Below are 57,671 nucleotides of genomic sequence, written 5' to 3'. Positions count from 1 at the left end.
CTCCAAAGCTGCTTAGGACAATAACTTCGATGTCCGGATATTTCAGCTTGATCTGCCGGGTCAGCTCTTCGCCGTCCATAATCGGCATGACAAGATCCGTCAGCACGATATGGGGCTGCAGCTCCGCGATCATCTCAAGCGCTTCTTTCCCATTCGAAGCCTCGCCCACGATCTGAAAGCCTTCCTGCTCCCAGTTCATATAATGCTTGATCCCTTGCCGGATCAAAGCTTCGTCGTCCACGATCAGCAGCTTGCAGTAGTTTGACATGGTCTGATACCTCCTGCACTTACATATGTAAAGTACATTATAACCGATAAAGCGAGCTAATTTCTCACCATTCTGAATGGACTGTCCTTGTTACATTTTGGCGGATTATTTGGAAGTTTGCTAGAATCGGGCAACTTTTGCTTCACATATCCGGGGAGGACTTGAATATATTGAATAACAAACCCAAAAAACTGTGCAAGGAGGTGCTCCGAAATGGGTTCAGCAGAAGATAGACTGTTTGTTGTATCTCAGGAGGATTGGTCGCTGCATCGTAAAGGCTACCAGGATCAAGCCAGGCACCAGCAGAAGGTTCGGGAAGCCATTAAGCAAAATTTGCCCGACCTCGTGTCTGAAGAAAGCATTGTCATGTCTGACGGCAAGCAAGTAATCAAAGTGCCGATTCGGAGCCTTGACGAATTCCGATTTGTGTATAACTACAATAAAAATAAACATGTAGGTCAAGGAGACGGTGACAGCCAGGTCGGCGACGTGTTAGGCGTCGATCCGCAAGCGGCCAAAGGTCCCGGCAAGGGCGAAGGCGCTGGCGATCAGCCCGGCGAGGATGTTATCGAAGCGGAGATCAGCTTGGCTGAGCTGGAGAGCATGCTGTTTGAGGAATTAGAGCTGCCATTCCTTCGCCAGAAGGATAAGGATCAGCTCGAGACGAAGGAAATCCGGTTCAACGATATCCGGAAAAAAGGCATCATGTCGAACATCGACAAGAAGCGGACGATCATGGAAAACCTGCGGCGCAACGCTACCTCCGGCACGCCGGGCATTCACGGCATCTCGCCGGATGATCTTCGCTACAAGACCTGGGAAGAGATTGTGCGTCCGCAATCGAATGCGGTTATCCTTGCCATGATGGATACATCGGGCTCCATGGGCTCCTTCGAGAAATACGTTGCCCGTTCGTTCTTCTTCTGGATGACCCGCTTCCTGCGGCATCAATACGAGAAAGTCGAAATCGTATTCATTGCCCATCACACCGAAGCGAAGGAAGTGACCGAAGAAGAGTTCTTCACCCGCGGCGAAAGCGGCGGTACGATCTGCTCGTCAGCCTATATCAAGGCACTCGAGATCATCGACAGCCGGTTCTCGCCAAGCGTGTACAACATCTACCCGTTCCACTTCTCCGACGGCGACAACCTGACGAGCGACAACGAGCGCTGCGTCAAGCTGATCGGCGAGCTGCTCAAGCGCTCCAACCTGTTCGGCTACGGCGAAGTGAACCAGTACAACCGCTCGAGTACGCTAATGTCCGCGTATAAGCATATTAATATGCAGCATTTCATGTACTACGTCATTCGCGAGAAAGGCGAAGTGTATAACGCCCTGAAGTCGTTCTTCCGCAAGCGGGAAGGCGTTGTAGGGTAAAAGGAAACCGGTCGTCCAGGGGACGGCCGGTTTTTTCGGCGAAAGCCAAAGCTATCTTCCAACAGTTGCTTTTTCTTTTATCTCCCTGTCTGGAACTAGTATTTGATTAATTTCGTTCTAGTCGATCAATAAATAACGAACATATCATCATCCACTGTGCCATCAAAGTTAAAGAAGAGTTTATAATACCCAACTACATGATCAGAGTACTCCATATTAAGCGTTGCAACGACATGATTGTAGTCAAAATCAGGATAGTTGTTACTAAACTTTATTGAGACTGAATCAATCTTAAGATCAAGATAAGTTGAGTCATAATTAGGAAAAACTTCACGGAACTCAGCAGTTTCCTCTACTTTGTAGTGTTCAAAGCTTCTCCAAAATGCTGAATACAATTTCGATTCGACATCATTTGTAAGCATCCATTCTCTTAAAGCTCCCACCTCAAACATTGTCCAATTACTCCTTCGTATATAAGTTAATATTATGCTGGATCTTGCGTTAAAACGAAAACAATTGCTGTATCCATCTCTTAATCCTTCCTTGCCTTGTAACAGCTTCCCCAATCGGACAATAAGGACAGGTTGGACATACCGAATGTGCTTTATCTCTCTGAATGTTTAATTTGATTAGAGTATCCGCCTTGAATAATCTTTCTCTCTCAAAATTAATGTCCATGCATTCCCCTAATTCAACTGTCCTATTCAATAACTTACAATAATACTCGTCGTTCATTCACTCACCACATTATTCTCGGTTAATTCCTCTGCAAGCGGCTCTCTAACCAAATGCTTCTTCTTCAGTTTGCAGACACCATGCTTTTTATAATTTCTAATAGCTTCATCTAGTGAAAGCTTGTTTGCCCCAATGCTTATATGAGGCCTTTCATGCGCTATAAGATCATATTGCCAAAAACAAACCTCACAAATATCTACTATGACTTCATCATCACTACAGATTGTAAAGTATCCGCAGCAAGGACATTGAATATTTCCGAAGTTTGATCTTACAATCTCGGCATGAACTCGTTTCTGCTTATCTTTCCAATTCATATTCCCAAAAATAATTCCCATTACCGCGCCAGCAAAACAATCATAGTAGTCGAATTCTCTATGAAACAACAAATAGGCAACTAGCATAAAGATTAGATAAAAGAGCTCCCCTTCTACTGCTCTTCTGAAAAGAAACTTGTACTTTATTCGCTTCATCGCTTTAGTATTCAACAGACCGCTTCCCTCCAGGAGCTATCAAATGAGGACATCCTATATGGGTATATTACACCAAAAGACGAGTGCCAGTTATATTAGTTGAAGACAAATATAATGCTTGCAGCTGTAATTAATATGCTTCCAACCACACGCAAGTAAGTGATTGTCTTTTTCGATGGGATCATTTTCTCCAGATCCTTATTCTGAGCGTTGCTTTCGTTGTTATAATTAAATCTTCCCCACTTCCAAGCCAGCTTCGGAAACAACAAATACAAAACACCGAGTGCTAAAAACACGAAACCCATAGTGCCCCTTCTCCCGCAAGGAATTTATTACCTGTTTTCTATACGTTTGACAACCTAGATCATTTCATTCCCTATCACAAAAAAATAAAAAAGATGGCTCTCAAGGCTTCAAGAGTCATCTTTTTCCCGCTCCTATCTATTCAAACACCGTAAACATCCCCGTCATCCCCGGGGAATGATCCTTGAACCCAAATTGCTCGTAAAATCTATCGTTACCATGAGAGGCAAACAGCCCGACAAAAGCCAGTCCGTTCTCATGGCGGCGTTCTTTGATGTAGTCCAGCAGCTGGTCTACGATAAGCTTTCCTAGACCCTGTTTCTGGTGCTCCGGTGCGATCGCTACATCCTGGATGTAAAAGTACATGGCCCCATCGCCAACGACCCGTCCCATGCCGACAACCTCACCTTCGCATTCGACAACTACGCCATAAAGCGAGCCTGCAATTGATTGCCCAGACATTTCTATATGAATGCTCCCCCAACCTACAGCTTCCCATAAAGCTTCATGCTCCTGCACCGTTGGAAGACGCTTAATGATCTCGTATTGTTTACTTGCCATAATAAATGACCACCTTTATCCCATTCTAAGCTCCAAGGTCTCTTTCCCAGCGCTTGTTCATAGTTGCTGATTGTTTTCCTTGAACCCATCTATACACCTGGTAGGCTCCATAGCTTTGCAAAAGAATCAGTATGGGGATAAAGTCGAGCCTGTACCGGGATTGAATTTCCACCAGCAAATGCGCTCCGATATATAGCAATAAGAGAATCAAATAAAATAATGCCTCATTTCCTTTACCTGTTCGCCATAAAGCAACCATACTTACAATACCAAATGCGCTCATGAGCACATACAGTGGCCTCTCCCACTGGTGAAGACTGGTCTCCAGTTCCCATTTGTCTAATCCCCGCAGGCTCCAATAAGGCGAAGAATCCGACGAACCCCACATATGGACAAGCTTTCTTCCAAATAAGGCGATAAGCTCGCTTTTATTTTCGAGACGTTCTTTTATGATTACAAGCTCCGCCTGGTGGCGCTCCTCGCCAAAAGAATACTGGTTCGTATAGTTGGCGTCCTCCTTATTCCAACTCCCGTTTGTCTGCGCGTTAAGCCCAACCATAAACTTCCAATATTTTTCTCCGCCAAATAACGAATGCTCGGTAACATGAGACGAAGTCAGCAAAATACTGGCTAGTAGTTGTACCAAATAATACACGACAATTATGACTCCCAGCTTGCCGGCCTTACTCGCAGCTTGTCTTTTGATAGGGCCGCGCCATTGCTGCCATATGATTAGAAGGACAAATAAAATAACACCAGCCAAATAGACGCTTCCAATGGGACGCATGAGATGCCCCAAGCCAATCGCTAATCCTGCAAGTACCCAATAGATAACCCGTTCTCTGCCTTTAAGAAGCAGAAAGCATCCCCCTATAAATAAAAACACCGATATATGCTGGTTTGTCAGCACCGAGCACATCAGGATATTGGGAATATAAAAGAGGTACACCACAGCCGCGATTCTTCCACAGCTTTCATGAAATACTTTTGAAGCGGAAAGATAAATTACAATGGCGGTTCCCATGCTAAACAAGACATTCAAGATCTTAAAAAGGATTAAATGATCTCCAAAAAGCTTAATGACACCGGCCTCATACATCGTAAACCCAAGCTGATAAGGAAAGCTGATGTAGTAAGCTGAATTACTAAAAGCAAAGTCCCCCGAAGCCGCCGCTTGTGCCGCATTATACATAAATAGAAAATCCGATTCCGGCAGTGCCGGATTCCATACGATCCAGATCACTCGGCAAACGAAGCCAAGGAAGAGAAATACAACCAGGAAAGCTTTCCGGCTGAGACCGGTAATTGCCCAATGAATAACAAGCAGGGTCACTACTGCCGCCGCTATGAACGCTGCGATCATTTTTAACACCGAATCATAGAAGCTCCATGCGCTTGCAAAGGAAGCAGCGAATATCGTTGCAAAAAACAGTCCGCCTGCTGCAGAGAGAATACGTGTGCGAAAAGTCATACTGCCCCTATCCTTTCAAAGTTTATCCAGCTATGTTACCATAATTTTCTTTATAACGGCATGATTTCATGGAACTAATTTCCTAATCCTTCATCAAAAAAACCATCCCTAAGGACAGCCATGTCAATTTCCCGGGTAATTTATCGAATAACGAATTTTTAATCTTCTGCTATATACGTTCGCCTATACCCGCTGTAAACCGCATTCATACGCTATAGAGTACCTGCCTAAAAAAATGGACTAACAAGCGAAAGATAGCCATTCATTCATAGGGAGATGGATACGTGAAAGCCAAGACACAACTTACGGGGCGAGTTATTTTCAAAGGTGATCCCGGTTACGAGACCGCTCGAAAGAACTGGGACCCGCATACGGACCGGTTTCCGAAAGTATTTGTTTTTGCGAAAAAAACGCGTGATGTAGCAAACGCCATCAAATGGGCACGGGAGCATAAGGTGCCGATCCGCCCGAGAAGCGGCAGGCATGCCCTGGAAACTAACTTGTCGCAAGTAAACGGCGGACTTGTCATCGATACAAGCGAACTGAAGAAGATTACGTTGAATAAAAAAAGCAATACCGCCGTTGTCGAGACCGGTAACCGCGTTGGAAGAATCGTAGATACGCTTGCGCGGCAGGGCTACATGGCGCCATTTGGCGACAGCCCTTCCGTCGGCATCGGCGGCATCACACCCGGAGGAGGAATTGGTCCGCTGCAACGGACGACCGGGCTTATCAGCGACAATCTGCTTGCTCTCGAAATGGTTGATGCCAAGGGCAGAATCATTCGCGCAAGCAAGAAACGCAACTCCGATCTGCTCTGGGCTTCACGGGGTGGCGGCGGCGGCAACTTTGGCGTGTATACCAAATACAAATTCAAAGTGAGACGCGCTCCGGTTCGGGCGACCGTATTCAGTATCACCTGGCCGTGGGAGCAGTTCGAGGAAGTCGTCAAAGCCTGGCAGCGATGGGCGCCTTTCACCAGCACCAAGCTGGGCAGCGAATTATCCGTCGGTCCGAAAAAAGGCGGAAACGTCAGTATGCTAGGTGTCTACCTGGGCTGCAAAAAGAAAGCCCTTAAATTCCTGCAGCCTATCTTAAGCGTCGGAACAACGACCAAAAGGGACATCCAGTCTCTTCCTTGGCTGCAAGCAACCAAGTTCCTGCTGGCTCCGGATCCAATCCTTCCTCAGAAGTTCAGCAACCAGTTCTCCAGCGGTTTCGGCAGACGTCCGTTCCCGGATAAGGCGTTTAAATATATGCGCGAGTTTCTGGAAAAAGCCGAGGGCGGAACACCTGCCGGCTTCTACTTCCTGAACTGGGGAGGAGCGATTAGAAAAATCGCGCCTAGGGCTACCGCTTTCTATTGGCGCGATCCGCATTATTACGTGGAATGGAACAGCTCATGGGTAAAACCGTCGCATGCGGCTAAAAATATTGCCCTGGCTCGCAATACGAGGAAGAAGCTTCAGCCGTTTATCGTAGGGTCCTACATCAACGTGCCGGACCAAGGCATTAAATGCTCCGGTCCCGTCTATTATGGCAAGAACTTCGCGAGACTGCGCAGAGTGAAAGCCAAATACGACCCGCAAAACGTGTTTAACAACCCTCAAAGCATCCCTCCGGCAAAATGAAAAAACGAAAAGGCAGCGGGTCGGACTTGAACCTACAAGTCTGGGACCGTTGCCTTTTTCTAAGACTTTCGGCTGCTCTTTTATGTAGCTGTTTCACCCTGATTGTTAAACAGAATTAATTGATCCAATTTTTCGGCTATCACAATAAATTCATCCGCCCAACCATTACTTATCGAGATTTCTTGCATGGAGCCTGTTGGAGCGATAAAAAATCGTATGTCCTTCATTACATCAATATCCATAGCCGATAATCGAATAATATAACTATCTATTTCTTCTAAGATCTCTGAAACAGAATGGTAAGAGCTCCAAAATAAATCTGTTAAGGGAGACTCGACTCGTGCCCGTAGCTCCTCTAATAAATAGATAACCTTATTGTACTTGTCTGTCATCTTCATCCCTCTATGTTCGTTCTCCAAACTCCACGCCACGAACCTTCGAGAAAACCATCGTATCCCGCAGCGAACCGTCGTTGGCGCGTTTTTCGCTGCGCAAAATCCCTTCAAGCGTAAACCCGGACCGCTCGGCTACTCTAGCACTCTTCGTGTTTCGCGAATCACAGCGGATCTCGATCCGGTTAGCCTCTAATTGATGAATAGCGAACTCCGTAATCGCCTCTACCGCTTCCGATATGTAACCCTGCCCTGCGCAAGATGTCCTCACCCAGTAGCCAGTCTCGAAATTTCGTGCCTGCCAATCCATCCGGTGAAGCCCGCTGCTGCCAACTAATTGACCGGTTTCTTTATGAATGAGAAGCAGCCGCAAATCCGTCCGTTCCAGAAATTCGAGCCGGGACTTCCTAATACTAATCTCAGACTCTTCTATCGTAGGAATTTGGTTCGCCCAAGGCATCCATGGACGCAGCTCCTCAATACTTTCCGTTACTGCCTCGTTAACGGCCGCGCCGTCTCCAAATAAAGGAGCACGAATAAGGAGCCGAGCGCTCTCAAAGCTTTCAGGAATTGTCAGAAGAATGGGATTCGTTCCGAATTGGTTCATCGGTTTCCCCTCCCTTTAGTTGTTATTTTTATACAATTATAGTCCCCCGTTGTATGGGCCCGCAACGATTCCTTTTTGCACCACTTGCTACGGCTTAAGTGGAACAATATGATGGGAGGATTGACTATCACAACTAGAAGGATCAGGACAACATGAGAATTAGAGATTGGGATCGGGATTTAAAAATCCGGCTATTAGGAGAGACCTGCTTTAACGTTATCTTTTGGGTGTTTTACCCGTATCTGTCGATCTATTTCGCGCAATCGTTCGGCAAAAGCTGGACCGGTATCCTGCTCATCCTGTCGCAGGCTTTATCCGTGCTTGTAAACTTATTCGGAGGTTATTTCGCGGACCGGCTTGGGCGGAAAAAGGTCATGGTGTTCGCAGCCAGCGGACAAGCCGATCCATCCCGTTTAGCGAATATATCGGTTATGACGGAACGTTTGCCCTCCTGACCGTGCTTGCCGTACTGTCCGCTGTAATCTATTACATGATGTTTAACCAGTTCGATAAACAAACAGCTTAAAGGCTGAATCCTATGATTCAGCCTTTACCTCGCTAATCGCTTCTTACCTTGTTCTTATACTCGGACGGGTTAATACCATGATATTGCTTGAAGATACGCGCAAAATGGATGCTATTCTCGTAACCAACCCGGTTCGCTACCTCATAGCTTTTAAGCGATGTCGTAAGCAGGAGATCCCGGGCCTTGCGCATCCGGACATTAATGCAATAGGTCCATATCGTCATGCCGGTCTCTTCCTTAAAGAGGATAGCCAGGTAGGCACGGCTCATCGCCACATGGTCGGCCAGCTCCTGCAACCCCCATTTTCCCGCATAATTCTCTTCCACATAACGCTTGACCTGATCGACAATCCTTTGCTGCTGGGTGTTTTTGCTGTTCCTCGCTCCGGCCATAAGAGCGTTCGCTACCTCCTCGAGGCGCCTTACCGCGCATAACCGGAAATAATGACGGACGCTATGCTGCTCCAAAATATCCTCGCCGAGGCCCGCATCTTCTCCCTCTTCATAATCAACGGTAATCTCATGCTTCTTCAGCTCTTCAATGACTAGTCTTGTCCACGCCATTGTCAGCTCATTTAAGATATCGTACCGGCCGTCCACCCATTTCTCCAATACGGCAAGCGTATCCACGATAAGAAGCGGCTGGCGGTGGAGGAATACCGACAATACCATCTCGATCCACTGATCGAGTAGTTCCTTGTGCATCGGCAATTTGTCGAGCAATAGTCGGTTCGCTTCATAGCGGCGCGAGACCTGAATCCTGTCGCAGGCCGTAGCCACGACTTCCTCCAGGGAAGCTTGGTCAACCGGCTTCATAACGTAATCTACCGCACCAAGACGAATGCTCCGCTTCGCATACTCGAAGTCATCGTAGCTGGAAATAACGATACAGGACATCCAGGGGTAACGCGCGTTTATTTCCTCCATGAGCTGCAGCCCGTCCATCAGCGGCATGCGGACATCGGTGATGCAAATATCCGCGAAATGGCCCTCCAGCCATTCCAGCGCCCGGATTCCGTTAGCCATCGCCGCCGATACCATAACTCCATCCATCTCCGATAAACGCGCGGTTAAGCTTTGCCGAATCAGCTGTTCATCATCTACGATCAAAATTCTGTTCATCCCGCTCCCCCTCTATTTCCATACCGTCATTTGCTATCCGCAGCGGCAGTCCGATCTCTACAAATGCCCCGCCGCCAGCCCGGTTGCCGAACCGGATATCCGCTTCTTCCGCATACAGCATATGCAGGCGGTAGATCAGGTTGGACAAGCCAACGCCTTTATAATCATAGGTAAACCGCCGGCCGGCAGCCACTTCCGCATTCAGCCTGGATAAGGTCTGCTCGGCAAATCCCTGCCCGTCATCGCTAACCTTCAGCCTTAATCGGTTCCATCGGACGACATCCGCTTCGATTCGAATCGTCACCGATTCGGCCGTTGTTTCCCGCGTATGCTTGATGCAGTTCTCAACCAACGGTTGCAGGACGGCCTTCGGACAGCCCGCGCCATGCAAGTCTTCGGGGATATCGAAAGCAAAGGTTACCTCGTCGCCGAAACGCACCTTCATAATCGCCAAATAATCCTCCGCATGCTTCATCTCGTCTTTCAAGGTAACGACGCGGTCCTTGTAATCCGAGGTGTACCTCAGCATGCGGGAGAGCGCAACGGCAACATGTCCGACATTCGGATTCCCGGCTATTAAAGCCATGGAATTAATCGTCTCGAGCGTATTGTACAGAAAATGCGAGTTAATCTGGGACTGCAGGGCCGAAATCACCGCCTGATGCTGCTGAACCCTTGTTTCCGCCAGGTCGTGAATGGATTGCTCCAGATGACCCAGCAGGTTATTAAAGGACAAGCTAAGGTCGGTAACTTCGTCATTGCCGTCCACGTCCGCGCGGATGTTAAAGTTATTCTTAACCTGCGTAATAACCATCGCATGCCTAAGCTTGGCAATACGTCTTACAACGGAAGATGATGCCCAGTAAGTGAGAATTATAGAAATAATCAAAGCGCTTAACGAGATCACAATCGTGACGCCCCGTACATAATAGATGCTGCCGGCTATTTTTTTATAAGGAATGATGGCTAGAATTTTCCAATCCGTCCGCTCAATCGTCTGATAAACAATCAGGTCCTTGCTGCGTTTATCGTAGACGGTACCTTTGGGACGTTCAGCAACCTGCTTGATGATCCTTTCATCCATCGTATTCATCACTTCGCCGGAATCCGAGTGATGAATAATCATGCCTGCCGAATCGATTACCGCAGCCTCGCTGCCGCTTGCAATGTCGATCTGGCTCATAATGTTTTGAGACGGCGTAAGCGAGATATCCATCGTCACATACCCGTTATAGAACTGCTTGAACAAGGTGAGCACCGGCTTCTCTACCTTGAGGTTGGACTTATCCGTATAATAATCCGATAGTCTCGGAATAAATTTCACCTTTTCGTATTTGCCCGAGTCCAGCAGGAACGGTTCGTTGCGTAAACTGTACTGGGCGGACAATGTTGTCCCGTTCGTAAAATGCTGTTCCATCCCGTCAGGATTATAGATGGTTACCGATAAAACCTCGGGATACTGAAGAAATACCCGGTTTAAATAGTTTTCCTTAATCCGTTCGTAATAGCGGACTGTCGTGGAGGTTATTTTGTCGCCATCGGAGGATTGCAGCCATTCCCTGAATTCAAGGCTGCTTCCGAGCAGCAGAAAGATCGTCTCGTACTCCGTATAATACCGGTCCAGGTTCAAATTGGCCTGCGTGAGAATCTGATTGCTCAGGCGGTCAATGTCTTTGCCTACGGATCGCATCGTCTGGTTGTAGCTGAAAAATCCGATCGCCGAAACGGTAAAGACAAGAATCGTCACGATAAGAATGACAAACTTCCATTTGAGCGATCTTTTCATTCGGGTCGTGATAGCTTTGAGCAATGCCGTATGACCTCCCGTTTCTTTATAAATCTAGGATGAATCTACTCTAAAGCGAACCCTGCCGGTTGGCAAGAAGATGATGGAGAACCGCAGCAAACGTTACCGTCCGCTGCGGCTTCCAGTGTTACCTTTTACTGCAAAACGTAAGCAAGCAATCGTTCCATCATGACAGCCGTTTCCGCCCGGTTCAAATAGCCGGTTGGCGATAACAGCCTTTTGTTTCCTTCCATAAGCCCCGTCTGTACCAAGCGAGACGCTGCCTCCTTCGCATAAGGAGCCAGCTGACTGCTGTCCTCGAACGATCCTAGAACATCGGCATCGGTAATAGAAAGCGGCTTTGTTCCCGTTTGCTGCAAGGCACGGTCAACCAAAACAAACATCTCCTGGCGGGTTATCGCATTAGCCGGATGGAACTTACCGTCTCCCATGCCTGTCGCAATGCCTAGACTGCCCGCAATGCCTACCGCGTCGGCGTAATAAGCGGTTGTCTGCACATCCTCAAAGGATACGCGGGACTGGGCTTGCAAACCAAGCGTCTCCACGAGCAGCTTAAGGAAATCGGCGCGGGTGATGTTGAGCTCCGGACGATACAGCTTCTCGGATACGCCTTTAATGATTTGTCTTGCAGCTAACTTCTCTATGGATTTGCGTGCCCATTCATAGGAGCCAAGATCCTCGAATGTCCGGGATACATTAGCTACGGCATACGTACTGAAATGATGAACGGTAAATAACATGGCTTTGGCATCCTGGTCATAACGATCGCTCCGAATCCAGGTCGGCTTGCCGGACGGATCCACATACCAGACGGTAAGAAGCTCTGGATTATTCCGTTCAGCGGCAGTAACATCGTAGGGCACTATTACCTTGACGGGGGCCTGCGGGTTATCGTAAGTAATGGCCTTGCCGTCAATGGCAATGGACAGATCGATCGCCGATGCAATCTTGCCATACGGAATAATGCCGGATGAAAGGTGAGCCTGCTGAATCTGCAGCGTTACCTTCTGAGCGTCTGCAACTGCCGGATTGTTAGCCAGCATTTTTCCCGGCAAGTACAAGGTGCCACGCTTCGATCGCAGAACAATCAGATCCGTTGCTTCGCCCGCATGAATAAACTTGGCAGGAAGCTCCACTCCGTACCCCTTGTCTTCGGCGGCATCCGGTAATTGAATGTTAATGAGGCGTTCACCATCCTGATTCCGCTCTGCTTGTGCGAGCGCCTCTTCCAGCAATTGAGAATCAAGCTTGAATACGCCGCCCTCCGGCAAGGCTCCATTCTTCCAGCTAATGATGACCGCCCCATCGCTGCCCAAGGTGATAACCGGTTTTGCCGGGTCCGCCGTTGAGCCCGTACTCGGATTTGTACCGGTAGACGGCTTTGCCGTCGTTACTTGCAGAGTTGGACCATTGACAGATTCGTTGCCGGCTTCGTCAATGGCCTCCACCTTAAACGCATAAACCGTCCCAGGCGTAAGATTGTTAACGGTCCATGCGGTGCCCTCTGCCTCGGATACAAGATTCCCGTTCATATAAATCCGGTACCCGGTCACCTTATTCTGATCAACGGCAGGCGTCCACTCGAGGCCAACCGTTGTTGAGGCGACGTGAACAGGCGTGATCACACTACCGGTCAGCCATACCGGCGGACGCGTATCCGTCGGAATTTCAATGGCAGGATCTGCCGTCGATGGCCCAAACACACTCCAATTCCCTGCAGAATCCGCAGCTTCTATCTTGTAGACGGCTTGCGTATCCTGATTCGCGATATCGGTATACGCCCTTGCAGACCCGTCGGTCTCCGCAATGACTATACCGTTGCGGTATAATCGGTACCCATTCACCCCGATATTGTCTGTTGCGGAATCCCATTGGAGCTGTATCCCTTCATCCGTTTTTTCCGAAGAAATCCGTGAGCCGGTCGGCCATTGCGGATAGATGGAATCCTGCTGCATCGTTCGGGTGTTTTCCACTGCCAAAGGCTCCGAAACGTTGCCCGCCGAATCTACAGCCTCAACATGGAAGGAATAATTCGTATCTTCATCCAGCCCCGCCGCAAAATAATTCCGGATTGCTCCGTTTACGATGGCGGTCAGTCTATACCCGACATAAATCCGGTAGCTGTCTACAGCCGCATTATCTATGGCCGCAGGCCAGTTCAGCCAAGCTCCGGAATCCGTAACGGCAGCGGTATTAAGCTTGCTACCCGCTGCCCAATGCGGCGGCTCCGTGTCAGCAGCTGCGGTATGCAATATAACGGCTTGGCTATTTCCCTTGTTGCCTGCCGCGTCTATGGCTGTAATATGAATACTGTAAGCTTTTCCCGGCTGTAAATGCTCCAGTTGATAAGAACGGGTATCTCCCGATCCCGATACAACCGCCACTTCCGAATCATCCAAATAGATGGCATAAGAGTCGACTCCGTATTGGTCATTGGCACTCTGCCAGCTTACAACGGCACCGTTTCGGGTAATTCCGGACAGCTCCGGTGCCGAAGCCGAAGGCCAGACCGGCGCTTCCACGTCAGCTGATGGCATCTCAATAGAAGCGGCCGGACCGCCTATGCTTTCGTGTACCGCATCCAGCGCTTCGATCTTAAAAGCGTAGGTTTTGCCAGGCGTCAATCCGTTGACATCATAGGTGCGGCGATCCGCGGAAACGTCGGCTATTGCGTTACCGTCTTGATAAATCCGGTAGCCGTTAAGGCCAACATCGTCAGCTGCCGGGCTCCATGACAGACGAGCGCTTTGAGGATGGACAACCTCCGCTTCAAGCGTGCCGTTCTCCCATACTGGAGGATTCTTGTCCCCGGGTACTGCTTCCGTCCCTATCAGCAAGTAAGGACGATACGCTGCCCCCGCTCCCGTTGCCTCCTTCGAATACATATCCACGTTCTGGTCCAGCCAGCTGTCATCCGTCAGCTTGAAGCTGACTACCTTGTCTCCGTTTGCTTCCCCAATCACGTAATCGGTAACCGGAATCGACTTCCAATACCCGGAATTGCGTACGGTTGTGCTGCCAAGCAGCGTCCCGTCGGCCGGTTTATTGCTCCAGTTCAGCGTTGTTTCCGTCCAACCGTCACCCGTGTCATACGCATTCATGCCGATATCCAGATTTGGGGTTTGCACGGCGTATACATACACATTTAAGCTTGCGGAATAAATGCTGCCCTCTATCGAATCAAGCGGGAACTTCATATACACTCTGCGGTTGTTGCCCGTATTTTTATTCTGGTCGCTTCCGGAAACTCCGGCTGCGTTCTTATATCTCAGGTATGCGAGATCCTTATTGTTGGTACCGTCACCGCCCAAAACCGCCGGAGCTTGAATAAATACATCATCGCTTGGCGCGATTTGTTTTTCCGTTCTAACAACGCCTTGCGAAGTCTGTACGTTAAGCTCCGGACCGCCGGATGTCCAATGCCCGGCCGCATCCCTGGCTTCAATCCGGATACGGTAAGATTGGCCCGGTTGAAGCGACGAGAGCGTATATTGCCTTACTTCTCCGCCTACCGCGGCCGCTTCCGTATCATTCAAGTAAATCCGATATCCGGTTACGCCGGTCTCATCTTCGGCGGAAGTCCAGCTCAGCGTAACGGCTTTGTCCGTCAAGGATGAGTATGCCAGCTTGCGGTCCGACGGCCATGCCGGCGCGGTTGTATCCTCCCGACCTTCCGCGGCTACTACGGCTGAAGGACCGGCTGTCGACCAGTTGCCCGCGCGATCAGCCGCTTCAACGCGGAATGTATGGGCCTTCTCTACTGGCAGTCCATTAACTTCATAGGAAGTTACGGACGGAGGAAGCGTAACCAGCTCGACTGAACCGTAGAAGATCCGGTACGCCGCAATTCCGCCAGCATCATGAGCCGGCTCCCAAGCCAGCGTTAAACCGCTTGAAGCTTTGCCAGATAGGGTCAAGACGGAGGAACCCCATACCGGGCTTTGCCGGTCCGAAACTCCCGTTGTCTTGAACATCGCCACCGGACCGCCTGCCGAGAGATTGCCCTCCTCGTCCTTCGCTTCAACCCGCACCACATACAGGGTGTTTGGCAGCAAGCCCTGAAGCTTATAAGTGGTTTTCTCTGTTTCTCCTTCAAGCTGACCGTTCACGTACAGCCTATACCCTGTTACCGAACCGTCATCGACGCCAGCCGGCCAGCTTAAGGCGCTGCTGCTGTCGTCAAGCTCCGCCACCGTCAGGAAAGAGCCCTTTTTCCAGCCCGGCAGCGTATGATCTTCTCCTACCGGCGTTGTGACTAGCAATTGACTGCTCCGCAAGGATGAATTCCCATCCTTGTCAAAGGCTTCGATTTCAAAAGTATACTTGCTACCCGGAGCAAGTCCGGTTACGTCGACCTTATGCACATTCGAAGCGGTCTCCGTAAGAAGCTTGCCGTTCCTATAAATCCGGTAGCCTTGAACTCCCTTATCGTCCTTGGCAACCGGCCAGCTTAAGGTAACGGAGGTTGGAGAAGGCTGCGACGCGCCAAAGCTGCTCCCGCTTCCGTATGGCCATACCGGTGCCGTCAGCTGCGCCGACTTCGCCGGTACTTCAAGCGACGGGAACGACTTAGGCTGTTCCTTATCCCCGCCAAGCACAACCGTTACCTCACGGGAACCGTTCTTCAGGAAGGAACGGCTGAATGTCTGGCTGACGCCGTTATAGGTTACCGTAATTTCGTAATCACCGAAAAATCCGCTTGTCTTGTAACGTCCGCTTGCGTCCGTCGCACCCGTTACGTCCGTCCACCACTCGCCATAGACCAGATCGCGCCAAGCCTCTCCGGATGGCTTCAGGCTCCAGTCGTTGCGGAACAACGGAGCATTGTTCTGCCAATGGGCGCCGTCCCAGAAGCCCCACATCGTAAACGACGTCACGTTCGGATGACTGAACATCGCAATCAACAAATCCCGCGTGAACTTGCCCTGTACATCCTCGCGCGGCGAGTTCATATCAAACTCCGTAATCGCAACCTCGGGAGCATACTGCGCAAAATGCGAGACTTGATTATAGAAGGCCATCGGACTTACCGGCGTACTGCCGAAATGGGCCTGAATGCCAACGCCGTCAATCGGTGCCCCTTGTTCCTTCAAGCTGCTCAGAATATTCGAGAAGCTTTCGATAACCGGCGCATCCACGCCGAGAATTTGCGTCTCGTTGACGAACAGCTTCGCGTTTGGATCGGCTTCCTTCGCCTCCTTGAACCATTCGGCCGCAAACGCGTCGCCGTATTTATCGCGGATCAGATGGTTCAGAACCGGCTCGTTCAGCACATCCCAGTCCTGTACTCTATTTCTGAAATAACCGGCTGTTTCGTGGATATGATTCTCGATGCGTGTCGCCAGCTGTTCCTTATCCTCCAGCAAGCCGGGAATATCCGCCGGGAGTCTAGAAGCATTATCCCATAGCAGATTATGCCCGCGAATGGAGAAGCCATTTTGTCCCAGCCAATTATAGGCCTGAACCGCTTTGGCTTTGTCTGACTCCCACCAAGGCCACTTCATCTCGTTCTCCATCACGACGGAGTTGAAGTTTTCCTTCAGCTTCGCTCTGTATGTCTCAGCGTTCGCATCCGTGCCCATCAGCATGGAACTGTTCACCGCCGTGCCGAATTTGAACTCATGGTTTGTCATAGCCACATGGACGTTTGCCCCTTCTATAGGACTTCCCTGTTCATCGGTAACGGTAACGCCAATATCCCCTTTGCGATATTGTTCGATGCGCTGCTCGGCTTCGGCACGCCACGGGGCGTCGTCCTCCATGCCCTCGTACGTAACGGGCGTGCTTGGCAGCTCTTCAAAAGTAACCGCTTTCATAAAGTTGATGAGCTTCAGATCGGCAACCTCTATCACTTGCGGCTTGTAACCGAGACGCAGCGTCACATGCGACTCGCCGGCCGGCATATCAACCGCAGCCTTGATTGGGACAATGAACTTTTTCCATTGCACCGGAATGGCAACCGTCTCCGTCAGCGACTTCTCCCACGTTCCCGTCTTCTCCAGCACAAGCGACATCTGCCCCTCGCCTGTCTCTACCGTCGAACTAACGGTTCTCGCATAAAAAGTTGCCAGCAGGACATCATCCTTGGCAATCGCTCCTTCTATGGGCAGCTCGTACTGAAATAAATACGTGCTTGTCGGCTGCTTTACGGTCTTGAACCGGAGCGCTTTCGTAAAATCCTGACCGTCAACGGTTACGCTCTCCATGGAGCCATAAGCTGCCGCTTCCGGATTCAACATTGCGCCGGGCTTCTCCAAATGATCGATCAATACCTGACTTCCTTGAATAGCTCCCAGTTCTTCTTCAGTCCACACTTTGGCATAAGCCCGTCCGGCAAATACCGGCATCGCAAGCAGCGTGCAGACCAGCATGGCGGATATCCACCGAAAAACGCGATGACGCATGTTGTTCACCCTTTCCAAGTGTGCTCCCTCCCCCGGAGTTCATGTCCGAAAGAGGGAGCCTTTAGCTTATTTACGGTTTGCGTTATACCAATCCGTCATTTCCTTGATCGCTTGGTCGCCGCCTTGCTTTTTCCAGCTGGCCACAAATTCGTCGAAGTAATCGAGCGGTTTTTCGCCCAGCACGATTTTGGCGGCCGCCTCTTGGAACAAGCTTCCCTGATAGGACAGCTCTGCGTTTTTCGTAATCGCTTCGGATGGAGCCATACCCGCAGTCGGGTTGGTGATCCCTTCGTTGCGCGACGTTTCAATCGTCTGAATCAGCTTTGTGTAAGCAGCATCGTTATTGATTTTCACTTTCTGCGCAGCATCGTTAAATCCGTGCAGCGTAAATACCGCTTGGCGCCATTTGACGTCCTTGTCGGCATCGGCATTATACTTCAGCTCGCTGCCTTCCTTCGTGTAGGTCTCGCCCTCGATGCCCAGATCCGCGAACAGCTGCCCTTCGTCCGTAATCAGCCAGTCGAACATTTGGACGATCGCTTCCGGATTTTTGGCTTTGTTGCTGACGACAAAGGTTTTCAGCACCGGCTTCTCTACGCGGCCTACTTCTCCGTCATAACCAACGCCATGCGGAGTCGGAATCGCTACGACATCCGGATTTTTGCCAGGCAGCAGCGTTGTCAGCTCCTTCTGCCACGAATCCCATACGCCAAACACGACATGATCCCACGATCCTACAAGATCGGATTTGATTTTCTGATCCCATGCCGCGCGGGTATTGGTCAGAAATTCCTTGTCGATCAGATTTTCTTTGTACATCGTGCTGAGCAAGCCAAGCGCCTGCTTCATATTCGGGGATACAAAGCCCGGCATAACCTGGCCATCGCTGAGCGTATTGGAATCCAGGTTTACGCCGTACATGCCGAGAATGTTATCCATCCATTCGAACTTCTCGCGGCTGGAGAACGGAATCTCATCCTTCTTGCCGTTGCCGTTCGGATCCTTGTCGCGGAATGCCCGGAGCATATCCAGGAATTCATCCGATGTTTTCGGCACCTGCAGATTCAGCTTATCCATCCAGTCCTTGCGAACGTAGATGACGCGTTCTGCCGGAGCATTGCCCTGCGCGACCTGCGGAATCGCGAGAATTTTACCGTTCAGCGTTACGGCGTCCCAAGCGGACTGCGGAATATTTTTGAGCAGATTCTGCCCGTATTTCTCCAGGTAAGGCTTTAGGTCAAGTGCCAGGTCATTGGTAACGAGCTCCGAGTTCTCGATCCCCCACACCATATGTACATCCGGAATCTCGCCGGAAGCGAATTTGAGACGAAGCTGCTCCATATAGTTCTCATGCGGTAAGAAGGTAATATCGAGATCGGTATTTGTCTTATTGGCCAAATATTTGACCGTTGGCAGATCCATCGATTTGCCAGGCGGAATCTGCTCGGCGTTATTGGATACGAACAGGCTGATCTTGGCAGGCGCTGCCGTTTTCTCGCCTGCGTTCGCCGAAGCCGACGGCGTGTTCGAAGCAGATGAGCTTGGCGTCTCTTTATTGTTGCCGCCGCATGCCGTAGTTGCTACCGCCAGCGCCGCAATACAGGCGACGGCAAGGCTTTTTCTGTAAACGATTTTCATAGAATATGACCCTCCTAAGTTTAATGAAACGGATTATTCCTATTTCAACCGGCCTTTCGCGGCACTCACCTCCTTACATGTTAACTTCTCTCTTAACCGCTTGCCCATTGCCAAATTATTCTTTTACCGAGCCGAGCAAGGCGCCTTTAATGAAATGCTTCTGCAGAAACGGGTAGATGATAATAACCGGCACCGTCGCTACGATAATCGTCGCCATTTGCAGTCCCTGCGGCGTCAGCTTGGAGGACAGCTCCAGCACCGATGAAGCTCCGCCTGCCGAATCCATGTCGAATTGCGAGATGAGATTATATAAGTACAGCTGCAGCGGCTGTTTCGCCGGATCCGTTACATAAAGGAGCGGACCCAGATAGTTGTTCCAGTGTCCCACCGCGTAGAACAGGATCAACGTAACGTTAATCGGCATGGATAGCGGCGTTACAATCCGCCAGAGGATCCCGTACTCCGACATCCCGTCCACTCTGGCCGCTTCGAACAGCTCTTCAGGAATAGAACGGAGGAACGTAATGCACAGCATCATGTTAAAAGCGCTTAAGGCGCCGGGAACGATAAGCGCCCATATGCTGTTAAGCAGATGCAATTCTTTGATCAAGAGATACATGGGCACCATCGGCGCCTGGAAAATCATCGTAAAAATAATGAACAGCAGAATAGGCTTCCGTCCGCCAAGCCAGGACTTGGACAGCGGGTATGACGTGAGCAGCGTCATGACCATATTGATGGTTGTTCCGACAATAACGATAACCGCCGTCACGCCGAACGATCGCCAGAATACGCGGTTATGGATGACAAAATCGTAATTGTCGAAGCTCAGCCCTACCGGCCACAAAAATACCTCCGAATGCGTGATCGCTTCATTGGAGCTGAGCGAACCGGCAATGACGTAAAGCAGCGGCACAACCACTGCCAAGCAGAAAAAGGCGAGCAAAATATAATTAAATGCGTCAAATGTGGCTTCGCCAAACGTACGTCTGATTCTCATGCTGCACCTCCTTAATAAATGCCTTCGCCGGTTGTCCATTTGCTGATCCGGTTAGCGACCACAAGCAAGACAAAGCCGATTAATGATTTGAACAGCCCGATCGCGGTCGTGATGCTGTATTGCCCTTGCAGAATGCCAACGCGATAGGTGTAGGTATCCAGCACGTCGCCGGTTTCGAATACGGCCGGATTCAGGAACTGATAGATTTGCTCGAAGCCGGAATCCAAGATATGACCGATCTTAAGCAGCAGCAAAATCATAATGGCCGGCAGCAGTCCTGGCAGCGAGATATGGAGAAACTGCTTGAACCGATTCGCGCCGTCGATTTTGGCCGCTTCGTAGAGCGAAGGGCTGATCCCGGCAAGCGCTGCAATAAAGATAATGGCGTTCCAACCCATCTCCTTCCAGATTCCCGACGTGATGATGATGGTTCGGAAGTAATCCGGCACTTGCAGGAAGGCGATGCCGTCTTCCGCTCTGCCGATCAGCTGGTTCACAAAGCCGTTTGTAGGAGACAGAAGCATGTAGGACAAGCCAAAGACAATGGTCCACGATAAAAAGTGAGGCAGGTACAAAACCGTTTGCACGATTCGTTTGTAGGCCATTTTCCGAACCTCGTTCAGCATAAGGGCCAGAAGGATCGGCAGCGGGAACGCAAAAACAACCTGGTACAAGCTGATAACCAGCGTGTTTCTCATCAGCCGACCGAAGTTCGGATACTCGAAAAGCTGCTGAAACCATTTGAAGCCAACCCAATCGCTGCCGGAGAAGCCTTTAAAAATATTGAAGTCCTGGAAGGCTATAAAGCTTCCGGCCAGCGGCAGGTACTTAAATACGAGAAAATAGAGAATACCCGGTATAAGCATCAGGTAAAAAGCCCGGTGGCGCTTTACGTAACGCCATATCCCTCTCTTGGGAACATCCGCTTGCCCGCCCGGTTTAGCAACCGTTGATATCGACATTTTTTTCACTCCATCGGTGTGGGATTCAATTCGTATCCTCATTATAGGATTGGCCTGGGGCACCAACAATGTGACCATAATTCGATTTACTGCAGTAATCGTTCGAACTATGGGATCGGAAAATAAAAAGGCTGAGCCCGGTTACAGGCCCAACCTATTTCTTCTATAAATTAACTTTTCACCGCGATACGCCCTTTGAAAAACAGCTCGGATGCTTCCGTCTCATCCAGCTCGCCGTCCAGGATCCGCTTCACGTCCTCCAACGTTTCGTACAGGGACAGCCATTCGCCCGCCTTATTCGTATAAGGCTCCGAGACGAAAAACGGCTGAGTCAGATAAGACTCCAGTCTCTCCCCCCGTTTATACAGCTGCGAATCGGACTCCGTTATTTTATCAAGCCCGTGCGTGGTGACAATTAATCGCAACTCTCTATAACGTCGAAGCAGCTTGCGCGCTCGTTGCTGCAACGCAAGATGCGCTGCATCCAAGTAATTGCCTTCCGAGATCGTCGAGGTGGAAGTGATAGGATCAATCGCCGGATACATGCCTCGGCTGATCAAATCCGAATCGAATCGCCATAACGTATCGAGCGGCCCGTAAGCTTCGGCAGCCGAATCGTCCGCAACCGCGTAAGCCATATCGACCAACGCGACCGTGATTGGTCTTGCACCCGCTTCCTTCAAGCTTTCCTTAAGCGAGAAAAGCTCCCCGCTTAATACGGTGCTGCGGTCAACGCCCAGCAAAATATCCTTCTCTTCGCGAAGCTTAACGATCTGCTTGTATATGTCATCCCTTGTTGCAAGCACATATTCGGATTGTTCTTTAACATGGCTAATGCCCGGAGCATCGGTACCCGGATCCCAAAAAATCGTCGTATAACCCCTTTTGTTCATACGGTGCATAAATTCGGCTAACAAAACAAGCTGCCCCATATTGGGTCTGGCTACAAAACCAACCGTTCCGCCCCGCACAACCGGTACGAGCAAATCCAGCGCTTTGATTCCGGTTTCGATCATCCTCATCCCGCTCCCTCGAATAATGAGTTCATCAAGACTACAACCTGCTAATGCGGCTAAAGCAACCAGTGTGCGAACTTCCGCACGGCCAACGGGTATTTTCCCCGTACAGAGATTGGAGACGGTGGCTGCCCGAAGACCAGCTGTCCGTGCGGCAGAAGTAAGATTGGGTACGCGACGACGCAATAGCGGAACGTTAAGCTGTAACTCTTCCTCCATTTTTTAGCACCTCCTTACTTTATATAGTAATCACAATTACTCTAAAGCGCAATCTATATTTGTAAAAAAATGTGAACGGGGATTGAATACCCTAATCTACCAACTTCCTATTTTTAACAAGAAATTTGTCACTTTTTATGCTACGATAAAGTTTGAATAAGTAAATTAACTCTAGTATTGGAGGCGCTTTCGGAGATGAGTCAAGAACAAGTAGCTGAAGGGTATTTTGGAGAATTCGGCGGCAGCTTTGTCCCGCCTGAGCTGAAGGAAGTGCTGGACTACTTAAGCGCGCAATTCAACAAGTTCAAGGATGATCCGGAATTTAAGGAAGAACTGGACTACTATCTGAAGGAATATGTCGGCCGCGAAAACCCTCTGACTTACGCCGAACAGCTGACGAACGCTTGGGGCGGCGCAAAAATCTACCTGAAGCGCGAGGACTTGAATCATACCGGCGCTCACAAAATCAATAACGTGGTAGGCCAGATCCTGCTCGCCAAACGGATGGGCGCAAAACGCGTCATTGCCGAGACGGGCGCGGGCCAGCATGGCGTTGCAACGGCAACCGCCTGCGCGATGTTTAATATGGACTGCGTCATCTATATGGGCGCGGAGGATACGCGCCGTCAAGCGCTGAACGTATTCCGGATGGAGCTGCTTGGCGCTACCGTCGTGCCGGTAGACAAAGGTCAAGGCCGCCTGAAGGATGCCGTTGACGAAGCGCTGAACGATCTGGTTGCCAACTACAAAAACACGTTCTACCTCCTGGGTTCGGCCGTAGGCCCGCATCCGTTCCCAACGATGGTTAAGCACTTCCAATCGATCATCAGCGAAGAATCAAAGCGTCAGATTCTGGCCAAGGAAGGCCGTCTTCCGGATGCCGTTATCGCCTGCGCCGGCGGCGGCAGCAATGCAATTGGCGCTTTCGCCCATTACATCGACGAGCCTTCCGTACGCCTGATCGGCGTGGAACCGGATCAAGCGCCAACCTTGACCGAAGGCGTGCCCGGCATCATTCACGGCTTCAAATGTCTCGTGCTGCTTGATGAAGAAGGCAATCCTAGAAAAACGTACTCTATCGCGGCCGGCCTCGATTATCCGGGTATCGGACCGGAGCACAGCCATCTGAAAGTCAGCGGCCGTGCCGAATACGTTACCGTAAGCAACGATGAAGTGCTTGCAGCATTCCAGGAGCTGTCTCGTACGGAGGGCATTATCCCTGCGCTTGAAAGCGCCCATGCGGTTGCCCACGCGAAAAAGCTCGCTCCAACGATGAGCAAGGACGAAATCATCATTATCAATCTGTCCGGCCGCGGCGATAAAGACGTGGAGCAAGTATTCCACATGCTTCATAAATAGCGTTTAACTGCAGCTTCTGCCTCTTGGGCGGGGCTGCCTTTTTTTTGACTGCCCGGAAGCGTATACTTGAAATAGACTTTTATGGTCTGCAGTTACAGCGTTGTTCGTGTAATAATTTCTTTTTGGGAGGTACATAAAACGTATGAGTTATGAAACGTATTTTTCGGAACGTAGAGAGCAGCAGCTGGAGGAGCTTAAAGAATTTTTGAGAATTCCAAGCATTTCGGCGCTGTCTGAGCATAAGCAGGACATGATCAAAGCTGCCGAGTGGGTGGCAGGCAAGCTCGAGGCCGCTGGCCTTGAGAACGTAAAGATTCATCAGACGGCCGGACATCCGATCGTATATGCCGATCATCTTCATGCGCCGGGCAAACCAACGGTCCTTGTCTACGGCCATTATGACGTACAGCCGGTCGATCCGCTTAATCTGTGGGAGACGCCGCCGTTTGAACCAACGGAACGTGACGGCAAGCTGTATGCGCGCGGGGCAACGGACGATAAAGGGCAGGTATTCCTGCATATCAAAGCCGTTGAAGCCTTACTCAAGCAAGAACAGCAGCTTCCGGTAAACGTGAAGTTCTGCATCGAAGGCGAAGAAGAAATTTCGAGCCCTAGCCTGCTGACCTTCTTGAATGAGAAGCAAGAGCTCCTCGCAACGGATGCCGTGCTTATCTCGGATACATCCCTTATTGAAAAAGGCAAACCTGCCATCTCGACGGGACTGCGCGGTCTTTGCTCGCTTGAGCTGACCATTAACGCTTCGAATACGGACCTGCACTCGGGTACATACGGCGGCGGCGTTCCAAATGCGCTCCATGCCATGGTTGAACTGCTTGCTTCTCTGCATGACAAGCAAGGCCGCATTACGGTGGAAGGCTTCTACGAAGGCGTTCCCGAGCTGACGGCAGCTATGCATGAAGAGTTCGAGAAACAGAAATTCAACGAAGAGCAGCTGAAGAAAACGCTTGGACTCGGCAACTTGTACGGAGAAGAAGGCTATACGTTTGTGGAGCGCACCGGCGCCCGTCCAACGCTGGAGCTGAACGGCGTATGGGGCGGCTTCCAGGGCGAAGGCACCAAGACCGTGATTCCGAAGGAAGCGCATGCGAAGATCACCTGCCGCCTGGTTGGCCAACAGGATCCGCAGCGCATTCTGGATGCCATCATCGCGCATCTTCATGCGAATGTGCAGCAAGGCGTGAAGTTAACTGTGAAGCCGGGCGAAAAAGCGCGCGCCTTCGATATGGATCCGTCGATCCCGCTTTTGCAAACGGCAGCGGACGCATACGAAGCGGTATACGGCACACGCGCGTTGTTCACCAAGGACGGCGGTTCGATCCCGATCGTGGAGACCTTCTCCCGCCAACTGTCAGCTCCTGTTATCATGATGGGCTTTGGCTTGCCGGACGAGAATCTCCATGCTCCTAACGAGCACTTCAATCTCGAGAACTTCGACAAAGGCTTGCTGACAATCGTGGAGTTTTTGAAAAGAGTTTAACTAGACATAGGGGTAAATGATGAATCCCTTAACCTTTATCGGAGCCTTTGGCGTGCTTATCGCCTTGCTCCAGCTTACAATCCCTGACGTTCTCTTGAGTCTCAAACCGTTTGGTGTCAGAACGAAAGAAGCCGTAAAAGCCGGAGGGTTTATAACCCTCCCGGCCGGTATTGTAATGATCATTGTAAGTCTGGTTATGTAGCCGGGAGACACTCTCTACATTGTACAAATTACAGGATCTTTCAGGTAAATGAGCAGTTATGGGGCAATATGTTGCACGAAGTGCAGCATATTGCGCTGAATTGGCCTTTATTGGTCGTCTTTGCCTTCATATCCTGCATTACGTGCAGGATATGGCCAGCGAATGGGGTTATCCGTGTCATTATGCTGTAAATCGTGCAATGTAATTGGCAATATACAAAAAAGCAGTCCGCATGGGCTGCTTTTTTGTATCTATTAAAACGCCGGAAGCGCGATATCGCTGTAATTGTCCTCGAGGAATTTTTTCACCTCTGGGCCGGTCATCCGCTCTGCCAGCTTCTGAATCGCCGGGGAGTTTACGTTGTCCTCGCGCGCGACCAAAGTAATAACGAAGTCGGAGTCGCTGCCTTCTTTGATTAGGGCGTCCTTCTTAGGCGTCAGACCAAGCGGCTTCGCGTAAGCCGGCGTCATGAGCACCATGTCTACGTCATCAATGACGCGGGCAAGCATAAGCAGGTCCACTTCTTTGAATTTATACTTATGCGGATTGTCTACGATATCGGCTTGCGTGGCTTTAATGCCTACTCCCTCTTTCAGCTTGAGCAGGCCGTTGTTCTCCATCATGACTAGCGAGCGTCCGATATTGGACGGATCGTTGGCAATCGCGATGGTTGCTCCATCCGGCAGATCTTCGATTTTTTTATACTTTTTCGAGTAACCGCCGTATACCGCATTATAGATCGCTTTAACCGGTACCAGGTTAGCCTTGTTAGTTGCGTTGAAATCGTTCATATACGGAACGTGCTGGAAGAAGTTCGCGTCAACCTCTTTATGCTGAAGAGCCGTGTTCGGCTGTACGTTATCCGACAGCGTTACAATCTCCAGATTAATGCCGTCCTGCTTCAAGAGAGGCTTCACCAGCTCCAGAATCTCGCTCATCGGCGGGATTAGAACCGCTACCTTCAGGTTCACTTCCTGACCGGCTTTTCCTTCGTTAGTTGCCTGATTATCCTGCTTGTCTGGCTTATTATTTTGACCGCATCCCGTGACAACCGCCACTAGGAGTGCGAGCATGACGAGCCCGATTAATTTACTTCTCACGATCCATTCCTCCCGTTTATATCCGGCTGGCTTTATTATCTCTCTCTGCCATATTTGGCAATCAGCCGTCTGTAAGACCCAAGTCTAAGCGAGTCCTATTCATAAATCAATCTAGAGATTCGCTCGCACTGTTCGCAATTTGGAATATGAAATATAATTGAATAAAAACACGACTTCTTAGCTTATGCTTAGTCCCGTCAGGCTTGGAATGGAGGAACCTGCAATGTCATTTACTGCACAAGAACTCGAATTATTAAATCGCCAGCTCCCGGTATGGGTAGAGGCGAGCAAAGTCCGTTCCGCCTACGGCAAGACGGCCTCCTATATTCCGGAGCTGGCCAAAGCTCCCCAGCATGCGCTTGGCATCCATTTGATCGATACAAGCGGACAAGCGGTTTCGGCAGGCGACTGCGGCCTGGCTTTTACGATGCAAAGTATCTCTAAGGTGTTTACGCTTATTCTCGCCCTCATGGACAACGGAGAAGAAGCCGTCTTTCAAAAGGTCGGCATGGAGCCAACCGGTGATAACTTTAATTCCATGCTGAAGCTGGAGCTTGTCCGGCCCGGCATCCCGTTCAATCCGCTTATTAACGCAGGCGCTATCGCCATTTCTTCCTTGATTCACGGTCGGAACTCGGTTGAGAAGTCCTCACGCATTCTCTCCTTCTTCCAGTCTCTTGCGAGTAACGATACGTTAACGTACGACATGGACGTATGCAAATCGGAATCCGATACCGCCAATCTGAACCGTTCAATGGCCTATTTGCTGAAGGATAACGGCGTTCTGGAGGGACAAGTCGAAGACGTGCTTGATGTCTACTTCCATCATTGCTCGATCCAGGTTACCTGCAGCGACTTGGCCCGAATGGCCCTTGTCCTTGCTAACAACGGTACCGATCCGGTAACAGGCGCCTCCCTCATCCCCCGCCGGTATGTGCAGATCGCGAAGACTTTTATGATTACCTGCGGGATGTACAACGCATCCGGTGAATTCGCCATCCAGGTAGGGCTTCCCGCAAAAAGCGGCGTTTCCGGCGGAATTCTGACGATGGTACCGGGAAGGCTTGGCATCGGGGTAATTGGTCCGGCCCTTAACACCAAAGGTAACAGCATCGCCGGCGTCCATCTGCTTGAGACCCTTTCCCGCGAATTGGATTGGAGTTTGTTCTAAGCGTGTTGGAGAAGTTCTCAACCAGATAAGACCCTATAAGGGTCTTATTGGGCTGTTTAAGGCTGTTACTGGAGTTAGACTGTTTAGTGGACACGACTTAAGGAACACCCTTTATAATAGACACAACAATGAAAAAGAGGTGTGGACCGTGGGAGATGTCCGTGAAAGCTATGACAAAGAATTTAAACGTAATACGATCCAGCATATGGAGTCGACGGGTAAGAAACCAATCGAGATCGCAAGGGAATTAGGAATCCCTAAAAGTACCTTAACCCGCTGGATCAAACAGTATGGTAGTGGTGCCGTAAAGGAACAATCCCAAGTGTTTATCGATTATGAGCGGCTTAAAAAACTGGAGCAAGCCAATAAGGATCTCCAAGAGGAGAATGAAATCTTAAAAAAAGCGATGCACTTCTTCACAAAGGAACGGGACTAATTTTTAAGTTCATTTACAAACACCGCTTGAAGTTCCGAATCCAGAAGATGTGCCGTGTTTTAAAAGTGTCCAAAAGCGGTTACTACCAATGGTTGAATCGTAAGCCAAGTGCGAGAGAACTGGAGCGCCAGAAACGCAGACGTCGCATTCAGCATTACTTTAACCACTTCAAGCGCCGTGCGGGCAGTCGACCCATCACAGCCGCTCTACGTGAAGAAGGGCATAATGGTCTTCCAAGACCGTAGAGCGCTGCATGAAAGCAATGGGCCTGAAGTCGATTGTAGCCCGAAAATACAAAGCAACGACAAACTCGAATCAAAGCCTGCCGGTACACGATAATACCCTAAACCAGGAATTTAACGTATTGGCGCCAAACAAGGTTTGGGTAACGGACATTACGTACATTGCAACCCGTGAAGGCTGGTTGTATTTAGCAGTGTTATGGACCTCTTCTCCCGCAAGATCGTAGGATGGAGTCTAGGCTCGCGGATGACAAGGGAATTAGTGATCGATGCGTTAGACCAGGCTTACGAGCGGCGCAAACCTGAACCAGGCTTAATCCACCATTCTGATCGTGGTTCCCAGTATGCCAGTTTGGATTACCAAGAGAAGCTTAAACAGTACAAAATGATAGGCAGCATGAGTCGCAAAGGCAATTGTTATGACAATGCCTGCATCGAGTCTTTTCACAGCACACTAAAGAAAGAGCTCGTTTACCAAACGACATTCCACACGAGGGCGCAAGCGATAGAGGCGCTTAATAGCTATATAGCGTTCGACTACAACCGACTTCGCTTACATTCTTCATTGGGTTACAAATCCGCCCATCGTTTTGAGCAATTGTATGACCAGAAATCTGCCGTTTAATCCCAACCTTAAGGTCCCTTAGAGACCTTAACTCCCGGATAACCAGCACGTACTGCCTGTTTGGGACTTCTTCCTGCTCACTTAAGGTCCCTAAAGGACCTTAAGCACCCTGTAGTGTGGCTTTTCACCAACCTTAAGGTCCCTTAGAGACCTTAACTCCCGGATAACCAGCACGTACTGCCTGTTTGGGGCTTCTTCCTGCTCACTTAAGGTCCCTAAAGGGCCTTAAGCACTCTTTGGGGTGGCTTTTTTGCAAGCTTAAGGCCCCTTAGGGACCTTAACTCCCGGATAAACAGCACTTACTGCCCGTTTGGGGCACCAACCTGCTCACTTAAGGTCCCTAAAGGGCCTTAAGCACCCTTTGGGGTGGCTTTTTTGCAAGCTTAAGTTCCTTCAGGGACCTTAAGCCAAAAATAAAAGGGATGTACGCAGCCCCGAGTCCCAGACTCGGCTCCGTACATCCCTATCTACTTAAAGCTCCCGCATAAATTCATCAATATCTTTATCCGCTTTGGACTGATTACACTCATTGCAGGCGCATACGCAATTATCCGGCGTGGTATGGCCGCCTTTTGCCCGCGGCAGCATATGGTCGATGGTATCGCCGTATTGTCCGCAGAAATGGCAGGTGTAATTGTCTCTTGTCAGGATATAGCTCCGGAAATCCTTGTTACTGAACAAACGCCGGATTGTAGTCCGGTTCACAACAACCGCAGCCCGCTCCTTCACGAGAGTAACCGCAAGCTCCAGCTCAATCTCCTGGTGCCAGCGCCGTCCTTTATCGGTCTTGCCGCGCATCCAGACCGTTCCTTTTCGTGTCGTCCGCAGCAGACTGGCATCCGACGGCGAATAATTCGCCGGCAGCGGGCTGGGACGATATTTCCCGCCAGCTCCGGCAGTCCGTGCCGGAGCTTTGGACGGTCTAGGCCGCTTTGGCGCCACAGCAGGAACAGCTGCTGCAGCGGGCTCTGAAGCAACAGCCGGCACAACAACCGGTTCAGCTTGGCTTGCCGGCAAGGCCGCAACCGCATCGGGCATCGCAGCCAACGGCGAAACCATCTTGCTCGCTGCCTCTTGATTAGCAGCAGATACCGTAACCGGCACGGTAATCCGGCTTCTTGTTTTCCGGCAGCTGCGGCAGGAACCGCGCCGCGAAGCCGGTCCTGAACGTCTGCCCGTACGGCGGAGAAAATCCGTCACCGGCTTTTGCTCCAGGCAATGCACGCATTGCTTATATTGGGTCGTTTGCAAGTTATCGGTCATCGGTAGTGCCGGGTGTTCTAGCACCCGTCTTTCACCCCATTACCCTTTATAATTACAGCTTCATCCGATAGATCGGTTTATTCTCCAGTCCGCGGACAACCGGCGTCCATGGCTCGCTTTCCGGAGTTGTCTGGAGGGTATCCTCGACCATTTGAAGCTTGGCGTCCATCGCATCGATATGATGCAGCGCCACGGCTTCCGCCGTTTGCGGCTGAACAGGACTCCCCCACTCTCCCAGATTATGATGAGACAGCACCATATGCTGCAATCCCAGCACTTTTTCCGAATCCAAATGAATATTGCAGCGGATGGCCGCCTCCGTAATCCAAGTCGATGCCAGCGAAATATGTCCCATCAGCTTACCCGAAAGGCTGTAGTCGGATACGATGCCTAGCTGCGCGATCATCTCCTCGGGCTTGGCGATATCATGAAGAATAATGCCGGCTTTAAGCAGATCCGGGTTCAGGAACGGCCGCTGCTTGCATAGAAATTCCCCGATCTCCAGCATTCTGGCCATATGATAAGCAAGTCCGGCAAAATAAGCATGATGATGCGTCTTGGCTGCCGGGTAATGCGTCAGCTTTTCCTCCACCTTCGTCACGCAATAAGTGACAATCGCCTTAATCTCCGTATCTTGAATACTGTCTTTCGCTTTATAAATCGTATCAATAAGTTCATTGGAAGCAACCGGCGCCGAACGGATAAAGTCTGTCAGCGTAATGCCGTCTGCCTCTACCGCCGGACGCATGCGCGAAATCTTGATTTGAAGCTTCTCGCGGTACAAATGGACATTCCCCTGAACCTTAACGAGTCCCATCGTGAAGAAGGTTTCTTTGTCCTGCGAAGAGACATCCCAGAACTTAGCCCCCAGCTGCCCCGTACTATCGGCTAGTACAATATCGAAGTAATCCTTTGGCGTTGTTGCATTGGTCTGTTTGACTTCCAGCTCTTTAAGCAAATAGAAGCCGGTAAAATCGTCCTGATTGCGAAGATCTTTAATTTGCGTCATTCGTGTTCCTCTCTCCAGCTGCCCACAACACTTGCGCAAAAGATGCCGTCGTTATGGGACACATGATGCTCCTATTATACTATGAAATGACGCGCTGCGGCGCGATAAAAGAAAGAGGCTGTCCGCCCGACATTGTCGGGTGCACAGCCTCTGCCTTTTATTACTCCAACGCTGTCGCCGGCGCCGAAGCTGCCGGTTCTTCAGGAGCCCCGGCTTCGCCGTTATCCTTATGCGCCTCCACAAATTCATGAGCCGCAAAAAGAATAGCAGCCGCTTCCGCACGGTTTACGATTTGCTGCGGGTGGAAATTGCCGTCCGCGTCAAGCGCAACGATCTTATACAGCAGCGCACGCTGGATCGTTCCCTGATAATCTACCGTAATATCCTTCTCATCCTGGATGTTGATGTACATCTTAATCAGCGGATATTGGCCGGTTTTTTCAAGGGCCTGAACCAGATAATGCGCGAATTGCTCTCTGGTCAGCGGCTTATTCGGATCGATGTCAGCCGGCAGATCAAGTCCGTTATAATGCGCGATGACGAAGCTTTCCGCGTACCAGGCATCATTTTTCACATGGGTGAAAAAGCCTTCAGCCGTAGGAGCTCGTTTGAAATCAATGGCAGCCAGGCTTAACTGCATCGTCCGGACGATCAGCTCAATCCCTTGCGCCCCGGTCAGGCTTTCTTCCGGATGGAACTCCGAAGTGGATACACCTTTCACTATGCCAAGCTCCTGGAGAGCTTCAATTTGCGCGCGGCTGCTAGTATTGGCGATATCCGTAAAGCTGGAATGATCGGCGGCAAGCGCCTGGCCGGATAACGCCCCGAAGAAAACAGCGGCGGAAATAGCCGCGGCAGTGATGCGTTTTTTCATAATCGTATGTCCTCCTTCATCCTCTAAGCTGTGATATTGAACAGCTGTTCAAAGTTATGGACGAAGGTCACGCGGGAAAGGTTGCTAGAAGCTGATTCCCTGCTTGCTCTTTTTCACGGCTGTCATCCTCATGTACAAATAAAGCAAGGCGAACCCGACCAGCCCGATTAACGCCATTCCCGTTCCGGTCCAATAGATGGACTTAGGCCCGACTTGCTGGAACAGATACCCGCCAAGAAATCCGGATGCGATTCCCGACAAACCGCCCCATGTCAGGGCATAGACCGCCTGCCCCGATGCCCGCAGCTCGCTGGGAACGAGCAGTGCCGTCAACTGCGTGCCGATATAGTAGAACGCCCCAAACGTCAGACAATGCAGCGCCTGGATAAAAATAATCTGCTCCGCGCTGCCCGCTCCCGCCATCAGGAACCAGCGAAGCGAATACAGCAGGCTGACGAGAATCAGGCAGCTGACCATCGTCCGGGCATGCTTGGACAAGTACCGGTCAAATAGCAGGAATACCGGAATTTCGAAGACGGAGGACAGGAAAGCCGACCAGCCCACAAGATCCGTATGCCCGCCAAGCTCCGTCATATACAATCCGATAAACGTTGTGTTCATCGAGTTCGGAATCGAGATCAGAAGCCCGATTACGAGAAACACGAGAAACACCCTGTTGCCCAGCATCTGCCGGTAATTTACGCCCTGGGCCGTCTTTGGAGCGGAGCCTCTTGGCAGGGTAAAAGCGAATCCGATCGCGATCAGCATCATAATCGTATAAACCAGCCATAACCGGCTGATGCCGATCTGCCCGAGAATCGGCCCCGTAACCAAAGCAAGTATCGCCCAGCCGCAGGATCCCCATAACCGAAAAGCCCCGAACTTGTGGCGAGTCCCTTCGATGCTGTTCAGGATAAGGCTGTTGCTCTGCGAGAACAAAGGCATCTGGAAAAAGAAAAACAGCAGCATGCAGCCAAATATAAACGTATACGAATCGCTTAAAAATACGAGCTGCATCGCGATAAGATTGCCGGCCAGCATCAGAATAAGGATTAGCCGGATATTGCGGGTCCGGTCACTCAAATAACCCCATAACGGGTTAGCAATAAGCGACACGATAGGGCCGCCTGCCATAAGCGCCCCGATTTTCAGCGGATAAATTCCGATCGACTGCAAATAAAGGGCAAAAAACGTGCTGTAGACCGCTATCGTTCCGTAACTGAAAAAATTGAACGCCTTAATAAAGTGAAAGCTTCTTCTTTCTGTTTTTCCTTCTATCTCGCTCATGTTGTCCATCACCGCTTTCTTTGCAGCCTAGACGGGAATAGCCGTTGAGCTTGACCGGGCAATTACTTCCTCCGCCGTCACTTCTCGGCCGAGCTCTTCCGATAAATATATACCCTCGCTGATCAGCATCGTACGCAGTGCAATTTCGGCTGTCGGCAGCAGCGGAACCCGTCCCTGCAGCGCCGCAATCCAGTGATGCTGCGAGGAGTCGTAAGCGTCTTCATTCCCGCGAAGCCGGTGCCAGCGCAAATCCATCATGTCCAGGTCAATCGTGCTGTCCATATCGATATCGCATACCGTGCTATGGTAGCTAAACGGCTGGGAGGCTTCGCCCGTCAGACCGTTAGGTAATCGGACACCACCCTCCGAGCCAAGAATGCTGCTTCCCTCAAAACCTCCCATATGAACCGACCAAGCTTCGATCAGATCTAGCGTTAAACCGCCCTTGAACCGGATAAAGCCGGTCGCCAGCTCCTCCACGTTAAACCCGCTGCTGTTCTTGCGTTCCTCCAGCATCGCCATTTCCTGATACACCTTGCCCGTGATGCGTTCTACTTCCGGATTGCCAAGCAGGTAGAGCAGCTGAGCCACATGATATACGCCCATATCGAGCAGAGCCCCTCCGGCAGCGGTTTCCTTGCGGGTGAAAAACGGCGTCCCGTAACCGTCCACAAAAGGACGATTTCTGCGGCGGAAGCCGGTAGAACGCGCATGATACAGCCTGCCAAGCTTGCCGCCGTCAATCAGCGTTTTGGCCGCTTTCGTATCCTTGCCGTACAGCGTAAACAGCTGAATATGCAGCAGCTTGCCAGTCTTCTCCGCCGCCTCCAGCATTCTTCTGCCGTCCTCGTAAGTACCGGCGATCGGCTTCTCGCAATATACATGCTTGCCGGCCTCGAGCGCGGCAATCGTCACGGGAGCATGGAAGTTATTGTGCAGGCAGACATCAACCGCAACGATATCCTCGCGCCCAATCAGCTCGCGGTAATCGGAGTACACATGCGGGATTCCGTATTGCTCGGCTACCCTTCTAGCTTCCGCTTCATTTACGTCGCATACCGCAATAATCTGGACGCCCGCGACCGAGCTGTACTTTTCGATATGCTGCTTGCCGATCTGGCCAACGCCAATAATCCCGATTTTCACCGTCTCCATTACCTTTCACTCCTTAAGTCAGCTTCGTCCGCAAGCAGCTTTTTCACCATGCCGAGCAGCCTCTCCGTCTCCAGATACTGCCGCTTAGGCGCGTTATATTCAATTCCCCAATAGCCCTTGTAACCGGCATCCTTCAACGTTGCAATCGTATTCAAAGCATCGCCGGAAACGGCGGTTTTTTCATCAAAATGGGTATGGTAGGCCCACGGCGCAACCAGCTTGTCGCCCTCTTCAGGGTCGGCTTTCCACCTTCCAAGATGGACAAGGAAGCCAAAGGCCGGGTGGTCGACCGCTTCGGCGATCCGTTTCATTTCGCGCGGCAGCAGCGATGCGCCCATATGATTCTCGGGACCGATGAGGAAACCGTTATCCGACGCAAATTGCGCAAACTCCCGGTACAGCCGGACCGTATAATCGAATTGCTCCTCCGTCATCGTCTCCACGTCATGATAGCTGCCGCCGGTATCAATCCGGACGGTCTTCGCGCCGAGAATGACCGATGCGCGCAAATGCGCAAGCGCGTTATCATAAAGCCGTTTTCGCACCTCAGGGTCCGGATCCCATAGATGAGCGCCGTCGACGGCGAAGTTAACCACCGACATTTCCTTTTCGTCCAATGCCTCGCGGATTTTTCGGATATAGCTTTCCTCTGCAAGCTGATAGATCGGCCCCGTGCTGCGGTCTATAAAGAAGCCGTTCCACAGATCGGCGACATCCAGCTTGTAGCGGTATTTGACCGTTTCCAAATAGCCAAATACATCCATTTTTCCTTCCAGATACGTGTTGTTAAACGAATAGCCTCCAATTGATACGTTCACGATTCCTCACTCCCGCAGATCAATATGTCCATCCTCTTCCATTATAGGGCTTGAACAGCGCGAAATAGGGATATTTTTAGCGGCCGGCGGGGTAAATTTCTATTCGTGGATAACGCATGAAGAAGGATCGTTCTCGAATTTGAATGCCTTTAAAAGGAAAAGGCAGCTTTCTGCGGCGCTCGGGTGTTGGATATTGCCAATATGAGCATAATAAGAAGGAAAAATGCCGCCCGCCAAGCCGAATCAATCTATATTCAAGATAATAATGATACATATTCGTTATTTAAGTTTTAAGGCCTGTTTATACTATAATGGATGCATAAGTAAGTTCTAATTTCCGTCCCTTTGAACTTCAAAATCCTAGACGGAGGTATCTGTCGATGTCATCTGGCAATTTACACAAGCAAGATCCTTGGGCTTCTTATTACGGGCCCAACCTTGGTTACGTCCAAGAACAATACGAACTGTTTAAGCAAAACCCTGAATCCGTCGTAGCCGAGTATCGCGAGCTGTTCGAGCAATATGGCGAACCGCCTCAATACGCGGGCCACACGGCAGCACCAATCGTAACCGCGCAAGCTTCCGGCGGCGCGGCCATCGATGCCAAAGTCCTTCAAAACCTAGTAGCGGCTGGTAAGCTTGTATGGAACATACGCGCTTTCGGCCATTTAGCTGCGGATATCGACCCGCTCGGTATCAGTCCTAAGGTAAGCACCAACATGCTGGAACTTGAAACATACGGCCTTACTGAGGCTGATCTCGCTGCCCTTCCGGCAGAGCTTGTCTGGACGAAAGCTCCCGCTGACGTGAAGAACGGCTGGGACGCGATCGAGAAGCTTCGCAAAGCTTACACCGGAACAATCGCTTACGAGTTCAGCCACGTTCATAACGAAGAAGAACGCGCATGGCTGAAGCAACGCGTAGAGAAAGAAAATCCGGGAACCAAGCTGAATACGGAAGAACGCAAGAAGGTTCTGACGAAGCTGTTCGAAGCCGAACAATTCGAAGATTTCCTGCAGCGCACATTCGTTGGCCAAAAACGTTTCTCGGTTGAAGGCAACGACGTTCTCGTGGCACTCGTTGACGAGATGGTTCATGAGCTGTCCAATGACGGCGTTAAACATATTCTGATGGGCATGGCTCACCGCGGCCGCCTGAACATTCTGGCGCATGTGCTTGGCAAGCCTTACAGCAAGATTTTCTCCGAGTTCCATCATGCGTCCAACAAAAAAATGAGTCCGTCCGAAGGCTCCATCGGAATCAATTACGGCTGGACCGGCGACGTGAAATATCACCTTGGCGCCAACCGCTCGATCGGTACGGGCGAAACGGTTAAGACACGCATCTCGCTTGCGAACAATCCGAGTCACCTCGAGTACGTGAACCCGGTTGTCGACGGCTTCACACGCGCAGCGCAGGATGACCGTACGGCTCCCGGCTATCCGAAGCAGAACACGGATCTCGCCGCAGCCATCATTATGCACGGCGACGCCGCTTTCCCCGGCGAAGGCATCGTGGCGGAGACCATGAACCTGTCGCAGCTTAACGGCTACGCGCATGGCGGTACGCTTCATATTATCGTCAACAACAAAATCGGCTTCACTACGGAGAGCCACGATTCCCGTTCAACGCATTACGCAAGCGACGTTGCGAAAGGCTACGAAATTCCTATCGTTCACGTCAATGCCGATGACCCGGATGCGGTAATCGCAGCGGCTCGCATGGCAAGCGAATACCGTACGAAGTTCAAAAAGGATTTCCTGATCGACCTGATCGGCTACCGTAAATACGGTCACAACGAAACGGACGATCCGGAAACAACGCAACCCACGATTTATAAAAAGGTAAAAGCACATCCGACGGTAAGCCGTATCTTTACGGACAAACTGATTGCGGAAGGCGCGATTACCGAGCAAGAAGCAGAAGGCCTGAAGCAAGAAGTTATCGGCCGTCTGAAAGCAGCTTACGAGGAAATGAAGAGCCGCGAGGGCCAAGAGCCGGTTCATCAGACGCAAGGCCTGCCAAACGATTTGGCAACAGGCGAAGCGGTAGCTCCTATTTCGGTTGAAACTCTTCGCGAGATCAACGCCAACCTGCTGAAATGGCCGGAAAACTTCACGGTTTATCCGAAGCTGCAACGCATCTTGGAACGCCGCGCAACGGCCGTGAACGACGGTGAGAAATTGGACTGGGGCCACGCCGAGACGCTTGCGTTCGCATCGATTCTGGCGGAAGGCAAGCCAATCCGCCTCAGCGGTCAGGACGTAGAACGCGCAACGTTCGCGCACCGAAACCTGGTGCTGCATGATGCCGAGACTGGCGATACGTTCTGCCCTCTTCATCACCTGCCTGAAGCGAAAGCATCGTTTGCGATTCATAACAGTCCGCTCTCCGAAGCAGCTGTACTTGGCTTCGAATACGGCTACAACGTACACGCTCCGGAGACCATGGTTATCTGGGAAGCGCAGTACGGCGACTTCACTAACGTTGCGCAAGTATTGATCGACCAGTTCATTTCCGCCGGCCGTGCAAAATGGCAGCAAAAATCGAGCCTGATCATGATGCTTCCGCACGGTTACGAAGGTCAAGGTCCTGAGCACTCCAGCGCTCGTCTGGAACGCTTCCTGCAATTGTCCGCCGAAGAGAACTGGACGGTTGTGAACCTGTCCAGCGCAGCGAACTACTTCCACCTGCTTCGCCGCCAAGCTTCGATCACAGAGAACGATGCCGCTCGTCCGCTGATCATCATGGCACCGAAGAGCTTGATTCGTAACCCTCGCGTAGCCGCGGAAATTTCCGAGCTGAGCAACGGTTCGTTTAAACCGGTTATCGAGCAAAAAGGTCTTGGCGCTAAACCAGACCGCGTAGAACGTCTCGTTCTCGCGACTGGCAAAATGGCCATTGATATTGAAGAAGCGATCGAGAAAAACGGCGATCAAGAGCTGGATTGGCTGCATGTCGTACGCGTCGAGCAGTTGTATCCTTTCCCTGAGAAAGAAATCGCAGCGATTATCGAACGCCTGCCGAATCTGAAGGAAATCGTCTGGGTACAAGAAGAGCCGCAAAACATGGGTTCGTGGTTCTACATGGAACCTCGTCTGCGCAAAATCGCGCCAGCCGCTGCAAGCGTAAGCTACATCGGCCGTCCTGAGCGCTCGAGTACGGCAAGCGGCTTCCAGCAAGTACACAGCTTCGAGCAGCAGCACATTTTATTGCAAACTTTAAAATACAGTCCGTCGTTGACATATAACACAGGGAGGTAAGCTCACGTGCAACAAATTATAGTACCGGCAATGGGTGAATCGATTACGGAGGGCACAATCTCCAAATGGGTCGTTAAAGTAGGAGACGCCGTTAAACAAGGCGACGTGCTTCTTGAGCTTGAAACAGACAAAGTAAACATCGAAATCAGCGCTGAGCAAGACGGCGTTTTGCAAGAAATCGTGAAAAACGAAGGCGACACCGTTGAAATCGGTGAAGTTATCGGCACAATCGGAGCTGGGAGCGGTGCTGCCGCTCCGGCACCGGCTGCTCCAGCATCTGAAGCAGCGCCAGCACCGGCAGCCGCTCCGGCTCCTGCAGCTCCAGCTGCTGCTCCGGCTACAGCGGTAGCCGTTGCTCCGGCACCTGCGGCTGACAGCCACCTGAATGCTTCTCCTGCAGCACGCAAGCTTGCAAGAGAAAAAGGCATCGACATCAGCGAAGCGCAATCGACGCTTGGACGCGTTGAGCTTCGCCCTGCGGCTCCTGCACCTGCAGCAGCACCGGCGCCAGCTGCAAAAGCGGCTCAACCGGAATTTACATCGAACAAGCCTTACACTCGTACGAAAATGTCCCGCCGCCGCGCGACAATCGCTAACCGTCTCGTTGAAGCACAGCATACAGCAGCTATGCTGACTACGTTCAACGAAGTTGATATGACAGCGATCATGGACGTTCGTAAACGCCGTAAGCAATCGTTCCTGGACAAACACGAAGTTGGTCTTGGCTTCATGTCCTTCTTCACGAAAGCAGTTGTTGGCGCATTGAAAGAGTTCCCTAATTTGAATGCTGAAATCAACAACGGCGATATCATTGCCAAACAATATTACGATATCGGCATCGCCGTATCGGCTAAAGAAGGTCTGGTTGTTCCGGTCGTTCGTGACGCGGACCGCCTGAGCTTCGCGGAAATCGAGAAGTCGATCGTATCCCTGGCTAAAAAAGCACGCGACAACTCGCTGGCGCTGGATGAGCTGCAAGGCGGTACATTCACGATCACTAACGGTGGTACATTCGGATCGCTCTTGTCGACTCCAATCCTGAACGCTCCGCAAGTCGGCATTCTGGGTATGCACAAAATCCAGCTTCGTCCGGTAGCGATCGACGCAGAACGTTCGGAGAACCGTCCGATGATGTACATCGCCCTCACTTACGATCACCGTATCGTTGACGGCTCAGAAGCAGTACGCTTCCTTGTAAAAGTAAAAGAAATGCTTGAAGATCCGGAAACCCTTCTTTTGGAGGGCTAAAAAGGTGGGCTGTACCCTTGGGTACAGCTCATTTTTTATGGCTGATGCGGTGTGGCTCGCTTTTGGCCGTCGCTGCGTAAGTGAATATTCTTTCAATCGCTGTGCCTTTCGGGTTCCCTCAACAAGAGGTTTCAAGGTAGGAACCCGAAAGCCAAGGCGAGCGCTAACGCTTTTCAAGAACATTCACTTCCTCCGCGCCTACCCGGCTCGCCATCCAACCGAAAAGGGCTGAACCCAAGGCTAAAAGCCCATGGGTTCAGCCCTTTTTGCTGCCGCCTATGGTTCCTGGCTGACAGCCCAGGCACCATATCTTTAAAGAGACTGCATTTGCGCAGCTCGGCGAAATGCAAAAGTACATTTAAACGATTCGCTTGGCAGATCGTAAGCTCAACAAATTGCAAAAATGCAGGTAAATCCAGCCTAAGTATGCCTCATGGGCATAATGGGACAGATTATCCTGCATTTTTGCATCAGGGTAGATATTTTGCGCCGGTTAGCGCAAAACAACCTGCACTTCTGCATTTGATAAAAGGTTGTTGCTTGGCTAACCGGCCCAGCAACGACTAATAAAGAAAGGACTGCCGGGTCATCAGCAGTCCCCATACGGCCCCACCCCACAAGGGCGAGCGACTTTGGAGCGGAGAAAGTAAACGTTCTGGAGAAGCGGAGCGTTCGCCTTGCTTTTCCGGTTCCTACCTATACGACTCGTTCAGGGAACCGGAAAAGCACAGCGATCGGAAGAACATTTACTTTCGTAGCGACACCAAAATGCGAGCCCATCAGTCACTCCAGATAGTGGACACGGAAAATCATGTCCTGATTGTAGTTGCCGAAGCCTTTGCCGAACAACGTCAGGCCGCCGACATGGGCGGCGTTGTCTTCAACGGCGAGGCGGAATACCCACTGATTGCGGTTCAGGCCAATCTGGTCGATTCCGATATCGGAGATTTGCTGACCATCAATGAAGGTACCGTTTTTCTGGACGCGGATAATCTTGAGCAGACCGTACTGATTAACGAAGTCCTGCCACCAAGTTGGTGTGTATTTCCCTTTTACTGCTCCGTAATCACCGGGACTGGTCCACATGCCAATCCGAACGCCGTTAAGGCTAAATACGATGTCCGATGGCCAGTTCTCATTGTAACCCGGCGCCTCGGAGCTGATCTCCAGAACAATCTCGAGATCCTCGGGGTGCTGACCCGGCAGCAGATAATTCGGAATCCGGTACTCCACATACCCTTTGCCGAACCACAGTATGCCGGCATTCATCCGCTCCGGCTCGAGGAAATACCTCGGGTCATCGAATTGGCCAATTACCTTTTCCGTTGTTGCAATACCGCAGGTCGGATACACCTCAAATTCGGTATAATGGCCGACCGGTATACTGATCTCATGGGTTTTCTTTGGAGTAAAGCCGGGCTGCGGCAAATCAATCTGGATGCGAGAGGCCGCGATTTCGCAAATTTTATGCGTGCCACCCTGTTTTCTGACCATCTTCGTCTGAATAATTCCCGCCTGCTCGAGCTTTCGGACATGCATCGTCACGATGGCACTGCTCAGCCCAAGCGCGGCTGCCAGATCTTTGACATTCATCGGCTCAGCTGCACCGGCGAGAAGATCCAGAATATTTAATCGCACAGGACTAGCCAGCGCTTCATAAAGCGGAAGCCAGGCTTGATCGGTATCCGCTTTGATTAACATGTTTCACATCCTGTTACTGAAGTTTGATTCGAATGACGTTCCAAGAAGCTTTGCTAAGAGAAGCTTCAATCGTGCCGTTTTGTTCAAGCTTTGCGTTCCCGTTTGCGTGAGGCTTCACACGGTCCGGATTAGCCGCTGTATTAACGGCTTGAAGGTCATCATTCTCAAGGGCAATATGCTCGATTACGCGGAAGGAACCAAAGCTGCGAAGATCGATGTCAAACGTTCTCGCATTATCCAAATCGCGGTTTACGGCAAATACGGTTACTTCACCAAGCTCCTCATTATGAACGGCTACTGCCTCCACATATGGCACATCGGTGTAATCCTTGGAGTCGTACTTATCCGATTTGAGCAAAGGAACCAATACCGTGCCGCGTCCGAACAGGCTTGCATGCATGTACGGATAATAGATCGATTGCTTCCATGCAGCTCCGCCGTTCTCCGTCATAATTGGGGCAATAACGTTAACGAGCTGAGCAAGACATGCCATTTTCACCCGGTCGGCGCGTTTCAGCAGGCTGATCAGCATGCAGCCAACCACAAGCGCGTCCTCATGCGTATAAATATCCTCCAGCTGCGGCGGTGCGATGGACCACGGCTCGATCTTGCGGTCGCTCTCGTTGGAGTGGAACCATACATTCCATTCATCGAAGCTGAGGTTAATGTTTTTCTTGCTCCGCTTCTTCGCTTTCACATAGTCGGCTGTGGAAATAACCGTCTGAATAAAGGAATCCATTCCTAGCGATTGAGCGAGGAAGTTCTTCGTATCCTTGTCTCTATTTCCATAATACTGATGCAGCGAAATGTAATCAACGTTATCGTACGTCAGATCAAGCACGGTTGATTCCCAATCCGGGAAGGTTGGCATGCCAAGGCCCGAGCTGCCGCAGGCAACGAGCTCAATCGTTGGATCCACCCAGCGCATGATCTTAGCCGTTTCATTGGCAATGCGGCCGTATTCCACGGCTGTCTTTGCGCCAATCTGCCATGGGCCGTCCATCTCGTTGCCAAGGCACCAGGTTTTAATATTATGCGGGTCTTTGTAGCCATGCTTGATTCGAAGATCCGACCAGTAGGAGCCGGAAGCATGGTTGGAATACTCGATCAGATTGCGGGCTTCTTCCGGCCCACGGGTGCCGAGGTTAACAGCCATCATCGCCTCGGTGTTTGCTTTCTTGCACCAGTCCACAAACTCGTTAAAGCCTACTAGGTTCGGCTCGATTGTCCGCCATGCCAGCTCAAGACGCTTCGGACGGTCAGCAACCGGACCAACGCCGTCCTCCCAGTTGTAACCGGATACAAAGTTGCCGCCCGGGTAACGGACGATAGGTACGTCTAATCCTTTCACAAGCTCAAGCACGTCTGAACGGAAGCCCTGTTCGTCTGCGGACGGATGATCAGGCTCGTAAATGCCGCCGTATACCGCACGTCCCAAATGCTCAATAAAAGAACCATAAATTCGTTTATCTACTTCACCTACGATAAAATCTTTGTCAACGATCATCTTGGCACGGTTCGTCATTAAAGAATCACCTCGTGATAAATTTATAAATCAATATCTTTATTAAACATCAGCCGGTGAAATAATTCAATAACGAATTCTTATATATTTAAATTAATATATATATTAATCCAAATTAATAGTTTAAACCTGAAATACCCATTATTAAGAAGTTCTTTGTTGAGTCTGCAGCCGGTTTCGACTAAACTGGAATCAGCAGGTAATTTTTCGATATGGTTCGCCATTCTTGCAGGAGATGAACTACGCAATGCCCAGCAAAATTCGCTCATTCGACGATGCAGCCGGACATGTCCTACAGCTTTTGACCTCATTTCTTCATGTCGACACCCTCTTTATTGCGGTTCAGGAGGGCTCAAGCCACCGGATCGTAGGTGCTTATAACCGCAGAGACACCCTCGTACAAGCCGGAATGACTTTTCAATCCGATATCAGCGTAATTATCGGACAACGTTCCCACTATATTGTTCCGATAACAACAAGCGATTGCGTCGTTCATGGCGCTCTTTATCTAGTTGACCGGGATCCCTTGTCCCTCAACGAAGAGGAGCAGTCGTATCTGAATTCCCTAACCGCATTGCTTGGTTACACGATAGATTTGGAGTTCGCAACCGTTACCGACAGTTTAACCGGGTTGTACAATCGAAGGTTTCTGGACGAGCTGTTCCAGCGGAACATTGAGGCACCTCTAGGAGTCATGTTTATCGATCTGAATGACTTCAAGCAGATTAACGATCAATTCGGCCATGAGTTTGGAGACCTGTTGCTGATTGAAATCGCCAAACGCCTGAAGCAGCAAATCCGGCACAGTGACCGGATCGTTAGGTACGGAGGCGATGAGTTTATTATCTGCTTCCAGAATTTAAGCGAGGATAACGGCGTTCGGACGGTACACGACAAGATCAACGCTGCTTTCCTGGATCCGTTTCTTGTTCAGGGTAAGCCCATCAGCCTATCGGCCAGCATTGGCATTAGCTCCAATCAAGACCGGTATGCCAGTCTCAAGCAGCTGATTACGGATGCTGACCAAGCGATGTATCGAATGAAGCAGTTAAGAAAAAAACCTTGAAGGCAGCAGCGCCATACCTAGGCGCCGTACCTTCAAGGTTTTTTGTTTTGCTGCTAGCCGATAAGTCCGCCGAGCGCCGTCCAGATCCCGGTAATCAGGATCAGCCAAAGCGCGATTGTTTTGAACAGCTTGTCATTGAGCCTTCCAACCGCCTTGATCCCAACAATAACTCCGATAATAAGCGCCGGTACCGCCCAGCCAACCGTCTCCATAGACGTCTCGTTAAGCAGTCCTTCATACATATACGTCCCTATCGTAATGATATTCAGGATTAGGGCGTAAGCCGTAATGTTCGCCCGGAAGGTCATCTTGTCGAGGCCTTGGTTGGTTAAAAATAACGCCACCGGAGGCCCGCTCATCGAGATGCTTCCGTTCAAAAAGCCGCTTACCGCACCAACCGGCGCGTAAGCCAGCCGGCTGAGCGGAAAGCTTTTTCCGCTCAGCATCAGGATGGATACGACGGCCACAAGCAGACCGGCGCCAAGCTTCAGCGCATTCGCCGGAACATATAGCAAGGCATAGGTTCCAAGCGGTGCCGCGAGCAAACTTGCGGCCAGAAGCGGCCAAATCTGCCTGATCCGGATATGCTTCCGGCTGCTGTACAGCACGGCAATGTTGGTTAAGAGACTTAATACCACAACAACCGGGACAGCCTGCTGCATCGGCATCAGCTTCACGAGCAGCGGCATGGAGATTAGAGCAAATCCAAAGCTCGTCAATCCTTGCACAAAGCCTGCAAGCAGGACAATCATCAAAACAAATACGAGTTCATCAAGATGCATAACGGAATGAATACTCCTGATTCTATTTAAGCAAGCGATAGACGACTTCAGCTGCCTCCGCGCGTGTCATCGATGCTGCCGGGGCAAACCGGTCACCGCTTCGTCCTTTTAACAGCCCTTGCTCATAAGCCCATTGTACAGAAGGCATAGCCCAATCCGCAATCGACGGTGTGTCTAGGAACGGGAGCTCCTGGCCAGCAATAGAGGAAGCAGAGGCTACTTTATGGGAAATTTCATAGGCTTTGGCCAGCATAACGGCCATTTCTTGGCGTGTAATCGAGCCGTTAGGCACAAACAGCTCGGCCGAACGGCCTTTCACAAGACCTGCCTCATAAGCCGCGGATACAGCTTCGGCATACCAGGCGCCGGCCGGTACATCGTTAAAGCGCGAAGCTTGAGCGCCGGTGCCAGTAAGCTTTAAGGCGCGTGCAAGAATCGCTGTGAACTCGGCACGGCTGATCGAGCGGTCCGGTTCAAAGCTTGCCGCAGCTGTCCCATTAATAATCTGCTTCGCCGAAAGGGATTCGATCGCAAGTGCTGCCCAATGCGCGGAAGGCACATCCGTGTAGGATTTTTTCACTTCAAGCAAAGCGTAGCTGCTGAAATGCGCAACGTCTGCCTGCCATAAGCCATTTGCGAATTGCCCGCCAACATAATGGATAGATCCGTCTTCAGCGATATAATAGATGCCTGTCAATTCCGCGTTTCCGCTTTGTAATGCCTTCATGCGAAGAGTCAGCGGACTGTTGAACTTGGTCAACTTCTCCGCATTGCCGGACGCGTCGGTTACCGCCAACTCGAAGTTATAAACGGTGCCAAGCGCTCGGACATCCGCGCCGGTGCCGGCAAGCATTTTATCCGCAGCCTCCCCTGTCACGGGTACGAGGCTTAAAGTAATCTTGCTGCCCGCTTCCGTCTTCAGCTTGCCAAGCAGCTCGGTTACGACCGCCGAAGGAATAGTCAAGGACAGGTCTCCGGCAGACAAGGTAACTGGCCCTTTCTTCAATTGATCATACAGACCGGATGGTAAAACAGCCTGCGTTGTTCCCGTCGGCAACTCTACCGTATACCCGCCTTTGCCATCCGCAGCCAATTGGGAGGAAGTAACGGTAGCAACGCCGTTATTGTTATTGACGGATCCGCCGCTGCCGTTATTATCGCCTCCGGGAGGCAGATCTCCTGCTCTCACCAGCGCAATATCGTCCATGTAGCCCCATGCTCCCGCCGGAGCATCCACATCAATACCGATCGATACTTTGCCGTCCCGCACTTCAATTGTGCTGACCTTGTAGGAATGCCAATCATTCCAGCCGGTATTTACAGCATCGGTGCTGTACGTTAACCCGCCGGATTTGGCGAACAAGCTTATCTTCTGCTCGGCGTATACGCCGCCGGATGCCGATGCGCGAAGCTCGTAAATTCCGTTCTCAAGATTCTCGAAAGACTGCGTAACCGTATACTTAAATGCTGTGCCCAGCCAATAATTAAGCGCATACTCGCCGGTTTTGGCATTAGCCGCATTATGCTCAACCTTAACCGCTCCGCTATCCCCGGTTACCGTCCATGGCGCCAGAGCGCCGCTTTCGAAGCCCGGATTTTGCACGACGTTAACCTCCGCGGCTTCTACCTTCACCAGCTCAAGCTTGTCAAAATACCCCCATGCTCCTGCCGGTCCGTTTACGTGAATACCGACCTTTGCTTGGCCGTCCGTAACTTGAATATCCTCAATCTTATATTGCTTCCAGACGTTGTATCCGGTATTGGTCACCGGAGTACTGAAAGTCTTGCCGCCGGTCTCAGCCGTCAGAGAGATCGTCTGATCCGCATATTCACCGCCGGAAGCATAACCCCGAAGCTCATACGTTCCGTTCGCAAGCCCCGTTACCGTCTGCGATACCTGATAGGCAAAGGCCGAGCCCGACCAATAATTCAGGGCGTATTCCCCGGCTTTTGCATTACCCGCATTATGCTCGATTTTGACCGCGCCTGTTTCGCCTGTAACCGTCCAATCCGCCAGCGTACCGCTCTCAAAGCCGCCATTTTTCAACAGATTCGGGCTTCCCGTCACTGTCACTTCTACCGAGGTGCGGAGATTCGTGCCCTCCACAATCCCTTGAACCGTAAACGTTCCCGGCGTACTCAACAGCTCGGGATTGTATTCCTCCCATTCAACCGGTTTCGCCGTAATCGTTCCTTCGTTATAAAGTACCTTTGTATCTGCCGGCAGCGATAAGGCATCTCCCGTTGCAATCGTAACCGGTGTTGCCGGGTACACAAGAATCGGATCTACGCTTGCGATGCTGCCCGGTACATATTGGAACGCGTTAAGCGAGTCAAGCGCATTGCCGTCATAATCAAACATCGCCTGATTTTCCCATGCATTGCCTTCGCCTTGCTTCCAGCCTACGCCCGGCAGCCAAGCCGGCTCCCAGTAAAATACGCCGAGACCAAGTCCGCCTTGCACATGGGCGACGGTATTCAGCACCGTCTCGGTGACTAGCTTCTGATTGGCAACGGATGCTTCAAAGCCAACCAGCTTTGTTTCGTTCTCGCCAACCGTATTGGGATGATCATCGCCATTCTCAAGCGTATTGGCATAAGACGTTTCCGCTACAACAATCGGCTTGCCGTATCTTGCGGCGATATCGTCCATATTGGATTTCAGCTGCTGGAACGTGCCGTGCCAGAACGGATAATAGGACATGCCGATAACGTCATAGTCTACATTCCTCGCTTCCATTGCGTCAAAAAAGCTTCGGAACTTGCCGTTATTGCCGCCTTCCGCCAAATGCAGCATGATTTGCGTCGTTTGACCGTTTGGCGTAGTATCCCGTACCGCTTTAACGCCTTCGCTGATCAACCCCGCAAGGTTATCCATGTTGCTGGTTGATCCGTCGGGCAGCAGCATGCCGCTGTTAATTTCGTTGCCAATCTGCACCATATCCGGATAGGCATTCGCGTCCGCAAGATCGCTCATGACATCCGCCGTATAATCATAGACAGCTGTCTTCAGATCCGCAAAGCTGAGGTCCTTCCACGCCGCCGGTTTCACCTGTTGTCCCGGATCCGCCCAGAAGTCGGAATAATGGAAATCAAGAAGCAGCTTCATTCCTGCCGCCTTCACCCGCTCCGCCATCGCAAGCACGTGAGCCTTGTCATTGTAACCATCCGCCTGCACCGGATCATTCCAGAGGCGAAGACGGACGTAATTGACGCCATGATTCTTCATAATGGTCAGCAGATCCTGCTGGATTCCTCCATCATAAAACTTCACATTCTTATCCTCGAGCGCCTGCAAAGTCGAAATATCCACGCCTTTAATAAACGTATCGGGATCAGACAAATTGCTCTCCGCCGCCTCCGCTTTCTTCACCGGCCCAATAGCCAGCAGCGATGTAAGCGCTAACGTAAATGTTAAAAATAAAAGAATGCTTCTTCGTACCATTCGTTTCATTAATTTTCCTCCCCATTTGGCTATAAATAAGGAGGAGACTTTTGTCTCCTCCTTAAGCTGAGAAAATTGTTCTAAGAGAATAGTTTGCGAAAGGAAAAGGGGTGTCCCCTGAGGAACGTTAGCGTCCGCCTTTGTCTGCAGGAAATCTCCTTAACAAATTGGATTCATCTTTCCTGCAGACAACAGTGGCCGAAAGGGATACCCCGTTCCTGCACGCCCCACCATTCTCTAACAAATCCTTTTCCCCAAGGCGGAGAGACAATCGTCTCCCCTTATTGAGCCGCTAAAAACGCATCGATCTGAGTTTGCAGCTCTTTCTGTACTTTCTCGATACCCGCTGCTTTCAGCTGCGCGATCAGATCCGCTTGGCCTTTGTCGATGTCCTTGATCAGGCCGTACTCGAGCGGAATCGCATAACGGAGCATCACGTTGCCTACGTTAGCCACTTCGTTCTTCACGTTTGCATCGTTGAATACAAAGGTCTCAAGCTTGAAGTGGTAAACCTTCTTCTCCCAATCCGTAGCAATCGCGTCTGCTTCCGCCGGATACGATGCGTCTTTACGGTTCAGAGGGGAGTTCGAGCCCCAGTTGGAGAAGCCAGTGTAGTTCGGTGTGCCAGGCAACGCGTTAAACTTGTCATCGCCAACTGGCTCATAGTTCGTGCCGGCAATGCCGTACATGAACAGGTCATGGATTTCTTTATCGTTTTGCAGCAGGTCAAGCACCATGAGCGAACGATCCGCTTTCTTCGATGTCGCATGGATCGCAAAGCCGTTTTGCGTCGAGATTGCCGCGATTTTCTTGCTGTTAGGCGTCAGATCCGCGATGGCCAGCTCAACATCCGGCTGCTCGCGTTTCAGTTCAGCCAGGTTCATCGCTACCGTACCCAGGTTTTGAGCATAAGAAGCGGTTTTGCCGGCTTTAATATCCTGCCATACGTCGTTTTTGTTGGACACGATGTTTTTGGACCATGCGCCGTTGTCAGCCAGATCTTTATAATAAGCAAGAAGGGATTTGAATTCCGGCGTGTCATAAATGTTGAATACTTTGCCTGTAGCATCGTCCAGCTTGTAAGCAAGCGGCATGCTGTAGTCGACCAGGTTGAAGTCATTCGCCTGTTCGAGCAGGATCTGGTCAAGCTCATGCCATTTCCAGCCGTCGGCGCCTTTTGCGTTAAAGGCATTGACGCCTTTCTCGTTAGCCGCAATCGCCTTCAGATAAGCGGCATAAGTCTCAGGGCTGTTAACCGGCTCCAGATTATACTTTTTGCGCAGATCTTCGCGAATCAGTACTGCTTTGTCCGTTACTTCCGGGTTGTTGTTCGGCACCATGAACTGCTTGCCGTTTACCTTCGACTGCTCCCAAGCTACCGCAGGCATAGCCTTCATCGTTTGCGGCATAAACTTGCTGAGCATATCGTCTGTCAGCTCCATGAAGCCGCCTTTAAGCGCCTGGTCGTTATAGAAAGCCCAGTTCGCTGTGTAGGCAATATCGAAATCTTCGTTTGCTGCGAACTTCAGCGGATATTTCTGCGTCCAGTCCGCCCAATCGAGGAACTCGGCATCAATGGTTGCGTTAACCTTTTCTTTCAGCTTCTTGTTGATTTCCGCGAATACCGCGTCATAATCAACAGGTTTGCCGCCAACCATCAGCATTTTGATCTTTAGCTCTTGCGAGGTGTCAACCGCGCCGGCATCAGCCGATGCCGAAGGTGATTGCGATTCCGTTGCAGGCGATTGCGTCGCTTCTGCGTTCTTCCCGCCGTTATTACCATTGTTGCTGCCGCATGCTCCCAGAACCGTAGCAGATAGGGCAACCGTTGCTGCCAGCATCATGACCGTTTTTTTGTTTCGCATGTGTATCCCCCTAAATAATGGTAGTCCTATATGATAACCAGGTCACCCTGAGGTCATCCTAACCTTTTACCGCGCCAAGCGTAAGGCCTTGCACGAAATACCGTTGAATAAACGGATAAGCGAGCAGGATCGGCCCGGTTGCGACAATCGTCATCGCCATCTTCAGGCTCTCCGTCGGGACGTTGGTCGTAACGACCGCTCCCGAGGCAACCATCGCCTTGCGCATGCCATCCATATTGCCAAGCATTTTGTACAGATAGTATTGAAGCGGCATGAGCTTCTCGTCGCTCACAAACAGCAGCGCATTGTACCAGTCATTCCAGTAGGCCAAAGCGATGAACAAACCGATGGTGGCAAGTACAGGCTTGGACAGCGGCAGGATCAGCTGGACGAAAATGCGGAAGTCCCCCGCGCCGTCGATCTTGGCCGATTCGGTAATCGCCTCCGGAATGCTGCTCATGAACGTCTTCATGACGATAATATAGAACACGTTGAGCAGCATCGGGAGAATAAGGACGATCAACTTGTCTTTCAAATCCAGATACGTAACGATCAGCATATACCATGGTACAAGACCTCCGCTGAACAATGTCGTAAAGAAGAAGAAGAAAGCAAACTGGTTGCGCCACCTGAAATCTTTGCGCTGAAGAACGTAAGCCGTCATCGCGGTTATGAATAAACCGACTAGCGTCCCGGCTGCCGTCACCGCAATGGTGACCCCATACGCCCGGAGCATTTGCTCCGGATATTTAAACAGAATGCTGTAAGCATCCGTGGACCACACCGCCGGTATGAGCTGATAACCTTTCTCCACAATGGAACTTTCCTGCGACAATGAGGATGATACTACAAGCAGGAACGGTATGAAGCAGATGACAGCCAAGAGCGATATAAAGATGTAGCCGATGACTCTCAGCAGCATGATGTCCGCCTGACGTTTAACCCTGCTTTTTCCCGTTTGGGCAATTGCACTCATCTATAAACCCTCCTTCGTAAGCATGTGCTTTTAGAACAATGCATGATCTTTGTCGTATTTGCGTACCGCATAGTTAGCCAGCAAGATCGTTGCAAAGCCAAGCACGGATTGATAGAAGCCTGCAGCAGCCGATAAGCCGATTTCGTTCGAGGTCGTCAGCGACCGGAAGACGAAGGTATCGATAACGTCGGTTGAGGAGAATAAGAGGCCGTTGTTGCCGACCATGTTGTAGAACATCCCGAAATCTCCTCTGAAAATATTGCCGACGGCAAGCAGGACCAGAATGATCACGGTTGGGAACAGATTCGGCAGCGTAATGCGCCAGATCCGCTGGAACACGTTTGCTCCGTCAATTTCCGCCGCTTCGTACATCTCGTTGTCGATCCCCGTGATGGCCGCCAGATACATGACCGAACCGTAGCCAAGCGTTTTCCAAGCGGATACGAGCACGAGAATGACCGGCCAATAAGAAGGCGTGTTGTAAATATCAACCGGCTGCATGCCTACTGCCTTCAGCAGCACATTCAGCGTACCCACGTCGTAGTTGAACAGGTTGTAAGCAATAGCGCCTACGACAACCCACGAAATAAAGTAAGGAAGGAACAGCATCGTTTGCGTTAACTTGCGGAACCATTTGCCCACCGCTTCAAACAGGAATATCGCCGCCGCGATTTGCAGCACGTTGTTGACGATGATGAAGGCGATGTTATAAAGCGCCGTATTCCTCGTAACCATCCAGGCATTACCCGATTCGAAGAAAAAGCGGAAGTTGCTGATTCCGTTCCACGGACTTCCGAATATGCCGCCCGAGTTGTTGTATTGTTTGAATGCAAGCACAATGCCGGCCATCGGTACGTAAGCGAACAGTATAAAAAAGAATACCGCCGGCGCCAGCATGAGCAGCAGCGTCTTGTTCTGAAAGGCGTAACCCCAAAATCCGCGTTGCTTCATTCGTCTTCTCCTCCTGTATAATCTCTCTGTCTTATAGGTTAATTATATAAACCTCGCCGACCCTCCAAAATTAAGCCAAACTACAAAAAGTAATACATAATCTACGATTTCGGCCAGAAAGTTTAGTTTATACGGATCGAAAAAACAAAAGCCCGCAGGCTTGGAAAAACAGCCGCAGGCTTATGAATGAAGGTCAAACGGGCTAGATTTTATGCTTCTTTCGGTATTCGCCTGGTGTCATGCCGGTAAACTGCTTGAACTGCCGGTTGAAATAAATGATATTCTTGTAGCCGACCCGCTCCGCTATTTCGTATACCTTCAGACAAGGATCCGCAAGCAGCTCCCTGACGCGGTCCATGCGCCGTTCATTCAGCCAGTCGCTGAATAAGGTGCCGGTCTCTTCCTTGAACAGGGTGCTCAAATAATTGGGCGTAAAATCAAAAAACGCCGCTACTTCCTTCAGCGTAATCTTCTGCTCCAGCCGCTCGTCCACAAACGCCATAATGTTGTCGAACAGCTTGCGCTTTTGCTTCTGGCGCTTTACGTACAGCAGCTCGGACAGCTCGAAAAATCTTCTGCGCAGCCAGGACAAAATATCGTCTATCGTCTCGAACTGGAACAGCACGGCCGCCTTTTGCGCATCCCATTTCAACAGCTCATACAGATTTTCGTTCTGCTGCAGCAGATCGGCATGCAGCTTCGACGTTACCCGGATAATCAGGTCGTACGCATATTGCTTCTGGGATACGCTTTCGTTCTTGTCGAACAGCTTGAGCAGCCGGTCGTCTATCGCTACCAGATCGTAATCGAGGATTGCGGTCAGCATCTCTTCGACGTTCTCCTCGACATTGTGCTCCAGCTTGTCTTCCCTTGCCGTGCCGAAAGCATCCTTGATCAGCCGGTTTTTGCCGAGCAGCCACTTCGCGCTAAGGGCTGCCTGCGCCTGCCGGTAGGATTCCCGCAGTTCCTCCGTGTCCCGTGCGGAGCTGCCGGCTCCTGCCGTGATCGTAACCGGGAAGCTCTGGCGGACCTCGCCAACCAGCTCCTCCAGCATGGCGTTGAATCGATCATCGGAGATCGGCGATAAAATAACAATGCGCTGATCATGGCTGACCAGCACCGTACCTCCGTCATGGTCGCCGACGAACTGCTCGATAAAGGAGGAGATGCTGCGGATCAGGCTGCGCCGCTCCTGTTCGGGAATTTTCCACTCCACGTCATCGATCTCGATAACCGCTGCGGCTGCCCCGTATTGCAGGAGCGAGTTCAGGAACGGAGCGATATGCTCCCGCTCATGCTCTTCGGTTGTATCGGCCAGCCACTTAAGCATCAGCTCCCTATTCACCAGCGATAAGGCCTCCGTTACGATCGAATGCCGCTTCCGCTCGCTCTCCACCTGCTTATAGACCGTTTCCAGCATGTCATGCAGCTCCTGGTCCTTGACCGGCTTCAGCAAATAGCCCGAAGCATTCATCTGAATCGCTTCCTTCGCGTATTGAAAGTCCTCGTGACCGCTGATAAAAACAACCTGAACATGCGGGTTCCGTTCTTTCGCCTTCCGCGCGAACTCCGTCCCCGACATAATCGGCATCCGGATATCGGACAGAATGACATCGATCCGCTCATCCTCCATCAGCTTCAGAGCTTCAAATCCGCTGCTTGCCGTCCCCACCACCTGCAAGGGCAGCGGGCTGCCCGTTACCCTGCGCCGCATCCATTCCAGATCTATCGCTTCGTCATCTACTAGTAATACTGTAATCATGCCAGCTGTCTCCTTTGCTCTTCCTCGTCCACGTTGCCCTGCCGGTCTATCGGCAGCAGAATCCGTACGGTCGTCCCTCCGCCGAACACGCTACCGATCTCAATGCCGTACTCGTCGCCATACCGCAGCTTGATGCGGTCATCCACGTTGCGGATACCGTATCCGCCCGACTGCCCCGGCTGTGCCATTACGGCCTTCAAAGCATCCGGCTTCATCCCGATCCCGGTGTCAATGACCTTCAGCTCCACCTTATTCCCCACTGCTCTGCCGCTGATCCGTATCGCAATATGGCTGCCAAACCAGGCATGTTTAAAGATGTTCTCTACAAAAGGCTGCAAGATTAGCTTAATGACTCTGCAATCTTCAAGTCCCCGCTCCATATCGATATGGACATCAAATTTCCCCGCGTATTTAATACGCTGGATGTCCAGATAAGCTTCAACCTGCTCGAGCTCCTTCGCCAGCGGAATAAATACCTGGCCGTCGTTTAACGTAAGCCGGTAAAACTTCGCCAGCCCTTCAACCATCCCCGTCACCTTCTCCGTCTCCGACAAATTCGCAAGACTGCCTATCGTCGACAACGTATTGTACAGGAAATGCGGATTAATCTGCGCCTGCAGCGCTTCGAGCTCCGCCTGTTTTTTTTGAATGCCTTCCACGTATACCTTCTTGATCAGATCCTGAATGTTCTCCGCCATATCGTTAAACGCACCGGCAATATGAACAAACTCGTCATTGCCGCTGAAGCGCAGACGCTTCTGGAAGCTGCCTTGCTGGAAGGAACGGAGGAACGTGACGATACGTCTCATTTTTCGTCCGGACAATCTGGCTACGAGGAACCCGATAAACGACATCACAAGGAAACTGATCAGGCACACGGAGAAAATAACGCCGCGAAGCTTGGCCGCGTCTTTGCTCAGGTACTGGTTCGGAACCAGCGTCTCGATGACAAAGCTGGTGCTTGGAATCTTATTTTGCATAACGAGATAAGTGCCATTATCCTCTTCGGGCATCGTGCCTGCAGCAGCTTTCCCGTCGGTATCCCCATTGTCTCCCCGTTGATAGAGAACCGTATCGCTGCTTGTATCCACCAAACGAAGAATAAGTCCCTCCTCGGTTGGAAACGCTTTAAAATCCCCGAGCAAATCATCCAGCCGCGTCGTAATCCGGACGTAGCCGATAATCGTCTTATAATCGTTGTAAGAGACCAGCTTCCGGAAATGCGAAATATTGTTTAGTGTCCGGTCCGTGTCGACCTGAAGCCAAATATTATCCTTATCCGAATCCTGGATTGCATTGAACCACGACTTATTCGTAATCTCGCTGTACGGCAAAATGTAATAATCGCTGTCCTTAATCTCCTCGTACATGCTGTCTCCGTCAACCTCGTTCAGATAACCGTTTGTCGTATAAACAAGGAGCCGGATATGATTGCCGTACAAGTGGAGCGGTGCCTGAATCTGAGGCACGATCTCATCCAGCATCGTCAAATACGTCTGAAGGGGATCGCCCTTCTTCTGCAGCGCCCGCTGAAAGGATAAGCTGCCGAACAGCGTATCGGACATCCGCTGAATCTCGCCAAGCTGGTAGCTCAGATTATTTTCCGTCTGCTCCATGGCCGTCTTAATGTTGGTCTCTGCCATTTCCGTACGGGATTGCACCAGCATCGTATACGAGAAATAGCCGATAACCGCGTCCGTAACCAAGACCAGCAGCAGGTAGGAAATCATCATTTTATACGTAAACGGCATGAAGGTTCTCATCCGCTTCTCCATGTTGCTGCGCCCTCCCAGGTTCTATCGTTCATGAATAGGGAAATCATATACGAATTTGTCTAATAAATAAATAGGAGATTACTTGAACGCTTAGGGCATATCCAACCGCCGCCGCGGCATACATATGGTATGAACGGTATTTATCAAGTACGGGGGGATAGCGGAATGAATCAGGATGAGATCCGTGCACTGGAATATGCCATCGATGAAATTACGGAAATCGCGACAGGTTTCGGTCTAGATTTTTACCCGATGCGTTATGAGATTTGTCCGGCGGACATCATTTACACCTTTGGCGCTTACGGGATGCCGACGCGCTTCAGCCACTGGAGCTTTGGCAAAACGTTCAACAAGATGAAGATGCAATACGACTTCGGTCTAAGTAAAATATACGAGCTTGTTATCAACTCGAATCCGTGTTATGCCTTCTTGCTCGAAGGCAACTCGCTGATTCAGAATAAGCTTATTGTCGCGCACGTTCTGGCCCACTGCGATTTCTTCAAGAACAATGCCCGCTTCAGCCAAACCAACCGCAACATGGTGGAGAGCATGTCCGCAACCGCCGACCGCATTCATCAATACGAGATGGATCACGGCACGGAAGCCGTCGAGAAATTTATTGACGCCGTTCTAGCCATTCAGGAGCATGTGGATCCGACCATCATTAAGCCTTACCAGCTGGATAAGGCCCGGTATATCGAGCTGCTGACGAAGGAAAAATCTCGTTCCTCGAAGCAGACGGCAAAATCGGAATACGAGGATTTGTGGTCACTCGAGGAGATCGCGGAGTCGGCTGGAGCAGCCACTCCGGCGTCCAATCACTTCCCTCCGGAGCCGGAGAAGGATCTGGTCTGGTTCATCGAGGAGTATTCGCCTAAGCTTGAGCCTTGGCAGCGCGACATCATGTCGATGCTCCGCGACGAGATGCTCTACTTCTGGCCGCAGATCGAGACGAAAATCATGAACGAAGGCTGGGCTTCGTATTGGCATCAGCGCATTATCCGCGAGTTGCCGCTTACAAGCGATGAGACCATCGAGTTCGCAAAGCTGAACTCCTCCGTTGTTGTCCCTTCCCGCCATAGCCTCAATCCGTATTATCTCGGGCTGAAGATCTTCGAGGATATCGAGAAGCGCTGGGATAAACCAACGAAGGAAGAGCAGGAGAGGTTCGGACGGGTGCCGGGCAAAGGCCGGGAGAAAATGTTCGAGGTCCGGGAAGAAGATTCCGACATCTCCTTCCTGCGCAATTATTTAACGAAGAATCTAACCGACGAACTGGATCTGTATATCTTCGAGAAGAAAGGTCCGGAGTGGAAAATTACCGATAAATCCTGGGAAAACATCCGGGAGCAGCTCGTTTATTCCAAGGTAAACGGCGGCTTCCCAAGCATCGTTGTTACTGACGGAGACTTCAACCGTGTCGGCGAGCTGTACCTGAAGCATAACTACGAGGGAACCGAGCTGGACTTGAAATATGTCGAGCGCACCCTCCCTTATGTCGTGCAGCTGTGGGGCAAGAATGTCCATCTCGAGACCATTGTTGAGGACAAGAAAATCGTATTCAGCTGCGACGGGAAGAAGACTAGCCGGAAGTTTGTGTAGAGTTTTGAAGGTAAAAAAGCCGCAATCCGATTGCCCGTATTTAGGCATCGGATTGCGGCTTTTCCTTATTAAGCGTCCTTCCTTCCGTAACTCCTCGCGAACTCCTTCATCTTCTTGTAAGCCTTCGGATCTAGCCGCTTCATCGGATAAAACTGCGGGT

The 57,671-nt window shown here is 50.9% G+C and carries 42 protein-coding genes and 2 pseudogenes (2 of these 44 cut by a window edge); 12 read left to right on the top strand and 32 right to left on the bottom strand.

Annotated elements, in window-relative coordinates:
* Positions 1-268: the 5' portion of a response regulator transcription factor gene (locus WFJ73_RS16485; protein WP_336774111.1), read on the bottom strand. 1,301 nt of this gene lie to the left of the window's left edge; only the first 268 of its 1,569 coding nucleotides appear in the window; it begins with the start codon at positions 266-268; its stop codon lies off the left edge, out of view.
* 213 nt (positions 269-481) lie between these two features.
* Between WFJ73_RS16485 and yhbH the strand changes: the two genes are divergently transcribed.
* Positions 482-1,645 (top strand): sporulation protein YhbH, encoded by a 1,164-nt coding sequence (gene yhbH / locus WFJ73_RS16480; RefSeq protein WP_336774110.1) that lies wholly within the window; start codon positions 482-484, stop codon positions 1,643-1,645.
* 125 nt (positions 1,646-1,770) lie between these two features.
* Here yhbH and WFJ73_RS16475 read toward each other — a convergent pair whose 3' ends face one another.
* The 5 genes from WFJ73_RS16475 to WFJ73_RS16455 form a co-directional block, all read right to left on the bottom strand.
* Positions 1,771-2,097, bottom strand: coding sequence for a hypothetical protein (locus tag WFJ73_RS16475; protein WP_336774109.1), 327 nt, complete (start codon positions 2,095-2,097; stop codon positions 1,771-1,773).
* A 279-nt stretch (positions 2,098-2,376) separates the two neighbouring features.
* The gene (locus tag WFJ73_RS16470) at positions 2,377-2,868 is read right to left on the bottom strand and encodes a CPCC family cysteine-rich protein (RefSeq protein ID WP_336774108.1); all 492 of its coding nucleotides are present in this window, start codon (positions 2,866-2,868) and stop codon (positions 2,377-2,379) included.
* Positions 2,869-2,948: 80 nt separating this feature from the next.
* A complete protein-coding gene (locus WFJ73_RS16465; RefSeq protein ID WP_336774107.1) occupies positions 2,949-3,158 on the bottom strand; it encodes a hypothetical protein in 210 nt (69 codons plus the stop codon).
* A 136-nt stretch (positions 3,159-3,294) separates the two neighbouring features.
* Complete coding sequence (locus WFJ73_RS16460) at positions 3,295-3,717, bottom strand: GNAT family N-acetyltransferase (protein ID WP_336774106.1); 423 nt, start codon at positions 3,715-3,717, stop codon at positions 3,295-3,297.
* Between the two features lie 25 nt (positions 3,718-3,742).
* Positions 3,743-5,188 carry a glycosyltransferase family 39 protein gene (locus tag WFJ73_RS16455; RefSeq protein ID WP_336774105.1) on the bottom strand — a complete coding sequence of 482 codons (1,446 nt, stop codon included), beginning with the start codon at positions 5,186-5,188 and terminating at the stop codon, positions 3,743-3,745.
* Positions 5,189-5,472: 284 nt separating this feature from the next.
* Here WFJ73_RS16455 and WFJ73_RS16450 point away from each other — a divergent pair, with 284 nt between their 5' ends.
* Positions 5,473-6,819, top strand: coding sequence for an FAD-binding oxidoreductase (locus tag WFJ73_RS16450; RefSeq protein ID WP_336774104.1), 1,347 nt, complete (start codon positions 5,473-5,475; stop codon positions 6,817-6,819).
* A gap of 80 nt (positions 6,820-6,899) precedes the next feature.
* Here WFJ73_RS16450 and WFJ73_RS16445 read toward each other — a convergent pair whose 3' ends face one another.
* A complete protein-coding gene (locus WFJ73_RS16445) occupies positions 6,900-7,211 on the bottom strand; it encodes a hypothetical protein (protein ID WP_336774103.1) in 312 nt (103 codons plus the stop codon).
* A gap of 10 nt (positions 7,212-7,221) precedes the next feature.
* Positions 7,222-7,818, bottom strand: a complete 597-nt coding sequence (locus tag WFJ73_RS16440) for a GNAT family N-acetyltransferase (protein ID WP_336774102.1) — start codon at positions 7,816-7,818, stop codon at positions 7,222-7,224.
* Between the two features lie 152 nt (positions 7,819-7,970).
* Here WFJ73_RS16440 and WFJ73_RS16435 point away from each other — a divergent pair.
* Positions 7,971-8,216: pseudogene (locus WFJ73_RS16435) on the top strand (MFS transporter); the annotation flags it as partial.
* Between the two features lie 160 nt (positions 8,217-8,376).
* Here the strand turns inward: WFJ73_RS16435 and WFJ73_RS16430 are convergent.
* From WFJ73_RS16430 to WFJ73_RS16400, 7 genes are all read right to left on the bottom strand, one after another.
* The gene (locus WFJ73_RS16430; RefSeq protein WP_336774101.1) at positions 8,377-9,465 is read right to left on the bottom strand and encodes a response regulator transcription factor; all 1,089 of its coding nucleotides are present in this window, start codon (positions 9,463-9,465) and stop codon (positions 8,377-8,379) included.
* On the bottom strand, positions 9,440-11,275 hold the full coding sequence (locus tag WFJ73_RS16425) for a sensor histidine kinase (protein WP_336774100.1): 1,836 nt from the start codon (positions 11,273-11,275) through the stop codon (positions 9,440-9,442). The genes WFJ73_RS16430 and WFJ73_RS16425 overlap by 26 nt, the downstream gene beginning before the upstream one ends.
* A gap of 131 nt (positions 11,276-11,406) precedes the next feature.
* Complete coding sequence (locus WFJ73_RS16420; protein ID WP_336774442.1) at positions 11,407-17,685, bottom strand: fibronectin type III domain-containing protein; 6,279 nt, start codon at positions 17,683-17,685, stop codon at positions 11,407-11,409.
* A gap of 57 nt (positions 17,686-17,742) precedes the next feature.
* A complete protein-coding gene (locus WFJ73_RS16415) occupies positions 17,743-19,314 on the bottom strand; it encodes an extracellular solute-binding protein (RefSeq protein ID WP_336774099.1) in 1,572 nt (523 codons plus the stop codon).
* A 115-nt stretch (positions 19,315-19,429) separates the two neighbouring features.
* The gene (locus tag WFJ73_RS16410) at positions 19,430-20,314 is read right to left on the bottom strand and encodes a carbohydrate ABC transporter permease (protein ID WP_336774098.1); all 885 of its coding nucleotides are present in this window, start codon (positions 20,312-20,314) and stop codon (positions 19,430-19,432) included.
* Between the two features lie 11 nt (positions 20,315-20,325).
* Positions 20,326-21,276, bottom strand: a complete 951-nt coding sequence (locus tag WFJ73_RS16405; RefSeq protein ID WP_336774097.1) for an ABC transporter permease — start codon at positions 21,274-21,276, stop codon at positions 20,326-20,328.
* Between the two features lie 170 nt (positions 21,277-21,446).
* Positions 21,447-22,511 carry an ATP synthase beta subunit C-terminal domain-containing protein gene (locus WFJ73_RS16400; protein WP_336774096.1) on the bottom strand — a complete coding sequence of 355 codons (1,065 nt, stop codon included), beginning with the start codon at positions 22,509-22,511 and terminating at the stop codon, positions 21,447-21,449.
* A gap of 195 nt (positions 22,512-22,706) precedes the next feature.
* Between WFJ73_RS16400 and trpB the strand changes: the two genes are divergently transcribed.
* The 3 genes from trpB (at position 22,707) to WFJ73_RS16385 (ending at position 25,570) form a co-directional block, all read left to right on the top strand.
* On the top strand, positions 22,707-23,870 hold the full coding sequence (gene trpB, locus WFJ73_RS16395) for a tryptophan synthase subunit beta (protein WP_336774095.1): 1,164 nt from the start codon (positions 22,707-22,709) through the stop codon (positions 23,868-23,870).
* 142 nt (positions 23,871-24,012) lie between these two features.
* Complete coding sequence (locus tag WFJ73_RS16390) at positions 24,013-25,368, top strand: dipeptidase (protein WP_336774094.1); 1,356 nt, start codon at positions 24,013-24,015, stop codon at positions 25,366-25,368.
* 16 nt (positions 25,369-25,384) lie between these two features.
* Positions 25,385-25,570 carry a hypothetical protein gene (locus tag WFJ73_RS16385; RefSeq protein ID WP_336774093.1) on the top strand — a complete coding sequence of 62 codons (186 nt, stop codon included), beginning with the start codon at positions 25,385-25,387 and terminating at the stop codon, positions 25,568-25,570.
* Between the two features lie 254 nt (positions 25,571-25,824).
* Here the strand turns inward: WFJ73_RS16385 and WFJ73_RS16380 are convergent, their stop codons facing one another.
* On the bottom strand, positions 25,825-26,643 hold the full coding sequence (locus WFJ73_RS16380; RefSeq protein ID WP_336774441.1) for a MetQ/NlpA family ABC transporter substrate-binding protein: 819 nt from the start codon (positions 26,641-26,643) through the stop codon (positions 25,825-25,827).
* Positions 26,644-26,893: 250 nt separating this feature from the next.
* Here WFJ73_RS16380 and glsA point away from each other — a divergent pair, with 250 nt between their 5' ends.
* Together glsA and WFJ73_RS16370 are read left to right on the top strand one after the other, a co-directional pair.
* Complete coding sequence (gene glsA / locus WFJ73_RS16375; RefSeq protein ID WP_336774092.1) at positions 26,894-27,841, top strand: glutaminase A; 948 nt, start codon at positions 26,894-26,896, stop codon at positions 27,839-27,841.
* A 148-nt stretch (positions 27,842-27,989) separates the two neighbouring features.
* Positions 27,990-29,144, top strand: a pseudogene (locus tag WFJ73_RS16370) (IS3 family transposase).
* A 471-nt stretch (positions 29,145-29,615) separates the two neighbouring features.
* Here WFJ73_RS16370 and WFJ73_RS16365 read toward each other — a convergent pair.
* The 6 genes from WFJ73_RS16365 to WFJ73_RS16340 all read right to left on the bottom strand — a co-directional run bounded on the left by WFJ73_RS16365 (position 29,616) and on the right by WFJ73_RS16340 (position 35,550).
* A complete protein-coding gene (locus WFJ73_RS16365; protein ID WP_442955961.1) occupies positions 29,616-30,407 on the bottom strand; it encodes an HNH endonuclease in 792 nt (263 codons plus the stop codon).
* 52 nt (positions 30,408-30,459) lie between these two features.
* Positions 30,460-31,416 (bottom strand): 3'-5' exoribonuclease YhaM family protein, encoded by a 957-nt coding sequence (locus WFJ73_RS16360; protein WP_336774090.1) that lies wholly within the window; start codon positions 31,414-31,416, stop codon positions 30,460-30,462.
* Positions 31,417-31,576: 160 nt separating this feature from the next.
* On the bottom strand, positions 31,577-32,290 hold the full coding sequence (locus tag WFJ73_RS16355) for an S-layer homology domain-containing protein (protein ID WP_336774089.1): 714 nt from the start codon (positions 32,288-32,290) through the stop codon (positions 31,577-31,579).
* A gap of 84 nt (positions 32,291-32,374) precedes the next feature.
* Complete coding sequence (locus WFJ73_RS16350; protein WP_336774088.1) at positions 32,375-33,577, bottom strand: MFS transporter; 1,203 nt, start codon at positions 33,575-33,577, stop codon at positions 32,375-32,377.
* Positions 33,578-33,604: 27 nt separating this feature from the next.
* Positions 33,605-34,732 (bottom strand): Gfo/Idh/MocA family protein, encoded by a 1,128-nt coding sequence (locus tag WFJ73_RS16345; protein ID WP_336774087.1) that lies wholly within the window; start codon positions 34,730-34,732, stop codon positions 33,605-33,607.
* The gene (locus WFJ73_RS16340; RefSeq protein ID WP_336774086.1) at positions 34,732-35,550 is read right to left on the bottom strand and encodes a sugar phosphate isomerase/epimerase family protein; all 819 of its coding nucleotides are present in this window, start codon (positions 35,548-35,550) and stop codon (positions 34,732-34,734) included. The genes WFJ73_RS16345 and WFJ73_RS16340 overlap by 1 nt, the downstream gene beginning before the upstream one ends.
* 380 nt (positions 35,551-35,930) lie before the next feature.
* On the opposite strand from WFJ73_RS16340, the gene WFJ73_RS16335 reads away from it, so the two are divergent.
* Together WFJ73_RS16335 and odhB are read left to right on the top strand one after the other, a co-directional pair.
* Positions 35,931-38,813, top strand: coding sequence for a 2-oxoglutarate dehydrogenase E1 component (locus WFJ73_RS16335; protein ID WP_336774085.1), 2,883 nt, complete (start codon positions 35,931-35,933; stop codon positions 38,811-38,813).
* 6 nt (positions 38,814-38,819) lie between these two features.
* Complete coding sequence (odhB, locus tag WFJ73_RS16330; RefSeq protein ID WP_336774084.1) at positions 38,820-40,061, top strand: 2-oxoglutarate dehydrogenase complex dihydrolipoyllysine-residue succinyltransferase; 1,242 nt, start codon at positions 38,820-38,822, stop codon at positions 40,059-40,061.
* Positions 40,062-40,844: 783 nt separating this feature from the next.
* Here the strand turns inward: odhB and WFJ73_RS16325 are convergent.
* A complete protein-coding gene (locus tag WFJ73_RS16325) occupies positions 40,845-41,762 on the bottom strand; it encodes an ArsR/SmtB family transcription factor (protein ID WP_336774083.1) in 918 nt (305 codons plus the stop codon).
* A gap of 13 nt (positions 41,763-41,775) precedes the next feature.
* Complete coding sequence (gene arfA, locus WFJ73_RS16320; protein WP_336774082.1) at positions 41,776-43,287, bottom strand: arabinosylfuranosidase ArfA; 1,512 nt, start codon at positions 43,285-43,287, stop codon at positions 41,776-41,778.
* Between the two features lie 247 nt (positions 43,288-43,534).
* On the opposite strand from arfA, the gene WFJ73_RS16315 reads away from it, so the two are divergent.
* Positions 43,535-44,353, top strand: a complete 819-nt coding sequence (locus WFJ73_RS16315; RefSeq protein WP_336774081.1) for a GGDEF domain-containing protein — start codon at positions 43,535-43,537, stop codon at positions 44,351-44,353.
* Between the two features lie 53 nt (positions 44,354-44,406).
* Here the strand turns inward: WFJ73_RS16315 and WFJ73_RS16310 are convergent, their stop codons facing one another.
* The 7 genes from WFJ73_RS16310 to WFJ73_RS16280 form a co-directional block, all read right to left on the bottom strand.
* A complete protein-coding gene (locus WFJ73_RS16310; protein ID WP_336774080.1) occupies positions 44,407-45,135 on the bottom strand; it encodes a sulfite exporter TauE/SafE family protein in 729 nt (242 codons plus the stop codon).
* Positions 45,136-45,157: 22 nt separating this feature from the next.
* Positions 45,158-48,589: a glycosyl hydrolase 53 family protein gene (locus tag WFJ73_RS16305; RefSeq protein ID WP_336774079.1), complete on the bottom strand. Its 3,432-nt coding sequence runs from the start codon at positions 48,587-48,589 to the stop codon at positions 45,158-45,160.
* A gap of 272 nt (positions 48,590-48,861) precedes the next feature.
* Complete coding sequence (locus WFJ73_RS16300; RefSeq protein ID WP_336774078.1) at positions 48,862-50,445, bottom strand: DUF3502 domain-containing protein; 1,584 nt, start codon at positions 50,443-50,445, stop codon at positions 48,862-48,864.
* Positions 50,446-50,503: 58 nt separating this feature from the next.
* Positions 50,504-51,421 carry a carbohydrate ABC transporter permease gene (locus WFJ73_RS16295; RefSeq protein WP_336774077.1) on the bottom strand — a complete coding sequence of 306 codons (918 nt, stop codon included), beginning with the start codon at positions 51,419-51,421 and terminating at the stop codon, positions 50,504-50,506.
* Positions 51,422-51,451: 30 nt separating this feature from the next.
* Complete coding sequence (locus WFJ73_RS16290; protein WP_336774076.1) at positions 51,452-52,372, bottom strand: ABC transporter permease; 921 nt, start codon at positions 52,370-52,372, stop codon at positions 51,452-51,454.
* Between the two features lie 202 nt (positions 52,373-52,574).
* Positions 52,575-54,134 carry a response regulator gene (locus WFJ73_RS16285; protein ID WP_336774075.1) on the bottom strand — a complete coding sequence of 520 codons (1,560 nt, stop codon included), beginning with the start codon at positions 54,132-54,134 and terminating at the stop codon, positions 52,575-52,577.
* Complete coding sequence (locus WFJ73_RS16280; RefSeq protein ID WP_336774074.1) at positions 54,131-55,909, bottom strand: sensor histidine kinase; 1,779 nt, start codon at positions 55,907-55,909, stop codon at positions 54,131-54,133. The genes WFJ73_RS16285 and WFJ73_RS16280 overlap by 4 nt, the downstream gene beginning before the upstream one ends.
* A gap of 165 nt (positions 55,910-56,074) precedes the next feature.
* Between WFJ73_RS16280 and WFJ73_RS16275 the strand changes: the two genes are divergently transcribed.
* Entirely contained in the window at positions 56,075-57,511 is a 1,437-nt protein-coding gene (locus WFJ73_RS16275) for a SpoVR family protein (RefSeq protein ID WP_336774073.1), read from the top strand.
* Between the two features lie 68 nt (positions 57,512-57,579).
* Here the strand turns inward: WFJ73_RS16275 and WFJ73_RS16270 are convergent, their stop codons facing one another.
* Positions 57,580-57,671 carry the end of a YheC/YheD family protein gene (locus WFJ73_RS16270; RefSeq protein WP_336774072.1) on the bottom strand. It continues 688 nt past the right edge of the window, so 92 of the gene's 780 nt are visible here — the last part of the coding sequence; the start codon falls outside the window, past its right edge; the stop codon is at positions 57,580-57,582.

Source organism: Paenibacillus sp. MMO-58, from assembly GCF_037146255.1.
GTDB lineage: Bacteria > Bacillota > Bacilli > Paenibacillales > Paenibacillaceae > Pristimantibacillus.
Note: the sequence above shows the minus strand (reverse complement) of the source record. Positions and strands in the feature narration are given on the sequence as shown.

Bases quoted from the DNA above. Each gene is read 5' to 3' on its own strand.
- yhbH (WP_336774110.1), top strand. From the start codon at position 482: ATGGGTTCAGCAGAAGATAGACTGTTTGTTGTATCTCAGGAGGATTGG.
- WFJ73_RS16275 (WP_336774073.1), top strand. From the start codon at position 56,075: ATGAATCAGGATGAGATCCGTGCACTGGAATATGCCATCGATGAAATT.
- WFJ73_RS16405 (WP_336774097.1), bottom strand. From the start codon at position 21,276: ATGTCGATATCAACGGTTGCTAAACCGGGCGGGCAAGCGGATGTTCCC.
- WFJ73_RS16440 (WP_336774102.1), bottom strand. From the start codon at position 7,818: ATGAACCAATTCGGAACGAATCCCATTCTTCTGACAATTCCTGAAAGC.
- WFJ73_RS16335 (WP_336774085.1), top strand. From the start codon at position 35,931: ATGTCATCTGGCAATTTACACAAGCAAGATCCTTGGGCTTCTTATTAC.
- trpB (WP_336774095.1), top strand. From the start codon at position 22,707: ATGAGTCAAGAACAAGTAGCTGAAGGGTATTTTGGAGAATTCGGCGGC.
- WFJ73_RS16430 (WP_336774101.1), bottom strand. From the start codon at position 9,465: ATGAACAGAATTTTGATCGTAGATGATGAACAGCTGATTCGGCAAAGC.
- WFJ73_RS16295 (WP_336774077.1), bottom strand. From the start codon at position 51,421: ATGAGTGCAATTGCCCAAACGGGAAAAAGCAGGGTTAAACGTCAGGCG.
- WFJ73_RS16445 (WP_336774103.1), bottom strand. From the start codon at position 7,211: ATGACAGACAAGTACAATAAGGTTATCTATTTATTAGAGGAGCTACGG.
- WFJ73_RS16355 (WP_336774089.1), bottom strand. From the start codon at position 32,290: ATGAAAAAACGCATCACTGCCGCGGCTATTTCCGCCGCTGTTTTCTTC.
- WFJ73_RS16455 (WP_336774105.1), bottom strand. From the start codon at position 5,188: ATGACTTTTCGCACACGTATTCTCTCTGCAGCAGGCGGACTGTTTTTT.
- WFJ73_RS16325 (WP_336774083.1), bottom strand. From the start codon at position 41,762: ATGTTAATCAAAGCGGATACCGATCAAGCCTGGCTTCCGCTTTATGAA.
- WFJ73_RS16475 (WP_336774109.1), bottom strand. From the start codon at position 2,097: ATGTTTGAGGTGGGAGCTTTAAGAGAATGGATGCTTACAAATGATGTC.
- WFJ73_RS16285 (WP_336774075.1), bottom strand. From the start codon at position 54,134: ATGATTACAGTATTACTAGTAGATGACGAAGCGATAGATCTGGAATGG.
- WFJ73_RS16465 (WP_336774107.1), bottom strand. From the start codon at position 3,158: ATGGGTTTCGTGTTTTTAGCACTCGGTGTTTTGTATTTGTTGTTTCCG.
- WFJ73_RS16365 (WP_442955961.1), bottom strand. From the start codon at position 30,407: ATGACCGATAACTTGCAAACGACCCAATATAAGCAATGCGTGCATTGC.
- WFJ73_RS16410 (WP_336774098.1), bottom strand. From the start codon at position 20,314: ATGAGAATCAGACGTACGTTTGGCGAAGCCACATTTGACGCATTTAAT.
- WFJ73_RS16380 (WP_336774441.1), bottom strand. From the start codon at position 26,643: ATGCTCGCACTCCTAGTGGCGGTTGTCACGGGATGCGGTCAAAATAAT.
- WFJ73_RS16400 (WP_336774096.1), bottom strand. From the start codon at position 22,511: ATGGAGGAAGAGTTACAGCTTAACGTTCCGCTATTGCGTCGTCGCGTA.
- WFJ73_RS16345 (WP_336774087.1), bottom strand. From the start codon at position 34,732: ATGGAGACGGTGAAAATCGGGATTATTGGCGTTGGCCAGATCGGCAAG.
- WFJ73_RS16460 (WP_336774106.1), bottom strand. From the start codon at position 3,717: ATGGCAAGTAAACAATACGAGATCATTAAGCGTCTTCCAACGGTGCAG.
- WFJ73_RS16360 (WP_336774090.1), bottom strand. From the start codon at position 31,416: ATGACGCAAATTAAAGATCTTCGCAATCAGGACGATTTTACCGGCTTC.
- WFJ73_RS16385 (WP_336774093.1), top strand. From the start codon at position 25,385: ATGATGAATCCCTTAACCTTTATCGGAGCCTTTGGCGTGCTTATCGCC.
- arfA (WP_336774082.1), bottom strand. From the start codon at position 43,287: ATGACGAACCGTGCCAAGATGATCGTTGACAAAGATTTTATCGTAGGT.
- glsA (WP_336774092.1), top strand. From the start codon at position 26,894: ATGTCATTTACTGCACAAGAACTCGAATTATTAAATCGCCAGCTCCCG.
- WFJ73_RS16350 (WP_336774088.1), bottom strand. From the start codon at position 33,577: ATGAGCGAGATAGAAGGAAAAACAGAAAGAAGAAGCTTTCACTTTATT.
- WFJ73_RS16305 (WP_336774079.1), bottom strand. From the start codon at position 48,589: ATGAAACGAATGGTACGAAGAAGCATTCTTTTATTTTTAACATTTACG.
- WFJ73_RS16300 (WP_336774078.1), bottom strand. From the start codon at position 50,445: ATGCGAAACAAAAAAACGGTCATGATGCTGGCAGCAACGGTTGCCCTA.
- WFJ73_RS16280 (WP_336774074.1), bottom strand. From the start codon at position 55,909: ATGGAGAAGCGGATGAGAACCTTCATGCCGTTTACGTATAAAATGATG.
- WFJ73_RS16290 (WP_336774076.1), bottom strand. From the start codon at position 52,372: ATGAAGCAACGCGGATTTTGGGGTTACGCCTTTCAGAACAAGACGCTG.
- WFJ73_RS16315 (WP_336774081.1), top strand. From the start codon at position 43,535: ATGCCCAGCAAAATTCGCTCATTCGACGATGCAGCCGGACATGTCCTA.
- WFJ73_RS16390 (WP_336774094.1), top strand. From the start codon at position 24,013: ATGAGTTATGAAACGTATTTTTCGGAACGTAGAGAGCAGCAGCTGGAG.
- WFJ73_RS16310 (WP_336774080.1), bottom strand. From the start codon at position 45,135: ATGCATCTTGATGAACTCGTATTTGTTTTGATGATTGTCCTGCTTGCA.
- WFJ73_RS16415 (WP_336774099.1), bottom strand. From the start codon at position 19,314: ATGAAAATCGTTTACAGAAAAAGCCTTGCCGTCGCCTGTATTGCGGCG.